The 57,671-nt window shown below is 40.1% G+C and carries 45 protein-coding genes and 2 rRNA genes (1 of these 47 running past the window's edge); 28 read left to right on the top strand and 19 right to left on the bottom strand.

Annotated features, from left to right (window positions below; translation table 11 throughout):
• Nucleotides 1–1,167 (top strand): 23S ribosomal RNA (locus tag GWI58_RS07175); the annotation flags it as partial.
• Between the two features lie 112 nt (nt 1,168–1,279).
• Nucleotides 1,280–1,395 (top strand): 5S ribosomal RNA (gene rrf, locus GWI58_RS07180).
• 118 nt (nt 1,396–1,513) lie between these two features.
• Here the strand turns inward: rrf and GWI58_RS07185 are convergent.
• Nucleotides 1,514–2,173 (bottom strand): GntR family transcriptional regulator, encoded by a 660-nt coding sequence (locus GWI58_RS07185; RefSeq protein ID WP_004245441.1) that lies wholly within the window; start codon nt 2,171–2,173, stop codon nt 1,514–1,516.
• A 472-nt stretch (nt 2,174–2,645) separates the two neighbouring features.
• Between GWI58_RS07185 and GWI58_RS07190 the strand changes: the two genes are divergently transcribed.
• The 6 genes from GWI58_RS07190 (at nt 2,646) to GWI58_RS07215 (ending at nt 9,404) form a co-directional block, all read left to right on the top strand.
• Complete coding sequence (locus GWI58_RS07190; RefSeq protein ID WP_004245440.1) at nt 2,646–3,896, top strand: NRAMP family divalent metal transporter; 1,251 nt, start codon at nt 2,646–2,648, stop codon at nt 3,894–3,896.
• A gap of 13 nt (nt 3,897–3,909) precedes the next feature.
• Entirely contained in the window at nt 3,910–4,695 is a 786-nt protein-coding gene (locus tag GWI58_RS07195) for a LamB/YcsF family protein (protein WP_094960274.1), read from the top strand.
• An 81-nt stretch (nt 4,696–4,776) separates the two neighbouring features.
• A complete protein-coding gene (locus tag GWI58_RS07200; protein WP_196722094.1) occupies nt 4,777–6,354 on the top strand; it encodes a 5-oxoprolinase/urea amidolyase family protein in 1,578 nt (525 codons plus the stop codon).
• A 16-nt stretch (nt 6,355–6,370) separates the two neighbouring features.
• Nucleotides 6,371–8,116 carry an acetyl/propionyl/methylcrotonyl-CoA carboxylase subunit alpha gene (locus GWI58_RS07205; protein ID WP_004248856.1) on the top strand — a complete coding sequence of 582 codons (1,746 nt, stop codon included), beginning with the start codon at nt 6,371–6,373 and terminating at the stop codon, nt 8,114–8,116.
• 159 nt (nt 8,117–8,275) lie between these two features.
• On the top strand, nt 8,276–9,073 hold the full coding sequence (locus GWI58_RS07210) for a sulfite exporter TauE/SafE family protein (RefSeq protein ID WP_094960272.1): 798 nt from the start codon (nt 8,276–8,278) through the stop codon (nt 9,071–9,073).
• Nucleotides 9,074–9,173: 100 nt separating this feature from the next.
• A complete protein-coding gene (locus GWI58_RS07215) occupies nt 9,174–9,404 on the top strand; it encodes a hypothetical protein (RefSeq protein ID WP_004245434.1) in 231 nt (76 codons plus the stop codon).
• Nucleotides 9,405–9,435: 31 nt separating this feature from the next.
• Here the strand turns inward: GWI58_RS07215 and GWI58_RS07220 are convergent, their stop codons facing one another.
• Nucleotides 9,436–9,876: a PACE efflux transporter gene (locus GWI58_RS07220; protein ID WP_004245432.1), complete on the bottom strand. Its 441-nt coding sequence runs from the start codon at nt 9,874–9,876 to the stop codon at nt 9,436–9,438.
• Nucleotides 9,877–9,986: 110 nt separating this feature from the next.
• Between GWI58_RS07220 and GWI58_RS07225 the strand changes: the two genes are divergently transcribed.
• On the top strand, nt 9,987–10,889 hold the full coding sequence (locus GWI58_RS07225; protein ID WP_004245431.1) for a LysR family transcriptional regulator: 903 nt from the start codon (nt 9,987–9,989) through the stop codon (nt 10,887–10,889).
• Here the strand turns inward: GWI58_RS07225 and narL are convergent.
• A complete protein-coding gene (narL, locus tag GWI58_RS07230; RefSeq protein WP_369744359.1) occupies nt 10,886–11,539 on the bottom strand; it encodes a two-component system response regulator NarL in 654 nt (217 codons plus the stop codon). The two genes, GWI58_RS07225 and narL, sit on opposite strands and share 4 nt — an antisense overlap.
• A 1-nt stretch (nt 11,540) precedes the next feature.
• Nucleotides 11,541–13,370, bottom strand: coding sequence for a nitrate/nitrite two-component system sensor histidine kinase NarX (gene narX / locus GWI58_RS07235; protein WP_161769040.1), 1,830 nt, complete (start codon nt 13,368–13,370; stop codon nt 11,541–11,543).
• A 294-nt stretch (nt 13,371–13,664) separates the two neighbouring features.
• Here narX and GWI58_RS07240 point away from each other — a divergent pair, with 294 nt between their 5' ends.
• From GWI58_RS07240 to GWI58_RS07265, 6 genes are all read left to right on the top strand, one after another.
• On the top strand, nt 13,665–15,056 hold the full coding sequence (locus tag GWI58_RS07240) for a NarK family nitrate/nitrite MFS transporter (protein ID WP_161769041.1): 1,392 nt from the start codon (nt 13,665–13,667) through the stop codon (nt 15,054–15,056).
• Nucleotides 15,057–15,111: 55 nt separating this feature from the next.
• Nucleotides 15,112–18,873, top strand: coding sequence for a nitrate reductase subunit alpha (locus tag GWI58_RS07245; protein ID WP_161769042.1), 3,762 nt, complete (start codon nt 15,112–15,114; stop codon nt 18,871–18,873).
• On the top strand, nt 18,873–20,426 hold the full coding sequence (gene narH / locus GWI58_RS07250) for a nitrate reductase subunit beta (RefSeq protein WP_161769043.1): 1,554 nt from the start codon (nt 18,873–18,875) through the stop codon (nt 20,424–20,426). Before GWI58_RS07245 ends, narH begins: the two co-directional genes overlap by 1 nt.
• Complete coding sequence (narJ, locus tag GWI58_RS07255; protein WP_012368809.1) at nt 20,426–21,151, top strand: nitrate reductase molybdenum cofactor assembly chaperone; 726 nt, start codon at nt 20,426–20,428, stop codon at nt 21,149–21,151. Before narH ends, narJ begins: the two co-directional genes overlap by 1 nt.
• The gene (gene narI / locus GWI58_RS07260; protein WP_004245424.1) at nt 21,148–21,825 is read left to right on the top strand and encodes a respiratory nitrate reductase subunit gamma; all 678 of its coding nucleotides are present in this window, start codon (nt 21,148–21,150) and stop codon (nt 21,823–21,825) included. The genes narJ and narI overlap by 4 nt, the downstream gene beginning before the upstream one ends.
• Nucleotides 21,826–22,232: 407 nt before the next feature.
• Nucleotides 22,233–23,426: a lactate oxidase gene (locus GWI58_RS07265; protein ID WP_004245423.1), complete on the top strand. Its 1,194-nt coding sequence runs from the start codon at nt 22,233–22,235 to the stop codon at nt 23,424–23,426.
• Between the two features lie 76 nt (nt 23,427–23,502).
• Here GWI58_RS07265 and eptB read toward each other — a convergent pair whose 3' ends face one another.
• Nucleotides 23,503–25,194: a kdo(2)-lipid A phosphoethanolamine 7''-transferase gene (gene eptB / locus GWI58_RS07270; RefSeq protein ID WP_049256166.1), complete on the bottom strand. Its 1,692-nt coding sequence runs from the start codon at nt 25,192–25,194 to the stop codon at nt 23,503–23,505.
• Between the two features lie 540 nt (nt 25,195–25,734).
• Between eptB and fdhF the strand changes: the two genes are divergently transcribed.
• A complete protein-coding gene (gene fdhF / locus GWI58_RS07275; protein WP_080544259.1) occupies nt 25,735–27,879 on the top strand; it encodes a formate dehydrogenase subunit alpha in 2,145 nt (714 codons plus the stop codon).
• A gap of 88 nt (nt 27,880–27,967) precedes the next feature.
• On the opposite strand, the gene GWI58_RS07280 is transcribed toward fdhF, so the two are convergent.
• The gene (locus GWI58_RS07280; protein WP_012368813.1) at nt 27,968–28,855 is read right to left on the bottom strand and encodes a 2OG-Fe dioxygenase family protein; all 888 of its coding nucleotides are present in this window, start codon (nt 28,853–28,855) and stop codon (nt 27,968–27,970) included.
• Nucleotides 28,856–29,045: 190 nt separating this feature from the next.
• On the bottom strand, nt 29,046–30,659 hold the full coding sequence (locus GWI58_RS07285; RefSeq protein ID WP_094959943.1) for a sigma 54-interacting transcriptional regulator: 1,614 nt from the start codon (nt 30,657–30,659) through the stop codon (nt 29,046–29,048).
• A gap of 400 nt (nt 30,660–31,059) precedes the next feature.
• Here GWI58_RS07285 and hydN point away from each other — a divergent pair, with 400 nt between their 5' ends.
• From hydN to sugE, 4 genes are all read left to right on the top strand, one after another.
• Entirely contained in the window at nt 31,060–31,617 is a 558-nt protein-coding gene (hydN, locus tag GWI58_RS07290; RefSeq protein ID WP_004248867.1) for an electron transport protein HydN, read from the top strand.
• 73 nt (nt 31,618–31,690) lie between these two features.
• Entirely contained in the window at nt 31,691–32,032 is a 342-nt protein-coding gene (hypA, locus tag GWI58_RS07295; RefSeq protein WP_161769044.1) for a hydrogenase maturation nickel metallochaperone HypA, read from the top strand.
• Between the two features lie 8 nt (nt 32,033–32,040).
• Nucleotides 32,041–32,331, top strand: coding sequence for a hydrogenase maturation factor HybG (gene hybG / locus GWI58_RS07300; protein WP_004245414.1), 291 nt, complete (start codon nt 32,041–32,043; stop codon nt 32,329–32,331).
• Between the two features lie 132 nt (nt 32,332–32,463).
• Complete coding sequence (gene sugE, locus GWI58_RS07305) at nt 32,464–32,778, top strand: quaternary ammonium compound efflux SMR transporter SugE (protein WP_004245413.1); 315 nt, start codon at nt 32,464–32,466, stop codon at nt 32,776–32,778.
• Between the two features lie 72 nt (nt 32,779–32,850).
• Here the strand turns inward: sugE and frdD are convergent, their stop codons facing one another.
• The 4 genes from frdD to frdA are packed head-to-tail and all read right to left on the bottom strand — an operon-like array spanning nt 32,851 to nt 36,161.
• Nucleotides 32,851–33,210, bottom strand: coding sequence for a fumarate reductase subunit FrdD (frdD, locus tag GWI58_RS07310; RefSeq protein WP_004245412.1), 360 nt, complete (start codon nt 33,208–33,210; stop codon nt 32,851–32,853).
• A 14-nt stretch (nt 33,211–33,224) separates the two neighbouring features.
• A complete protein-coding gene (frdC, locus tag GWI58_RS07315; protein WP_004245411.1) occupies nt 33,225–33,620 on the bottom strand; it encodes a fumarate reductase subunit FrdC in 396 nt (131 codons plus the stop codon).
• Between the two features lie 14 nt (nt 33,621–33,634).
• Complete coding sequence (locus GWI58_RS07320; protein ID WP_004248868.1) at nt 33,635–34,372, bottom strand: succinate dehydrogenase/fumarate reductase iron-sulfur subunit; 738 nt, start codon at nt 34,370–34,372, stop codon at nt 33,635–33,637.
• Nucleotides 34,365–36,161 carry a fumarate reductase (quinol) flavoprotein subunit gene (frdA, locus tag GWI58_RS07325; RefSeq protein ID WP_094959944.1) on the bottom strand — a complete coding sequence of 599 codons (1,797 nt, stop codon included), beginning with the start codon at nt 36,159–36,161 and terminating at the stop codon, nt 34,365–34,367. The genes GWI58_RS07320 and frdA overlap by 8 nt, the downstream gene beginning before the upstream one ends.
• A 958-nt stretch (nt 36,162–37,119) precedes the next feature.
• Between frdA and epmA the strand changes: the two genes are divergently transcribed.
• On the top strand, nt 37,120–38,097 hold the full coding sequence (epmA, locus tag GWI58_RS07330; protein WP_004245408.1) for an elongation factor P--(R)-beta-lysine ligase: 978 nt from the start codon (nt 37,120–37,122) through the stop codon (nt 38,095–38,097).
• 261 nt (nt 38,098–38,358) lie between these two features.
• On the opposite strand, the gene glpQ is transcribed toward epmA, so the two are convergent.
• Nucleotides 38,359–39,438, bottom strand: a complete 1,080-nt coding sequence (glpQ, locus tag GWI58_RS07335) for a glycerophosphodiester phosphodiesterase (protein WP_004248870.1) — start codon at nt 39,436–39,438, stop codon at nt 38,359–38,361.
• A 133-nt stretch (nt 39,439–39,571) separates the two neighbouring features.
• Nucleotides 39,572–40,924, bottom strand: coding sequence for a glycerol-3-phosphate transporter (gene glpT / locus GWI58_RS07340; protein WP_004245406.1), 1,353 nt, complete (start codon nt 40,922–40,924; stop codon nt 39,572–39,574).
• Between the two features lie 380 nt (nt 40,925–41,304).
• Between glpT and glpA the strand changes: the two genes are divergently transcribed.
• The 3 genes from glpA to glpC are packed head-to-tail and all read left to right on the top strand — an operon-like array spanning nt 41,305 to nt 45,450.
• Nucleotides 41,305–42,963, top strand: coding sequence for an anaerobic glycerol-3-phosphate dehydrogenase subunit A (gene glpA, locus GWI58_RS07345; protein WP_004245405.1), 1,659 nt, complete (start codon nt 41,305–41,307; stop codon nt 42,961–42,963).
• Entirely contained in the window at nt 42,953–44,260 is a 1,308-nt protein-coding gene (glpB, locus tag GWI58_RS07350; RefSeq protein ID WP_004248872.1) for a glycerol-3-phosphate dehydrogenase subunit GlpB, read from the top strand. Before glpA ends, glpB begins: the two co-directional genes overlap by 11 nt.
• Entirely contained in the window at nt 44,257–45,450 is a 1,194-nt protein-coding gene (glpC, locus tag GWI58_RS07355; protein ID WP_004245402.1) for an anaerobic glycerol-3-phosphate dehydrogenase subunit GlpC, read from the top strand. Before glpB ends, glpC begins: the two co-directional genes overlap by 4 nt.
• Before the next feature lie 155 nt (nt 45,451–45,605).
• Here glpC and GWI58_RS07360 read toward each other — a convergent pair whose 3' ends face one another.
• Both GWI58_RS07360 and GWI58_RS07365 read right to left on the bottom strand, forming a co-directional pair.
• Nucleotides 45,606–46,709 (bottom strand): glycerol dehydrogenase, encoded by a 1,104-nt coding sequence (locus GWI58_RS07360; protein WP_004245401.1) that lies wholly within the window; start codon nt 46,707–46,709, stop codon nt 45,606–45,608.
• A 319-nt stretch (nt 46,710–47,028) separates the two neighbouring features.
• Nucleotides 47,029–47,703 carry a 7-cyano-7-deazaguanine/7-aminomethyl-7-deazaguanine transporter gene (locus GWI58_RS07365; protein ID WP_004245400.1) on the bottom strand — a complete coding sequence of 225 codons (675 nt, stop codon included), beginning with the start codon at nt 47,701–47,703 and terminating at the stop codon, nt 47,029–47,031.
• Between the two features lie 210 nt (nt 47,704–47,913).
• Here GWI58_RS07365 and tusA point away from each other — a divergent pair, with 210 nt between their 5' ends.
• From tusA to GWI58_RS07385, 3 genes are all read left to right on the top strand, one after another.
• Entirely contained in the window at nt 47,914–48,168 is a 255-nt protein-coding gene (tusA, locus tag GWI58_RS07375; protein WP_004245397.1) for a sulfurtransferase TusA, read from the top strand.
• A 710-nt stretch (nt 48,169–48,878) separates the two neighbouring features.
• Complete coding sequence (locus GWI58_RS07380) at nt 48,879–50,018, top strand: efflux RND transporter periplasmic adaptor subunit (RefSeq protein ID WP_161769045.1); 1,140 nt, start codon at nt 48,879–48,881, stop codon at nt 50,016–50,018.
• A gap of 25 nt (nt 50,019–50,043) precedes the next feature.
• Entirely contained in the window at nt 50,044–53,178 is a 3,135-nt protein-coding gene (locus GWI58_RS07385) for an efflux RND transporter permease subunit (protein WP_094959947.1), read from the top strand.
• Between the two features lie 86 nt (nt 53,179–53,264).
• Here the strand turns inward: GWI58_RS07385 and GWI58_RS07390 are convergent, their stop codons facing one another.
• Complete coding sequence (locus tag GWI58_RS07390; protein WP_161769046.1) at nt 53,265–55,655, bottom strand: zinc/cadmium/mercury/lead-transporting ATPase; 2,391 nt, start codon at nt 55,653–55,655, stop codon at nt 53,265–53,267.
• 170 nt (nt 55,656–55,825) lie between these two features.
• Nucleotides 55,826–56,452, bottom strand: a complete 627-nt coding sequence (locus GWI58_RS07395) for a lysoplasmalogenase (protein ID WP_004248875.1) — start codon at nt 56,450–56,452, stop codon at nt 55,826–55,828.
• 146 nt (nt 56,453–56,598) lie between these two features.
• Here GWI58_RS07395 and GWI58_RS07400 point away from each other — a divergent pair, with 146 nt between their 5' ends.
• Nucleotides 56,599–57,003 (top strand): DUF2500 family protein, encoded by a 405-nt coding sequence (locus tag GWI58_RS07400; RefSeq protein ID WP_017628207.1) that lies wholly within the window; start codon nt 56,599–56,601, stop codon nt 57,001–57,003.
• A 63-nt stretch (nt 57,004–57,066) separates the two neighbouring features.
• Here the strand turns inward: GWI58_RS07400 and GWI58_RS07405 are convergent, their stop codons facing one another.
• Entirely contained in the window at nt 57,067–57,360 is a 294-nt protein-coding gene (locus GWI58_RS07405; RefSeq protein WP_004248877.1) for a DUF1145 family protein, read from the bottom strand.
• Nucleotides 57,361–57,377: 17 nt separating this feature from the next.
• Nucleotides 57,378–57,671 carry the 3' portion of a 16S rRNA (guanine(966)-N(2))-methyltransferase gene (rsmD, locus tag GWI58_RS07410; protein WP_004252744.1) on the bottom strand. 291 nt of this gene lie beyond the right edge of the window, so the window shows 294 of its 585 coding nt (coding positions 292–585); the start codon falls outside the window, past its right edge; the stop codon is at nt 57,378–57,380.

Consider the following 57,671-nt stretch of genomic DNA (forward strand, 5'->3'; position numbering starts at 1 on the left):
GCTGAAGCCAGTCGAAGATACCAGCTGGCTGCAACTGTTTATTAAAAACACAGCACTGTGCAAACACGAAAGTGGACGTATACGGTGTGACGCCTGCCCGGTGCTGGAAGGTTAATTGATGGGGTTAGCCGTAAGGCGAAGCTCCTGATCGAAGCCCCAGTAAACGGCGGCCGTAACTATAACGGTCCTAAGGTAGCGAAATTCCTTGTCGGGTAAGTTCCGACCTGCACGAATGGCGTAATGATGGCCAGGCTGTCTCCACCCGAGACTCAGTGAAATTGAACTCGCTGTGAAGATGCAGTGTACCCGCGGCAAGACGGAAAGACCCCGTGAACCTTTACTATAGCTTGACACTGAACATTGAGCCTTGATGTGTAGGATAGGTGGGAGGCTTTGAAGTGTGGACGCCAGTCTGCATGGAGCCAACCTTGAAATACCACCCTTTAACGTTTGATGTTCTAACCTAGGCCCATAAACTGGGTCGGGGACCGTGTCTGGTGGGTAGTTTGACTGGGGCGGTCTCCTCCTAAAGAGTAACGGAGGAGCACGAAGGTTGGCTAAGCATGGTCGGACATCATGCGGTTAGTGCAAAGGCATAAGCCAGCTTGACTGCGAGAGTGACGGCTCGAGCAGGTACGAAAGTAGGTCTTAGTGATCCGGTGGTTCTGAATGGAAGGGCCATCGCTCAACGGATAAAAGGTACTCCGGGGATAACAGGCTGATACCGCCCAAGAGTTCATATCGACGGCGGTGTTTGGCACCTCGATGTCGGCTCATCACATCCTGGGGCTGAAGTAGGTCCCAAGGGTATGGCTGTTCGCCATTTAAAGTGGTACGCGAGCTGGGTTTAGAACGTCGTGAGACAGTTCGGTCCCTATCTGCCGTGGGCGTTGGAAGATTGAGAGGGGTTGCTCCTAGTACGAGAGGACCGGAGTGAACGCACCACTGGTGTTCGGGTTGTCATGCCAATGGCATTGCCCGGTAGCTAAGTGCGGAAGAGATAACCGCTGAAAGCATCTAAGCGGGAAACTTGCCTCGAGATGAGTCTTCCCTGTCGCTTTAAGCGACCTAAAGGAACGTTTAAGACTAAGACGTTGATAGGCTGGGTGTGTAAGCGTAGCGATACGTTGAGCTAACCAGTACTAATGAACCGTGAGGCTTAACCTGACAACACCGAAAGTGTTTTGTCAGAGAGACGAAACAATAAAGTCAGCTTGTTCAAGATTGAATTACTGGCGACTTACCGAAAGGAAGGAAGCGAGTAATAGACAAGAATTTGCTTGGCGGCCATAGCGCGGTGGTCCCACCTGATCCCATGCCGAACTCAGAAGTGAAACGCCGTAGCGCCGATGGTAGTGTGGGGTCTCCCCATGTGAGAGTAGGGAACTGCCAAGCATTAAATAAGACGAGAAAGCCAACCCAATGGGTTGGCTTTTTTGCGTTTGAAAACTAATCCTGTAAATTTAAGCATGCTCTAGATGAGGGCAATTTTACTATCTATTTTTCGTTGATATTAACAGATGTTGTGGCGAGAAAAAGCGGCTAATACGGTTCGCTCGGATATTTCTAAATAACTTTCCATTTCGATTGCCGCTTCTTGCGCTTTCCCATTCATCAATAGCGTTAAAATATGCTCATTCTTCTCAATATAAGGAGCATGTAATAATTGAGGATCATTGAGTAAACCAAAGGCTAATCGTAATTCTGCTAAAATAAGTTGATATTGTTTAAATAACCTAGGGCTATCAGAAAGCTCGACGATAGCGGTATGAAAATGCATATTACAGGTTCCAACGCTATTCCAATCTTTTTGTTGTTGAAACATTTTTGCTTGATTAACGTTATCTTGCATGCGGGAAATGGCTGGATGCATTGGATAGGCATGTCGTAAAGCATCACATTCAATCAGCCTTCTTACGCGATAAATATCCATAATTGATGCCATATCTGGTACAGAAACAAAAACACCACGATTAGGTTTATAGGTTAATAGGCCTTCTTGGGTTAATATACGAAATACTTCTCTTAATGTATTACGAGATATTTCAAGCTGTTCGCTTAAAGTAGCTTCTGAAAGCCTCTCTCCTGGAGGTAATTCACCGATAGTAATTTTTTGGCGAATAATATCAGCGATTTTTTGGCAAAGGATCTGTGGTGATGTTTTTTTCTGCATTATCTTCTGCTATAAACGTAATAGAAGCCTCTATTCTAACAGTCAGCTATATAATATATAACCTCTAATATACAACTGTGCTAGTTTCCTCACTCTCTTTATCCTTGTTTTTATTAAAAATAGTTAACAAAATTCTTAATAAATTTTTATATTATCAACTGTATTTGATGCCAAAATGTATGCACCAATTTTGCGCATAACTCTTTTTTATGCGCTATTTTGGGGCATATCTATTTTTTATTCCTCTACTCAAATGTCAACAAAATGTTAAAAATGAGATCTTGTTGGCACTTTTATCATCGCATATTTAAATCTATTTGCTTATTTATTCATCTATTATTATTAATTGTTCAACAATCTAATATCTATTGATTAACAATTATTACTCCGTGCTCAACAATGGCATGCTAATTGCCTTACTACTTACCTAAGCAATAATAATTAAAATAATTATGATAAAAGGGGGCCAGTTATGGCTACACAAGATCCTGTGAATACAACATCACCATCATTTATAAAAAATAGGCGTTCATCATTAATTGCAGCGATTTTTTTAATGGCTACATCTGCAATTGGTCCAGGTTTTATTACGCAAACAGCTACCTTTACAGCGACGATGGGAGCAGCCTTTGCATTTGGGATATTAGCTTCTATCGTCATTGACTTTGTTGTGCAACAAAGTATTTGGCGAGTCATTACCGTGACTAACATGCGCGCTTCTGATATTGCGAATAAGGCAATTCCCGGTAGTGGATACTTATTAGCTGTACTGGTTATTTTTGGTGGTTTGGTATTCAATGTCGGTAATATTGCTGGGGCTGGTTTAGGGCTTAATGCCATGGTAGGACTGGATCCTAAATGGGGTGGGGTTTTAAGTGCTTTACTGGCGATTTATATCTTCTCTTCACGCAAAGCGAGTCATTTTATTGATCGCATGATCATTGTTCTTGGCATCGTGATGATTTTATTAACACTTTTTGTAATGTTTGCGTCCAATCCTCCTATAGGTGAAGCATTAAAACAAACAGTACTGCCTAATACGATTAATTTTGCCACTATAACAACCATCGTCGGAGGTACGGTTGGTGGTTATATTTGTTATGCAGGAGCACATCGTCTGCTCGATAAAGGTACAACAGGTATTGAAAATATCGATGCGGTATCTAGCGCGGCAACTAAAGGGATATTAGTGGTTGGATTAATGCGTTATATCCTATTTTTAGCAATTTTAGGTGTTGTCGCAAGTGGAGTGACACTAGATATTTCCAGCCATGCGGCTAATCCTGCTTCTCAAGCATTCCAACATGCAGCGGGCTTAACTGGACTACGAATTTTTGGTCTTATTTTATGGGCAGCTGCGTTGACTAGTGTGATTGGTGCTGCTTATACGTCTATGTCGTTTATAACCGTGTTTAAAAAGGGTATTACAGAGCGTCAACGCAATATTGCTACCATTATTTTTATCGCTATTTCATTGGCAATTTATATGGTTATGGGAACAGCTCCTGCTGCCTTATTAGTCTTTGCTGGTGGCTTCAACGGATTGATTTTACCTATTGGTATGACGTTATTTATTTTTGTTGCGTGGCGTCGTCAAGATCTTATGAATGGCTATAAATATCCAATGTGGTTGCAATGGTCGGCAATTTTAGTCTGCGCTTTGACTTGGTATATGGGGATCATGTCTGTTGGCGCTATTTTCAATTACCTCAATATTGCTTAAGAGAATAATAACGATGATAAAAGCGGTAGATTTAAATAGTGATTTAGGTGAAAGCTTTGGTCAATGGCGTATGGGCAATGATGCTGCAGTGCTTGAAATTGTCAGCAGTGCCAATATTGCTTGTGGTTTTCATGCCGGTTCACCAGAAAGCATTTTAAAAACATTAAAAGAAGCGAAACAGCATCAAGTCGCGATAGGTGCTCATGTTGCTTATCCTGACTTAGTGGGTTTTGGGCGACGCAATATGGATATTGCCAGTGATGAATTAACCGCTGATGTCATTTATCAAATTGGCGCTTTGCAAGGTTTAGCGAAAGCTGTCGGTATGAAGGTGACTTATGTTAAACCTCATGGTGCGCTTTATAACACCATTGCTCATGATAAACGCCAAGCATTAGCGGTTATTGAAGCTATTTTAGCTATTGATCCACAACTTATATTAGTGGCTTTAGCGGGATCGCCGCTGATCACACTTGCGAAAGAGAAAGGATTACATATTGTTGCCGAAGCTTTTGCTGATAGAGCTTATCATGCTGATGGCACACTTGTTTCGCGTAAACAAGAGGGGGCTGTATTACACGATCCTCAATTGGTGGCTCAGCGTATGTTAAAGCTAGTACAAAAAGGGGGCGTTGAATCGATAGAGGGTACTTTTACTGCTATACAGGCGGATTCTATTTGTGTTCATGGTGATAGTCCTGATGCGGTTAATCTCGCAAAAAGTGTCAAAGAGATCTTAATAACACACGGTATTGCGATAAAACCTTTCACATCTGCAATAGGAATAAAGGAGGCGTAATGACTTATTTTATGCAAGCAACGCCTGATGCTATTACAGCAGCCGCCCGATCCGTTATTAGCAATAAAAGGGAGGCGTATTTTGCGCTTTTTACCTGTTAATTTATCTCACATATTAGTTGAGTTGACTTCATTAAAAGAGACATTGGCGTTTTATGAAGCAATTAAGCAAGCCAATATTGCTGAGATAGAAGATATTGTTCCAGCGGCAAAAACACTATTGATCCAATATGTACCTTGGTTAATTACGGCGAAAGAGTTAGTGGCAATATTGCGCAATATCGAGATAAAAGCGATCGCGATGCGTCAAAGTCACTTATTAACAATCCCCGTTCATTATCAAGGAGAAGATCTGCATGAGGTGGCTGAATTATTGGGGATCACCGCAACAGAGGTGATCCGCAGACACACAGAACAAACTTATCAAGTCGCTTTTACGGGGTTTGCACCGGGATTTGCTTATTTAATTGCTGATAAAACTGAGCTTTATGTTCCTCGACGTAAAACACCACGTACACGTATCCCTGCAGGCTCTGTAGGATTAGCGGGAGAATTTAGCGGTGTTTACCCACAGCAAAGCCCTGGTGGCTGGCAATTAATTGGTACTACAGAGATAAAAATGTGGGATCTCTCACGTGAACAGCCGGCATTTTTATTACCTGGTGATGCTGTACAGTTTGTTGATGTACAAAAAGCGCCAGTGACGGTTTCATTACCTGAGAAAAAACAATCTATTAATGCTTTGTCCTTTAACAAGGATAAAGGGCTATATGTTATTTCCGCAGGTCTACAAACCTTATTTCAAGATGAAGGGCGTTTAGGTGCTGCATCAATGGGGGTTAGTGCATCAGGAGCACTTGATAAATGTGCGTTACATGCAGCGAATCGCTTAGTGGGAAACCCGCCTTCATTAGCAGCATTAGAAATAACACAAGGTGGATTAATACTAAAAGCGCAACAAGACTGTGTCATAGCGCTATCAGGTGCAGATTGTACGATCAGCTTAAAACAAACGACCGGAGATATAGCCTTTTTCTCTACCTATCAAACTATTGATGTACGCAGTGGAGATGAAATCACAGTAGGAATACCTACAGCGGGGGTTCGTAGTTATCTGGCCGTGAGAGGGGGTTTTGAATTAAGCCCAGTGTTAGGTAGTTATGCGTTTGATACTTTAGCTCAGATTGGCCCTCGAGCCTTACAAAATGGCGATATTCTTCATCTAAACGATGATAACGCATCAACGGGCATTATTAGCCAAGAGCAACCGAGTTTCAGTTTACCAAAGCAAGAGGATATCGTTACCCTTGATATTGTGTTAGGACCTCGTACGGATTGGTTTACAGAAGATGCGATAAAAACATTAACCTCACAATTATGGCAAGTGACACCACAATCTAACCGTATCGGATTACGTTTATTGGGGGATAAATCGCTTGAACGTCAGCAACAACAAGAGTTATCGAGTGAAGGAACTTGCATTGGTGCCATACAAGTACCGATTAATGGTCAACCGGTATTATTTCTTCATGATCACCCTCTCACTGGAGGATACCCCGTAATTGGGGCTGTTGCCGAATACCATCTGTCATTGGCGGGGCAAATCCCTATTAACGCTAAAATTCGTTTCAACCCAATCACTTTATTTCAAGAATATTGATAGGAGTATGCCACTCATGATAACAACTAACCAAAAGCAACGAGTGAAGCATCGAGTGTTGATTGCTAACAGAGGTGAAATCGCAGTTCGTATTATTCGTGCTTGTCAGGATTATGGTGCAACGTCCATTGCTATTTATGCAGATGATGATATAGATGCATTACATGTGCGTCTTGCAGATGAAGCCTATGGTTTAAAGGGTAACTCACCGAAAGAAAGTTATTTAGCGATAGATAAAATCATTGAAATTGCCCATAAAAGCAAAGCCACCATGATCCACCCAGGTTATGGCTTCCTTTCTGAGCGAGCTGATTTCGCTAAAGCGGTACAGCAAGCGGGACTCCTTTGGATTGGCCCAGATCCGCAGACTATCGAAGTATTAGGGGATAAAGTTCAAGCGCGTAAAATTGCACAATCCGTAGGTGCACCATTGGTGAATGGTACTGCTGATCCGGTTAGTGATGCTAAAGAGGTTCTGGATTTTGCGAAACAGTATGGCTTGCCTATCGCCATTAAAGCGGCATTTGGTGGTGGTGGACGAGGCCTAAAAATTGCCCATCATATGGCAGAAATTGAAGAGCTTTACCATTCAGCGGTAAGAGAAGCAGTAACCGCATTTGGTCGTGGTGAATGCTATGTTGAGCAATTTCTTGATAAGCCTCGCCATATTGAGGCACAAATTATTGCTGATAAATTAGGCCATGTCGTGGTAGTTGGTACACGAGATTGTTCATTACAGCGCCGTAATCAAAAACTTATTGAAGAGGCCCCTGCCCCTTATTTAACTGATGAACAACGGCAACGTATTCATCAATCAGCAAAAGACATTTGTGCTAAAGCAGGTTATATCGGTGCGGGGACGGTAGAATTCTTATTGAGTGCGAACGGGACAATCTCTTTTCTTGAAGTGAATACACGTCTACAAGTAGAGCATCCGGTGACTGAAGAAACAGCCGGTATTGATTTAGTGATTGAACAATTGCGTATTGCTGAGGGATTACCGTTAAGTATTAATGAAACCCCTGAGCCTCGTGGCCATAGTTTTGAGTTTAGGATCAATGCAGAAGATCCGGCAAAAGGTTTTTTACCCACCCCCGGTTTAATTAGCCAATTTAGTCAACCGGCTGGGCCGGGCGTTCGTGTTGATAGTGGTGTGGCGGAAAATGACCAAGTATCACGTCAATTTGATTCAATGATGGCAAAACTTATTGTAACAGGGGCAAGTCGTGAACAAGCCATTGCGAGAGCGCGACGAGCTTTAGCTGAATTTAACATCGCAGGCGTAGCCAGTGTATTACCTTTTCATCGCGAAATGATGGAACATCCTGATTTTATTGATAACTTCAGTGTTCATACTCGTTGGATTGAAAGCGATTTTCAAGCAAAAAACAGTCATTTTCCTCGTAGTATACCAGCAGAAAATGAACCACTAGTGCGTACCTTTATTGAAATAGATGGTCGTCGTCATCAATTAGCGCTACCCGCACAATTACTTTCTCTCTCGGCCGTTATACCCACGGCTATTAGCGAGCACAAAGAGTGTCAGGTGCGGGAAAATGCAGTCACTGCACCGATTTCAGGGATATTACATAGTTGGTTATTATCCGATGGTGATAAAGTCAATCAAGGGGATGTTATTGCCATTATGGAGGCGATGAAAATGGAAGTACAGGTAGTTGCTACCTGTCATGGTGTATTGCAGCAAAAGGCGAAAGCCGGTGACTATTTTTCAGCAGACAGTCTATTAGCTGAGATTAACTAGCTGAGTTATCAAACTATTATTGAGTAAGCCTCTTAGCAATAAGAGGCTTTTTTATAATAACTGTCTTTATATTCTTATTTGTTATATCTAATTCCTTTTGGTTATAAGTTATTTTGCTTATAATCGAAACTGAATATATTTTCTATAAAAGGAAATTAGATGCTACTGGTCACTCAACTCCTTATTGGTTCTGCTATAGGTTTAGTTATCACCACAACGGGAGTGGGGGGTGGTGTTATCTTATTACCTGTGCTTATCTATTTATTTGGAATGAATGCATTAGCAGCAGTGGCGACCGCTAATTTATTATCGATGTTAATGAAAATTTCCTCTTCTTATATTCATTTTCGTTTAGGAAATATTCCATTAAAACCAGCATTATTGATTTTAGGGATCATGTTTCCGGCTACATTTTTAGCCAGCTATGGGGTAACCTGGTTGGGATCACAACCTCAATATTATGAGCAGGTTGAATTAGGCATTAATATCCTGATGATTGTGGCGATTATCTTTTCAATGTTCCTTTTTTTACAACGAATATTCAAAAAATCTACATCATCACATCCGTTATCATCATTGGCACCTAGCTCATCAATTCCTCTGAGTTCTCTTTTTGTTCCCGGTATGAGTGCCGGATTTGTCTTAGGGGCGACGGGGGTTGGTGGGGGATTGGTTGTCTTACCCGTGCTTATGCGTTTTGCACAAATGAATATTAAGGAAGCGATCGGTAGTTCTATATTTATTACTACAATTTTGTCAGGTGGCTCTGCTATTGCTTATAGTGCTGGTGGCTATACCGATGTGCATACGGCCATCATTCTTTGTTTAGGATCACTTATTTCGATTCCTTTAGCGCGCTATTTATTGGTGTATTTATCTGAGCGTTTTTTTCAATATTTAACACTGTTATTTATTCTGATCAGCATCATTATGATGAGTTGGAAACTAATAAATTAATTTAATGTAATATCGAATAAGTCAATTTTTAATGGATAATGATTAGTTAGACTAATTTTCACCATTGAATTTAGCAGGATAATGAAAAAATAGGGTATATATGAACATTAAAGTCGGCGATGAGTTTTTGGTTTATATGGCATTGGGTGAAGAGAGCTATATGAAAGAATATTATCGTGTGTTGGAGTTAGATAGCGCATTATCACAAGTGACCGGTAAATTGCTAAGAAGGACGACGGCAGATGATAAAAATATTGGGTTAGGGCGTTGTGAATTAGAAGGTGGGATTGAACAATTTGCGTTAGAAGATATTTATCCAATAGAGAAGTGATCGAAATAACGATCACTTCTACATCACTTTATTAAGCAACAGGTACATCTTCGGGTAATGCTGATTTTGGTAAGCCAAAAATTTTGTCAAATACCCAGTTATAGACAAATGTATAGCAAGGGATGATGATAATAAGTGCAAAATCCATCACCAGTGCTTGCCATAATGAAACCCCTAGCCACCAAGCTATCAGCGGAATAAGGTAAACCACCAACGTAAGCTGAAAACCTACCGCATGAGCAAGACGGCGTCTAAAGGTGCGAATTCTCGACTTTTGTCGACTCTCCCAAAATTCAAATAAACAGTTATAAATAAAATTCCAACTTACCGCGATAGTGGTAATAATGAGTGCGAGTGGCCCCGTAACAGCGGTTGAACTATCGGCTAAAAGCGCCAGTCCTACCGATGAGATAACCCAACCAAATACTTCATAAGCGGTAACATAGACAATTTTTCGCTTAATACCTTGCATGATACTCTCTTTTTTTGTGGATCAGTGTGGTTAAGCATCGTAAGATAAATCAGTAATAGTGACAGAAAAAGTTAGCTAATATCAATTTAACTGAAACATCAGGAGTGAACATGCAGTTCTCAAGTGAACATATCGCGATATTTTTAGCCGTTATGGATAAAGGCTCTTTTTCTGCGGCTGCGCGTTCATTAAAACGTGTTCCTTCTGCGGTCAGTATGGCGATTGCTAATATGGAGGCTGAATTAGGTTATGCGCTGTTTGAGCGTTCATCGAGAGAGCCACGGCCAACAGAAAAAGCTAAAGCACTTGAACCTCACGCCAGAATGATTGCTGAGCAATTAAAGCTATTACAGGTTCATGCACAAGAGCTTTCAATGGATCTGGAAAGTATATTAAATATTGGTGTCGCGGCAGATATTAATCCCGATTATTTATTACCGGCATTATCTGAGTTAACACAGCGTTACCCCTTACTAAAAGTGAATGTAGTAACCGCGGCGCAAGATGACATTATTGAGATGCTACACGCACGTAAAATCCAATTATGTCTCGTGTATGGTGGGTTATACGTCAATGGCGATGAACAATTTCAATATTTGGGCTCTGAGTCATTAGTTGCCACAATTTCGGCAAGTCATATTGCACTTGCTCACCCTGCAGGGGTATTTATTGAAGATTTAGTGAATGTAAGACAGATAATGATAGCCAGCCATACTCAAGAGATAAGAGATGTACGCTCTTTAGTGGCGACTAATTACTGGCAAACAGATAACTTTCAAATGGCATTAGGTATGGTTGAAGCGGGGATGGGCTGGGGGAATTTACCTTATTCGCTGATTTATACGCAGTTACAAAAGGGAAAATTAAAACAACTGCAATTTAAAAATACTAAAAATGAATTGCGCTTACCGGTACATGCAATGTGGTTAAAAGGCGAGTCACTACAAAAAGGGGCAAAGGAATTGGTGGAGTTAATGAATATTCACCAACCCATTGTGCCCAATTTTGATTAATCCACACGTTGTTGATGAACCCAAACCGCGACTTCAACACGAGATTTTAATTTCATCTTTTTGAGTAGATGTTTGACATGTACTTTAACCGTACTTTCAGTAATATCGAGTTTACGTGCGATCATCTTATTGGATAGCCCTTGTGCTATCAGCTTTAAAATATCGCGCTCTCGTGGGGTGAGTTGGTCGATATCCCGCTCACCTTCAGAACGATCTTCTCGCAGTGACTGCGCTAAAATGGGGGTTAATGTTGGGCTAACCACCATTTTCCCTGCGGCTGCTTGCTTTAAAGCGGCTAATAGCTCTTCTGGCTCCATGTCTTTTAAGAGATAGCCATCCGCTCCTCGTTTTAAGGCGGTGATCAGATCATCACTGTAGTTTGATACACTAAACACAACGATCCGCCCAGAGAGCGATCGTAATCGCAATTGATCGAGTGTTTCAAAACCATTCATACCCGGCATATTGAGATCGAGTAGGATTAAATCAGGATCTAACTCTTCAGCTAATTTTACCCCTTGAATACCATCGCCAGCTTCACCAACGACAGTTAATGTTGTATCAAGACTTAAAAGTTGTTTCACACCATTGCGTAACATCGGGTGATCATCAATTAATAAAATAGTCGCTTTGTCTGCGACTGCTCCCATATTATTCATTATGATTTGCTCCCTTTTCGATAGGATCTTTATGGGTAGTGATTAACGGAAATGTGACAAATACTTGCGTTCCACCTTCTTTGCGAACCCTTATACTATAAGAGCCATTCAGACTATTCGCGCGTTCACGCATAATAATCAGTCCGTAGTGATTTATCTTTTCGGGATTAGGCGTAATACCTTCACCATTATCATTAATTTGTAGTTCAACGATGCCATTATTAAGTGTTAATGCGACTTCGGCCCAGTTTGCATTCGCATGTTGCAGAATATTATTTAATGCTTCACGGACAATTTGCACCACATGAATACTTTGATGTGAATTAACACATTTTGCAGGTAACTGATAATCAAAATGGATAGCAAACCCTAAACGTTGATTAAATTCATTTAGTGTATTTTCTAATGCGGCTAATAAGCCAGGCTCTGTCAATTTCAAGCGAAATGTGGTCAGTAATTCTCTTAACTGACGATAAGCCACATTTAGCTCTTCTCGCATCTCTTTTAGTAGTTTTTGACAGTTATCTGGCAAGGTTTCCGATTGCATTTGTAGATAACTGACCTGCATTTTTAAACATGATAGCGATTGAGCAATCGAATCATGTAATTCACGTGCAATCGCTGAACGCTCATCCATTAATAATAGCTGTTGTTGCTGTTCATTTTGTTGCTCCATGGCAAGCATTGCGGAAATTTGCTTAGTCAATAAGAGCATTAAATTATTCTGTTCGTCAGTAAGTACACTATTTTCCGGTAACTGCATTACGAATAAACCGTAGCGGTGGATCTGATCGGTCAATTCCCAATGTAATAAGCGATTATTTAACGGTGTAGTGATGCTGGCATCTTCATTGCAGCGCTCACAGTCTGGCGTTGGACAATATTCAGGGCGTGAGGAAGGGGCTAAGCTTATCTCATTAAATAATGTATGTTGATTATCTTCATATAGACGGATCTGCAAATAGCTATCAGGAATAATATGCTGTAGCTCTGCAAGGATCTGCCTTAAGCGAGCGCAAAGTGGCGCTTGGGAATGCAGTTGTTGACTTGAGTGATAAAGATAAGAGAAAACCTTATTTTTCTGTTGTAAATCATGGGTCTTTTCAATGACTCGTTGTTCTAATTCACTGTAGAGCGTCGATAGCTCTTCTGACATGGTGTTAAGTGCAATTCCTAGTGTGGCAATTTCATCATGGTGAGGACGAGGCCGAAAACGAGTTGAAAAATCACCATGTCCAATAGAATTAGCCATGGACATCAATTGTTGCCAAGGCAGTAATAAGCGACGACGAAAATGCCAAACAGAACCAAACAGCAGTAATAAGGTAAGAGCGGTAAAGATAAGTTGAGTATATGCAACTAGGCGGATTTTTTGTTCAGTAAGTTGGTCAATACTTGATACTAATGTATCGAGTTGAGAAACAAAAAAGATAACTTCTTGTTTCGCATCATTAGGCTGTTTGGCTGCTGACAAAGTCGGTTTTAATGTCTCTTTCCAGTAATGAGTCAGTTGTACATATTGTGATTGCAGTGATGAGGTGCTTAATACTTGACGTAACTCTTTACTATCTAAATCATTTTCTAATTCTTGTAGATAATCACGGTGCTTATCATCAAGGGGTAAGGCTGAGAGTAAACGATAGCTTTGCATGCGCAGTGAGCCGGATTTATTAATGGCGTGGGCATTGCCTTGTACGCTTAAAATAATGTGGTTAGAAATAGCCATACCTACCACACCAAATAGTGTGAAAAGCAACATTAAAATAGCGATTTGATTAATAATTGAAAAGCGATAATGCCATTGAATGTTGTGCATTTTCATGATGTATTCCCAGTTTGATCTGGTCTATCTTGCCTTAAAAAACCGCTAAATAACATATACTCCAAAGGGAGTACCTCTAAATATCTAAGTATTGTAATGTGTTTAATAAAGAGTAAGTGATTTTACCTAATTTATTGATTTAAATTTAAAATAGTCACGTAACCCTATTAATACTTAGGTATAAAACATAGATTTAGATGAAAAATCAAACAAAATCTTGCTTGATGCAGATCATGACTCGTAAACCCATCTCACCGTAAAAAGAAGCCAATTTAACCGTTAACCGAGGTTGTTATGGCACTTTCTCAACACCCAGAAAAAATGAAAAAAGGGGTGATCGAAAATTGGCATCCTGAAGATAAAGCTTTTTGGGAAAAAACTGGTCAAAAAATCGCATCGCGTAATTTATGGATTTCTGTTCCTTGTCTACTGCTATCCTTCTGCGTCTGGATGCTATTTAGTGCAGTTGCTGTCAATTTAAATAAGGTTGGCTTTAATTTTACCACTGATCAGCTCTTTATGCTGACCGCTCTACCTTCTGTTTCAGGTGCGCTACTACGTGTGCCTTACTCTTTTGTTATTCCTATTTTTGGTGGTCGTCGTTGGACGGCTATTAGTACGGTATTTCTGATTATTCCTTGTCTCTGGCTAGGGTTTGCCGTGCAAGATCTCACGACATCTTATTCCACTTTTATCGTTATCTCTCTGCTGTGTGGTTTTGCTGGCGCAAACTTCGCATCGAGTATGGCAAATATCAGCTTCTTTTTTCCTAAAGCACAGCAAGGTGGTGCATTAGGATTAAATGGCGGACTGGGTAACTTAGGTGTCAGCGTGATGCAATTAATCGCGCCTTTGGTTGTCAGTGTGGGTGTGTTTGCTATGTTTAGTGGCCCCGGTGTCGTTCAACCTGATGGCTCACGTTTATGGCTAGAGAATGCGGCGTGGATTTGGGTACCTTTCTTGCTTATCTTTACCTTTGCGGCTTGGTTTGGCATGAATGATCTGGCTGCTAATAAAGCTTCTTTAAGTCAACAGCTACCTGTTTTAAAACGTGGTCATCTTTGGTTACTCAGTATCCTCTATCTGTGCTCTTTTGGTTCTTTTATCGGCTTTTCTGCCGGGTTTGCAATGTTATCGAAAACCCAGTTCCCCGATATTGTTATTTTACATTATGCCTTCTTTGGTCCTTTACTTGGAGCATTAGCTCGCCCTGTGGGAGGTGCGCTATCTGATAAATTTGGTGGCATTAAAGTGACGCTTATCAACTTTATCATTATGGCTATTTTCTCAGTGCTCCTGTTCTTAACCCTACCGGAAAATGGTGCAGGTGGATCGTTTATTGCTTTCTATGGCGTGTTTATGGTGCTGTTTTTAACAGCAGGGCTAGGCAGTGGTTCAACATTCCAAATGATTGCTGTGGTATTTAGAAAAATCACCATTGATCGCATGAAGGCACAAGGGGCTTCAGATGAAGCTGCGCAAAAAGAAGCCGTAACAGAAAGTGCAGCTGCATTGGGTTTTATCTCTGCAATCGGTGCGATTGGTGGCTTCTTTATTCCTAAAGCCTTTGGTACATCCCTTGCTATGACGGGTTCACCTGCTGGGGCAATGAAAATCTTCGTTCTGTTCTATATCGCCTGCGTTCTGATCACTTGGTTGGTCTATGGACGTAAACACAATAAATAATAATGACGAATTATACGCAATGTGAGCGCGCTAATGCGCATTGGGAGAGTATCTGATGAGTAAATTTCTCGATAGATTCCGCTATTTTAAACAGCTTGGTGATACGTTTTCACAAGATCACGGGCAAGAGTTAAATGTTAATCGCGACTGGGAAAATAGTTATCGTAGCCGTTGGCAGCATGACAAAATCGTGCGTTCTACGCATGGTGTTAACTGCACCGGATCATGTAGCTGGAAAATTTATGTCAAAAACGGCTTAGTAACATGGGAAACCCAGCAAACAGACTATCCACGAACTCGTCCTGATCTGCCTGATCATGAACCCCGTGGTTGTCCGCGTGGTGCGAGCTATTCATGGTATTTATATAGCGCTAACCGCGTTAAATACCCAATGGTGCGTAAACGTCTGATCAAATTATGGCGTGAAGCTAAAGCGCAACACGCTGATCCAGTTGATGCATGGGCATCGATTGTTAATGCTCCCGAAAAAACGAAAAGTTATAAACAAGCACGTGGTCGTGGTGGTTTTGTTCGCTCTTCATGGTCTGAAGTGAATGAAATTATTGCTGCCTCTAACGTCTATACCGCTAAAACTTTTGGCCCAGATCGTATTATTGGTTTCTCTCCTATTCCGGCAATGTCAATGGTGTCTTACGCCGCCGGTGCCCGCTATTTATCTCTTATTGGTGGTGCTTGCTTAAGTTTTTACGATTGGTATTGTGATTTACCGCCTGCCTCACCAATGACTTGGGGGGAGCAAACAGATGTGCCAGAGTCAGCTGACTGGTATAACTCTTCTTATCTGATTGCATGGGGTTCAAACGTACCTCAAACCCGTACGCCAGATGCTCACTTTTTTACCGAAGTTCGTTATAAAGGCACCAAAACGGTAGCAGTAACACCTGATTATGCTGAAATTGCTAAACTGTGTGACCAGTGGTTAAACCCAAAACAAGGTACAGATAGCGCCATGGCAATGGCGATGGGACACGTTATTCTTAACAAATTCCACGTTAAACGCCAAACTGAATACTTTAGTAACTATGTGCGCACTTACACTGACATGCCAATGTTAGTGATGTTAGATAAGCATGATTCTGGCAAGTTAGTTGCGGGTCGCATGCTACGTGCCGCTGATTTAGTGAACAATCTCGATCAGGAGAAAAATCCAGAATGGAAAACCATTGCTATTGATGAGAAAACACAGCAATTGGTCGCTCCTCAAGGTTCAATGGGTTTTCGTTGGGAAGGCGCTGCCAAATGGAATCTAGAGCCTAAAGACGGTAAGAGTGGCGAAGAAGTCACTTTACAATTGGGTCTTTTAGAAAACCATGATGATGTGGTTGACGTTGCATTTCCTTACTTTGGTGGCATCAAGAGTGAATACTTTGAAGGTGTTGCCCTTGATGATGTTCTCGTTCATAGACTGCCAGCAAAACGCATTACTCTTGCCAATGGCGAAGAAAAATATGTCACTACCGTTTATGACTTATTACTGGCTAATTATGGTGTCGATCGTGGTTTAAATGATGAAAACTGTGCGACAAACTATGATGAGATCAAAGCCTATTCACCCGCATGGGCTGAACAAGTAACAGGGGTTAGCCGTCAAGATATTATCCGCATTGCACGTGAATTTGCTGATAATGCAGAAAAAACACATGGTCGTTCAATGGTGATTGTCGGTGCGGGCATTAACCATTGGTATCACATGGATATGACCTACCGTGGCATTATCAATATGCTGATCTTCTGTGGTTGTATTGGCCAAAGTGGTGGTGGATGGGCTCACTATGTGGGACAAGAAAAACTGCGTCCACAAACAGGTTGGTTGCCATTAGCTTTTGGTCTGGATTGGCAGCGTCCACCTCGTCATATGAATAGCACGTCATTTTTCTATAATCATTCAAGTCAATGGCGCTATGAAACGGTATCACCGACAGAATTACTATCACCTTTAGCAGATAAATCACGCTTTAGCGGTAGCTTAATTGATATGAATGTGCGTTCGGAGCGTATGGGATGGTTACCGTCAGCACCGCAATTAAACGTTAACCCATTGTCTATTACCAAGAAAGCTCAACAAGCTGGCGTCAGTGCAACGGATTATACCGTTAATGCTCTGAAATCAGGTGAGATCCGTTTTGCATCAGAGCAACCGGATAATCCGCAAAACTTCCCTCGTAACTTATTTATCTGGCGTTCTAATTTATTGGGATCTGCTGGTAAAGGGCATGAATATTTACTGAAATATCTATTAGGGACGGAAAATGGATTACAAGGTAAAGATTTAGGTGAACAAGGCCAAGTTAAGCCACAAGAAGTGGAATGGCAAGATAAAGGCGGTGAGGGTAAGGTCGATTTAGTGGTGACTTTAGACTTTCGTATGTCAAGTACCTGTCTGTTCTCCGATATCGTGTTACCAACTGCCACATGGTATGAAAAAGATGATATGAATACCTCGGATATGCATCCATTTATTCATCCATTAACCGCCGCGGTAGATCCCGCTTGGGAGTCTAAAACCGATTGGGAAATTTATAAAGGTATTGCTAAAACCTTCTCTAAATTGTGTGTCGGTCATTTAGGGGTTGAAACCGATTTAGTGACACAGCCAATACAACATGACTCCGCGGCTGAAATGGCACAACCATTTGATGTCAAAGATTGGAAAAAAGGTGAATGTGACCTTATTCCGGGGAAAACTGCACCGCATCTTATTCCTGTGGAGCGTGATTATCCAAATACCTATGCTCGTTTTACCTCACTTGGGCCGTTAATGGATAAATTAGGTAATGGCGGTAAAGGGATCGGTTGGAATACACAGACAGAAGTTGATTTCCTGAAAAAACTTAATCGCGTTCGTCATGAGGGTGTGACAAAAGGGCGCCCGGCGATTGAAACCGCAATTGATGCAGCCGAAGTTATCCTCTCTTTAGCACCTGAAACGAATGGTCAAGTGGCGGTAAAAGCGTGGGATGCACTAAGTAAAGTGACAGGACGCGATCACACTCATTTAGCTAAAGTAAAAGAAGATGAGAAAATTCGTTTCCGCGATATCGTTGCTCAACCTCGTAAAATCATTTCAAGTCCTACATGGTCTGGTCTGGAAGATGAGCATGTCTCTTATAACGCTTGTTATACCAATGTTCACGAGATGATCCCTTGGCGTACTTTAAGTGGCCGTCAGCAGTTATATCAAGATCATGAGTGGATGCGTGCTTATGGCGAAAGTTTAGTGGTTTATCGTCCACCTATTGATACTAAGGCAATCGAAGCAGTGAAAGGTAAAAAACCGAACGGCTTCCCAGAAAAAGCGCTGAACTTCCTGACGCCTCACCAAAAATGGGGTATTCACTCAACGTATAGCGATAACTTACTGATGTTAACCCTCGGTCGTGGTGGCCCTGTGGTTTGGCTGAGTGAAGATGATGCTAAAGAGATGGGTATTAGTGATAACGATTGGGTTGAAGCATACAACAGTAATGGTGCGTTAACCGCAAGAGCGATTGTGAGCCAACGTATTCCTGATGGCATGATTTATATGTATCACGCACAAGAGCGCCAAATAAACCTACCAGGCTCTGAAATAACTGGAATGCGTGGCGGTATTCATAATTCCGTGACGCGTGTTTGCCCTAAACCGACCCATATGATTGGTGGATACGCTCAGTTGGCTTATAGCTTTAACTACTATGGAACTGTGGGCTCTAACCGCGATGAATTTGTTGTGGTACGTAAGATGAAACAGATTGATTGGCTTGATGGTGAAGGCGATGCTTATCAACAAACCCTGAATGGACAGGAGAAGGCATAATGAAAATTCGTTCACAAGTCGGTATGGTACTGAACCTCGACAAATGTATCGGTTGCCATACCTGTTCAGTAACCTGTAAAAATGTTTGGACCAGTCGTGAAGGTGTGGAATACGCTTGGTTTAATAATGTTGAAACTAAACCGGGTACAGGGTATCCCCAAAATTGGGAAGATCAAGAGAAGTGGAAAGGCGGCTGGATCAAAAATATTAAAGGTAAGTTAGTACCAAGAATGGGTAACCGTGTTGGGCTATTATCAAAGATTTTTGCCAACCCAGATGTGCCAGCATTAGATGATTATTATGAGCCATTTGATTATGACTATGAGCATTTAAAAAATGCACCAGAAGGCTCATTACCCACCGCACGTCCTCGTTCGTTGATAACAGGTCAGCGTATGACCAAGATCGAAAAAGGCCCAAACTGGGAAGATGATTTAGGGGGCGAATTTAGCAAACGTGCTGCGGATAAAAACTTCGCCAATATGCAAAAAGAGATGTATGGGCAGTTTGAAAATACATTTATGATGTATTTACCTCGTTTATGTGAACACTGCTTAAATCCTGCTTGTGTCGCGACCTGTCCAAGTGGTGCGATTTATAAACGTGCTGAGGATGGTATTGTGCTTATCGATCAAGATAAGTGTCGTGGTTGGCGCATGTGTTTAACAGGGTGTCCATACAAAAAAATCTACTTTAACTGGAAAAGCGGTAAGTCAGAAAAATGTATTTTCTGTTATCCGCGCATCGAATCAGGTCAACCAACCCTATGCTCAGAAACCTGTGTTGGACGTATTCGTTATCTTGGTGTGATGCTGTATGACGCAGATAAAATTTCACAAGCCGCCAGTGCTGATAATGAAAAAGACTTATACCAAAGTCAATTAGATATCTTTTTAGATCCCTTCGATCCTGAAGTTATTAAAGCTGCAGAAGAGCAAGGTATTCCATTAAGTGTGATTGATGCAGCCCAACGTTCGCCGGTTTATAAAATGGCGGTGGATTGGAAGCTGGCATTACCATTACACCCTGAATATCGTACTTTACCTATGGTGTGGTATGTGCCACCTCTGTCACCTATTCAATCTGCGGCTGATGCAGGAGTGTTGCCACATACGGGAGTATTACCGGATGTAGAAAGTTTACGTATTCCTGTCCAATATTTGGCTAACTTGCTGACCGCAGGCGATACAGAGCCAGTGTTATTAGCATTAAAAAGAATGTTGGCAATGCGCCATTATAAACGCGCAAAAACGGTAGAAGGTAAAACCGATTTGACAGCACTAGAGCAAGTGGGATTAACCGAAGCACAGGCACAAGAGATGTATCGCTATTTGGCGATTGCCAATTATGAAGATCGCTTTGTTATTCCTTCTAGCCATCGTGAGTTAGCAAGAGAAGCTTTTCCTGAGCGTAACGGCTGTGGTTTTAGTTTTGGTGATGGTTGTCATGGCAGCGAGAGTAAATTTAATCTGTTTAATAGCCATCGTATTGATGCCATCGATATCACTTCCAAAACCCCTCAAGATGAGCGCCGTTCTGAGGAGAAAATATGATGATCTCTTTGAAAGTTATTTCTCTGTTATTGGATTATCCCAGCGAAGATCTCTGGGAACATCGTAATGAGATCATTGATGCATTGCAGGAAGCTGACGAGCTTCCTGTCACGCAAGTCGCAAAATTAATGGCGTTTATTCGTGAACTCACGCAGCAAGATCTGCTGGATGCACAAGCGAATTACAGTGAGATTTTTGATCGAGGTAGAGCGAGATCGCTATTGTTATTTGAACATGTACATGGTGAATCGCGTGATCGTGGTCAGGCAATGGTTGATCTGCTTAATCAGTATCAACAAGCAGGGATCACCTTAAGTAGTCGTGAATTGCCTGATTACTTACCTACTTACCTTGAGTATTTAACGCTATTGCCTACCGATGAAAGTATTGAAGGGCTTAATAATATTGCCCCTATTTTGGCATTGCTGAGTGAGCGTTTAAAACAGCGAGGCAGTGATTATCACGCTCTTTTTGATGTATTGCTTTGTCTCTCACAAAGTGAGTTAGACGCTTCACAACTGGCGGCTCAAGTAGAAAAAGAGCCTGTAGATGATACGCCGGCTGCATTAGATGCCGTATGGGAAGAAGAGCAAGTGACGTTTCTAGGTGAAAGTGCGCAATGTGGTAGTAACAATATTAGCCAGCATCAGCGGCGTTTTGCGCAAGAAACGCCTGTTCAATATCTCAATGTCGGTAATTCGCTAGATATGGGAGCACAAAAATGAATTACGTTAATATGTTGTTTTTTGATATCTACCCCTATATTGCCGGTGCTGTTTTTCTTATCGGTAGTTGGTTACGTTATGATTATGGTCAATATACATGGCGTGCAGGCTCCAGTCAGATGTTAGACAAGAAAAACATGCGACTTGCTTCGAACTTATTCCATATTGGTATTATCGGCATTTTTGCAGGTCATTTTCTGGGGATGTTAACGCCACACTGGATGTATCAATCTTTTCTACCAATTGAATATAAACAAATTATGGCGATGGTTGGTGGTGGTACTTGTGGTGTGTTAATGCTGATCGGCGGCATTATGCTGTTAAAACGTCGTTTGACGAATGCACGAGTAAGAGCAACATCGTCATTTGGTGACATCATGATCTTAACCTTGCTGGTTGTCCAAGTTGCACTCGGCTTACTGACTATCCCATTCTCTGCACAGCATATGGATGGTAGTGAGATGATGAAACTGGTGGCATGGGCGCAAGCTATTGTGACATTCCATGGCGGTGCTTCGGCAAATCTTGAAGGTGTTGCACTTATTTTTAAATTGCACATATTCCTAGGTATGACGATTTTTTTATTGTTCCCATTCTGCCGTTTAGTTCATATTTGGAGCGTGCCAATTGAGTATCTAACGCGCCGTTACCAAATTGTTCGTAATCGACACTAAAGGTATTTTTCTCCTGAGTTGATTTGAGACTTTTAATTGCGCTTATCTCACCCCCGCCCGCGGGGGTTTTTTTTAACTTAAACAAATTTTTTGAATGCTTAAAGCAATAATCTTTAGATACATTATTTCCATAGTCAGCTTATACTCGCTTTTAACGACATCAAGATTATTTTTTAAAATGTCATTATGTTATTTAAATATCATGATATTTAAATAATTATATATATTTTCCTTAATGACCTAATTTTTATTAAGTTACATTTGATTTATTTAATTATTATATATTAAAAAATCAGAACGATTATTTTAAGTTTCTATAAAAATAGAGTTTATATTTATTCTTATAATCTGAGCGTTGTTTCTTAAACTATAAATATAATCCATTAATTCCTACATAGGGGGAGATAATGAAACATACATTGTTAAAAACGACTGCAATTGCTATGGCATTAAGTGTGGGAGTTGTGCAAGCGACTGAATATAAAGCGAGTACCGCAGAACATCCAATCAAAATAGTTAATTTAGATGCTCTTGAAAATCAAGTAAAAGAAAATATGGATAAAGGCGCTTTCGGTTATATTCGTGGTGGTGCTGAAGACGAAAATAACTTGCGTTCTAATACAAATGCATTTAATAAAAAATATATTATGCCTCGTGCATTACAAGGGATTGAATTTTCCGATCTGAATTTAAAAACAGAATTTTTAGGTATTAAATTAGATACGCCTATTATTCAGGCACCGATGGCAGCCCAAGGGCTTGCTCATCAACAAGGCGAAGTTGCCACAGCAAAAGGTATGGCGAAAGCGGGCTCTATTTTCTCATTAAGTACTTATGGTAATAAAACCATTAAAGAAGTCGCGCAAGCACAACCGGGTTATCCGTTCTTTTTTCAGCTATATATGAGTAAAAACGACGCGTTTAATCAGTATATTTTATCGCAAGCAAAACAGTATGGCGCGAAAGGTATTATTTTAACGGTTGATTCTCCTGTGGGGGGATATCGTGAAGATGATATTAAAAATAGTTTTCAATTCCCATTAGGTTTTGCCAATTTGGAAGCATTCGCCAAAATCAGTGATGATAAATCAAAAACAGGTAAAGGTTCGGGTATTAGTGAAATCTATGCTCAAGCTAAACAAGCATTTACTCCTGCTGATATTCAATATGTGAAAAAGATGTCAGGTTTACCAGTCATTGTGAAAGGTATTGAATCACCTGAAGATGCCGATACTGCAATTAAAGCGGGTGCTGATGCGATTTGGGTGTCTAATCATGGTGGTCGTCAGTTAGATAGTGCACCAGCAACCATTGATGTATTGCCAGCCATTGCCAAAGTCGTGAACAAACGTGTTCCTATCGTTTTCGATAGTGGTGTTCGTCGTGGCTCACATGTCTTTAAAGCGCTAGCGAGTGGTGCAGATGTTGTTGCTGTAGGGCGTCCAATTCTTTATGGATTAAATTTAGGCGGTGCTGAAGGTGTGAATTCAGTTATTGAGCAATTAAATAAAGAGTTAAGAATTAATATGATGTTAGGTGGTGCAAGAAACGTCAAAGAAATTCAAGCAACACACCTGTATACAGATGCTGACTTTAAATAAGCCATTATTTTAATCTCAGCGAGTAAAAACCCCATGCTTAATCTTAAGCATGGGGTTTTTATTGATTAGAAACGACTTAATGTGCTTCGCTAGCTATGTCACCAAAACAGAGATTATTTTGATTATTAATCCCCCCATCGGGTGATGAGTAACCTAGACAGCCTAATATCGAGTCAAAAATATTATGATGATAGAAAGTCCGGTTATTATCTTGATTTCGTTTGAGATTATCAAATAACTGTTTATTTTCAGGCTCAGCTAAATAGCTATCTGACATCCACACTAAGAAAGGCACTTTAAATTGTTCTGGTGGTGCAATTTCTTTTGGTGTGCCGTGTAAGCCACCTTTTTCTGAAATTGACTCGCCGTGATCTGAGGTATAAAACACAATGGCTTTTTTATCACGCAAGGTATTAAGTACACCATCAATAAAGTAATCAGTATAAAGAATAGAGTTATCATAAGCATTGACTAGCTGCTCTTTGGTGCACTCATCGTCAACGTTTAAGCATTCAGGTTGGTATTTTTTAAATGCGTTTGGGTAACGTTGTGAGTACATAAAGTGTGAACCTTTAGTGTGTAAAATTACTAAGTGGTTACCTTTAGAATAGTGAGCAACGGAATCTGCGACTTCGTTAATAAGCAAAGTATCATCTAATTCTTTGCCAAAATTACTATTTTTGGCGGTCATCATCTCTTTCATGGCATAGTTATCTAAATCAAGCTTATTGTAAAACCAAAGCTCACTTTGCATTGAAAAGAGTTCTGATGTCATTCCTAGCTGATGTAATACTGAGAAAATATTGTTCTCTTTTAACGTTCGTTGATCGTTATTTTCTGTACCGTTTTCACGCACAAACATACATTTTAGCGAAAGTTTTGTTGCTGTATCGCAAGAGATACCTTTCAGAGCAATCAGATTTTTTTCTTGGCTTAATAGGGGATTGGTTTGTCTTTCATAACCGAATAGCCCCATATGATCCCACCTTGCTGTCTCGCCAATAATAAAGACCACATAGACATCTTCATTGGCTTTTGACGGGATATAGGTAAAGTTATCCGCGGGATCAAAGATATTCTGGCTATTAAAGTGGTCGTCGTACTGTGTTATCGCATATTGAAATAAAGGAATAATCCAGTTGGTCGGTAAATAGGCGTAACTTAAACCACCACTGTAGCTTGGTAAATCTAAGTTATTCTTGATTTCATAGGCTTTTTGTTTCGAATCTAAGGTTTTTAGATAGGCAAATACCGCAAGAGCAATTACGAGCATTTTGACCGTATTTTTGATCCAGATTTTTTTCTTTTGCTGCTTAGTTATATTTTTTTCTGGTTTCTTACATAACCAAGTTAGCGCTAGGGGTAAAATAGATAACCCAATAATCCAAATAATCACATTAGGGCTAATCAGCTCTTTTGATAAATCGATATCTGTGGTGAGCGTAGAAATAATAATGCCATAGCCAATAACTACATCAAAGAAAGAGATATAGTAACTAGCACAAACACTAATGAGCAGAATAAAAGAAGCGACTATTTTAAAAAATAGTGTGCCACAAAAAGAAATAAGTCGTAATAAGAAGAAAGTAAAGGCAATGTTTACTGCAACTTCACCCAGTATATATAAACTTTCAATGAGGGAGTTGTGAGAATTCTGTGTGCCATAACGGCCAATGTAAACGGAAAGATTAAGAAATAAACCAATATAGACAGCTAAAAAAAGAGAAACTTTTTCTTTTGAAAATCGTAAAAACTTTAATTTTTGCATGTTGAGCTATTATCAAATTTTTGGGGTGTAGAGGTCTTTAAGACCGCATTGTTGTTTTCAGGTTCAGTATTATGGGCTTTTTTTTTATTGTTTTTCACCTTTTTTCTTGCGAATAAATTGTTATTCAAAATATTAATTCTTAAAAATTTACCTAAATAAGAATATAGCAAGTCAAATTATCATATTGTCATCAAATAATGATGTGTTTAGTTGTTAAATAAAAATAACTAATTGTATTTATTGAAAAATAATAATTTTATTGATGAGAAGAATACATAGAGAAAATCGTGTTAATTAGACCGATTAATCTTTGCTATTACTGCTTGCTCATCGTCGACAGAAAAATCGTCATTAGTGTCGATAATTGTTTCCTTTTTGTCTCTTACTCATCTTATTACTGATAACTGTCTGTTATTTTTCTTTATTTTTCATCTAATTATAAAATATTTAAAATAATGGCTTATTTGGCACAGTCTCTGCATAGATAAAGGAGAGAATCGGGTATTAACCTGAAAGTTGATGAACACAGGAGCAATGTTGATGAAAAAAGTCATCACGGTCTGTCCGTATTGCGCCTCAGGATGCAAAATCTACCTGAAGGTGGAAAACGGTAAAATCATTGGCGCTGAAGGAGCCAATGGTTTAACAAACCAAGGTGAGCTGTGTCTGAAAGGGTATTATGGATGGGATTTTATCCATGATACTAAGATACTGACTCCACGCCTTAAAACACCTATGATCCGCCGTGAAAGAGGTGGAAAATTAGAAGCGGTTTCTTGGGATGAAGCTATTGAGTTTGCGAGTAGCAAACTACTTGCTATCAAAGAGAAATATGGCGCTAAAGCTATTATGACAACCGGTTCATCACGAGGACCTGGTAATGAAGCTAACTTCGTTATGCAGAAATTTGCTCGTGCGGTTATCGGAAATAATAATATAGACTGCTGTGCTCGTGTCTGACACGGCCCTTCGGTTGCAGGTCTGCAGCGTTCGGTCGGTAATGGTGCTATGAGCAACTCAATCGTTGAGATTGAGGATACCAAATGTCTATTTGTCTTCGGTTATAATGCCGCAGACTCGCATCCTATTGTCGCTCGCCGTATTGTTAAGGCGAAAGAAAAGGGTGCCAAAATTATTGTATGTGATCCACGCTATATCGAAACAGCTCGCTTGGCTGATTTACACTTAGCATTGAAAAATGGTTCTAATATTGCACTGCTAAATGCTATTGCCAATGTGATCATAGAGGAAAAATTATACGATAAATCCTTTATTGAAAATCATACCGAGCAATTTGATGAGTATTGCCAATTAGTCGCAAGTTACACCCCTGAGTCGGTAGAAAAAACAACGGGGTTAAGTGCACAAATTATCCGTGAAGCCGCGCGTATGTATGCCAAAGCGGAAACGGCGACAATCTTGTGGGGAATGGGGGTAACACAGTTCTATCAAGGGGTTGAAACCGTTCGTTCACTCACTAGCTTAGCATTATTAACCGGTAATCTTGGTAAGAAATATGTTGGGGTAGGTCCTGTTCGTGGTCAAAATAACGTACAGGGTGCTTGCGATATGGGAGCACTACCTAATACGCTACCAGGCTATCAGTATGTTACTGATGCGAAAGCGCGTGAAAAATTTGCCAAAGCTTGGGGCATTGAATCGATGCCTGAAGAAGTAGGCTATGCGCTTAGTGAAGTTCCTCATAATATCGACCATGGTTTAATTAAAGCACACTATGTGATGGGGGAAGATCCACTACAAACTGAGCCAGATTTAGCCACTATTCGTAGAACCTTTGAAAAACTCGATTTACTGATAGTACAAGATATCTTTATGACCAAAACAGCATCGATTGCTGATGTTGTTTTCCCTGCCACATCATGGGGTGAACATGAAGGGGTGTACACATCAGCAGACCGTGGATTCCAGCGTTTCTATAAAGCGGTAGAGCCTGTTGGTGATGTTAAAACAGACTGGCAAATAATCAGCTTAATGGCAACAGCAATGGGTTATCCAATGCATTACAACAACACCAAAGAAATTTGGGATGAGTTGCGTGAGTTATGCCCGATTTATTATGGTGCAACTTACGAAAAAATGGCTGATTTGGCGTATATTCAATGGCCTTGCCCAACAGAAGATAGCCCAGGTACACAATATCTTTATGAAGGCGGTAAGTTCGATACTCCTAATGGTAAAGGTCAATTCTATACTTGTGAGTGGGCGCCACCTATTGATCAACTCTCTGATGAGTTCCCAATGGTATTGGCAACGGTTCGTGAAGTTGGACATTACTCTTGTCGTTCAATGACAGGTAACTGTAAAGCATTAGCTGCATTGGCTGATGAACCCGGTTATGTTCAATTAAACACTGAAGATGCCAAACAGTTAGGAATTAAAGATCAAGAGTTGGTTTGGATACGCTCTCGACAAGGTAAGGTTATTACTCGTGCTGCGGTCAGTGATAGACCAAATAAAGGTGCGGTATATATGACTTACCAATGGTGGATTGGGGCTTGTAACGAACTAGTTGCAGAAAACTTAAGTCCAATAACCAAAACACCTGAGTATAAGTATTGTGCGGTTTGTGTTGAGTCAATTAAAGATCAAGCTCAAGCTGAGCACTATGTAAAAACAGAATATAACAATATTAAACGTCGTTTAAGAGAAGCCGCTGAAGGCTAACTTTGCTGATTAATATTTATTTTCTGTTCGAAAACCGAGCATGACTGATCTAGATATCAGTAAGCTCGGTTTTTTTATCGCTTTATGCTTAGGCTACTTGCTTATTTAAATGTAACGTTAGTGGTAAATCGGGATGTAATTGGGTTGAATCAAACTGATGTGATGGATGAGTGTCTACGGTTGGATAACGGGATAATAACACAATAAAATCCTGATAAGCAGAGTGGTGATTGTCATGCGTAAAAATAGGTGTACCACTATGATTTAACTCATTATCTGCAATTAACAATATATCCAGATATTGGGCATTATTATGCTCATAGAGAACATTATTAGGATTAATATCTTGCCAAGGTGTACCTATTGCTTCTTGAGGAGAATGAACACGTAATGCGCCGGAATTATTTTTTACATTATTTTTATTCATCATGACAATCATGGTGTGATCAACACCATCTTTATGCACCCCTTCAATAGAAAGCTCACTTAACGAATTAGGTTCAGCAATGAGTCTTAAATGAAATACCGTTGAAATTGATTTAGGGGATTGTTGATCGGTTAAGCGGCGTGGTGTGAATCGATTTCCTTCAATCAGGAGCATTTTCAATTTTAATAATGCTTGGTAAGCGGTATTGCTTTGCCAGCGATCGTCAATTGCTCGAAAGTGTCTTTGTGCACCGCTATCTTCACGAATAAAGCCATCTTCTTCAGTGAGGACAAAAGGTTGATACTCTAGTCGTGAAATGGTTTTAGCCTCATTATCGAAAAGGTAGCGTCCGGTGCGAGAGTGACGAAACGACAATGTGGGATCTTGCGCGAGATAATCACCATATTCTATGAGTGTATCTATATCTTTCTCTGTTGCACCTAATTGTTTTATTAAATCAATAACTATTTTTTGTGGAATAAAAACATATTTATTATTTTTATATTCTTCTTTTATTTTATTAATTTTATTCGTAAGCAGGTCATTCATAGGTAATATGCTCCATGGATTATTTATATTCTTATAATAAGTTAGCGTTAATTAACTAGTGATAATAATTAAAGAAATATAACCACTAAAATTATAGATAGGGATAAAAAAGTTGCCAATGGACAGAAAAAAACGAGTGTAACAAATTAATTACACTCGTTTTACAATATCGGCTGTAGTGGTCGTAAAACTAAAGAATTTCAGGGATGGAAATACCTAAGCGTTGCATACGTGATAATAAGGTGGTTCTTTTTAATCCTAATTTTAATGCCGCACCTCTGGCACCAGCCACTACACCGTTAGTTTCTCTAAGGGCTTGTATTATCCGCTCACGCTCTTCATCATCACTTTCAGGTGCGCTAGTTTGCATCTTTTTTTCTATGGCTGATGGTTGCGAAAGCACTTGTTTTAAACGAGATGGTTTATTGATATTTAACTCTTTTAGTTGCAAATTTAGCGTAGAGCCTCGAGTTAAAATAACCGCGCGCTCAATAATATTTTCAAGCTCTCGTACATTTCCCGGCCAAGGATAATGGGTTAATTGCTCCAAAGCATGTGTTGGAATACAGTCTATTTTTCTATCCATGCGGCGGGCAATTTTTTGCGTAAAATATTTTGCCAATAAGGGGATATCTTCAGGTCGCTCCCGTAATGGCGGGATAATAATAGGAAAAACATTCAGACGATAATAGAGATCTTCTCGAAATTCCCCTTCATCCGTCAGTTCACATAAATCTTTATTGGTCGCTGCAATTAAGCGTACATCCACAGGAATAACTTTATTACCACCTAATCTTTCGATTTCACGCTCTTGGAGAACCCGTAATAGTTTTGGCTGTAATTCAATGGGCATATCGCCAATTTCATCGAGAAAAAGCGTACTTTTATCTGCCATTTCAAATCGACCCACATGGGCATGTGTTGCACCCGTAAAAGCGCCTTTATCATGTCCAAAAAGGTCACTTTCTAACAGACCGGAAGGTACTGCTGCACAATTCATTTTTATCATCGTCTTATTTTTACGATGACTTAAACGATGGATCGCTCGTGCAATTAACTCTTTACCAGTACCTGTTTCGCCTAAGATAAGTACAGTACTGTCACTTTGAGCGACTAACTCAATTTGTTCTAGTACATTATGCATGGCATCGCTTTGATAAATAATCTCGCTAAAACTACCATTTCTATTTATTTGTTCATTAAGCCAAATATTTTCGTTCTTAAGGCTATCTTTAAGGTGAGTTATCTCTTCATAAGCGGCGGCATTTTCAATTGCAATCCCGATGCGCGCGGCAATTTGTTGCAATAATTGACAAGTTTCTTCAGTAAAAACACTACTTATTTCATGCGCTAGGATTAATAAACCTAGCGGTTTACGGTTAAAAGCCAGTGGCAATAACAAAGCCGTCTGCATATTTTGTTTTACGAGACGTTTAATCAAAACATCGTTTTGATCTTCTTTATTGATATCGATTAAAACGGGTTTGTTTTGATGAATAATTTCTTCGGCTTTGTTATTGGCGCTACTGAACTTACGTTGTTGACGAATGACAGATTTTCCTGTCTGATAACGACTAGAATAAAGAATACCTTCATGACTATTTTGTGATGAAGTACGACATAACATCAGACTAATATGATTAAGTCCGAAAAAACGATGTATTTCTTTAGATACTTCAGAAATGAGGCCATCCATGTCTAGATGCGCTAATACAGAATTTGTAATATCGACAAGTATACGATATTGATTCCGCTCACTGCGAAGGCTCTCCATAGTTTCAGCATTGTTACTGCTTAATTTCATGACACCACCGATTGCCCTAAAAAATTAACTATATTGTAATCGCTTTATTATAAATTTATATCAATGACTGAGTCATTTTTGATCCAAACCGCTATTTTCTTATTTAACGGGAAAGTAAAAAATATAAATTTAACAAATCGATATATATTTATTTATATATCGATTGATTAGATCGTCAAAAATGTCGAATAAATTGACGAAATATAATTTTTCTAATTAATAATCATTTTTATTTGCAAATTAGTTAATTGAAAAATAAGGATTAGTTAATTTAAAAATAGATTGGCATGAACCATGCTATATCTAATATATAGATACCTAATTGTTATTCTAAATTAGATAATTAATTGCGTTTATCGCCAATATAACGGCTATATATAACAAACAGCAGGAGAATATGATGAACCGTTTCATCATTGCAGACCCTAAAAAGTGTATTGGTTGCCATACCTGTGAAGTAGCATGTGTTGTTTCACATCAGCAAGCTTCCCAAGATAATTTAGCAATCGACCAAATTAGTGAGCAAAATTTCCAACCACGCATTCATGTGGTGAAAGGCTTTTCAATTAGTACCGCAGTTGTCTGCCATCAATGTGAAGATGCTCCTTGTGCCAATGTCTGTCCTAATGGTGCCATTATTCATAATAAAGATTATTACTATGTCGATCAGGATAAATGCATTGGTTGTAAAACCTGTGTCTTGGCTTGTCCTTATGGCACTATGGAAGTGGTTTCTCGTCCGGTTATGCGTAAATTAACCGCTCTCAATACGATTGAAGCATTTAAAGCTGAAGCCAATAAATGTGATTTATGTCATCACCGTGCTGAAGGTCCTGCTTGTGTTGAGGTCTGCCCAACGCAGGCATTAGTCTGTATTGATAGAGATGCACTTGAAGATATGGTTAAAGAGCGTCGTCGTAAAGCGGCTTTTGAAACAGGCGCTGATTTATTGTTCTAAGATCAAGAATAAAGCAACTATGTCCTGATACTATAGTTGCTATTATTTATCCTGCTTCAAGTAAGGTATAGACATGCATGAAATCGCGCTTTGCCAGAGCGCATTTGAGATAATTGACTCACAAGCTAAATTAAATAATGCGCAAAAAGTAAAAAGCGTTTGGATGGAGATCAGCGCACTATCTTGTGTTGAAGTCTCTGCACTTGAGTTTTGCTTTGATATTGTTTGTCGAGATACTATCGCACAAGGTTGCCAGCTACATATTGAGGTTATCCCAGCTAAAGCATGGTGTTGGGATTGCCATCAAGTGGTGACTGTTTCGACTTTTAATGCAGGTTGTCCTGCTTGTGGTAGTCAAAATTTGCGGGTTGAGAATGACGATGCAATGCGCATAAAACAAATAGAGATCGAATAGGGGTTGTTATGTGCCTTGGTATTCCAGGTCAAGTTGTTGAAGTGGGAAAAACCATCACTGAAAATGCATTGGTCGATGTTTGTGGTGTTAAGCGTGAAGTGAATATCGCATTAGTTTGTGAAGGCGAGCCTGATACGATGATTGGCAAGTGGGTATTAGTGCATGTGGGTTTTGCCATGAGTATCGTTAACGAACAAGAAGCACAAGAAACCCTTAACGCATTGATGGCGATGGGGGAAGTCGAAGACGATGTGAGTGCTTTTCTCTATGGTGAGGAAAGTACAGCTAAACGTGCTTGAGCAAATTTAATACTATTTGCATGGTTGCTGACTTTTTCTTATACTCTATTTTCACTTTTCAAAGGCTGGGACGACCCAGCTTTTTAATCTGTATATTCAGGGGACGACCCCAATTATCAATAGGGGTAGTTTATGTCTTGGATAATTCTCTTTGTCGCTGGCCTATTAGAAATTGTGTGGGCGGTTGGTCTTAAATACACTCATGGTTTTACCCGTTTAACACCAAGTATTATTACGATCAGTGCGATGATCGTGAGTATGGGGATGTTATCGTATGCGATGAAAGGCTTACCTGCGGGTACGGCTTACGCCATTTGGACCGGTATTGGTGCCGTTGGTACGGCTATCTTTGGTATTATCGTTTTTGGTGAATCCGCCAATATTTATCGTTTATTGAGTTTAGCGATGATTGTTTTCGGTATTATTGGTTTGAAATTGGCGAGCTAATTTTTATATTCACGCAGTTTAGCGATAAAAAAAGCCACTCAATGAGTGGCTTTAATTTTATTTATCAAGCGATTATAGTGTAAAAACACCAATAATTGCGATAACACTAATAATTGCTGCAGCACCATAAAATACCCAATTACTAGCAGGTACATGCACTTTAAAATCGTGCAACGTATGGTGAATACGGTGTAATGCACACCAAACTGGCAGAATAATCATTAGCAGTAAGAAAATACGACCAATAAAACCTTGGCTAAATGCCATGATACGATCGTAAGTAAATGCTTCTGGCGCAATACCCATCGGGATTAGAATACCGAGCAGGATAATAATTGCTGGAGAGACAATCGCACTCCACATACCACCTGCACCAAATAATCCCCAGAAAATAGGTTCATCAGAGCGCTTAGGAAGTTGATTCTGATTCATTATTTCCTCCTGGGTTAAACAATTAGCGCCACTGCCAGAATAACGACAGTCACGACGATGGTTAGACCCCATAAACCACGAACGATAGGCTCTTGTGGTAATTTTTCATCTTTAACGACGATATTAACGGCTTTCGGTGCAAGCTTAAACCAAGTGGCCGTATGGAATACCGTTGCGATAAGGGTCACAATATTAATCAGCATCACTATTGGGTTACTTAGGAATCCAACGAATCCCGCCCAACTTTCTGGTCCATTTTTCAGTGCAAATACACCGAACAGTACAACCAGACTGAACCAAAGTTGTGGTAGACAAGTTCCTTCACGGGTGATGTAGAAACGATAGAAACCGAGTTTCGTCCACCAGTTTGGCTGCATACCACGAACATAAGGCTTACGTTTTGTTGTCATGTCTTGTTTCCTCCTTAACGTGGTTTCAGCATGGCAATGACAAAGTCTTGCGCACTGGCTGCTTTACCCTGCTGAATAGCCGCAGCAGGATCCACATGTTTTGGACAGACTTCAGAGCAGTAGCCCACGAAAGTACAAGACCAGACGCCATTTTCACCATTTAATTGAGGCATACGCTCTTTAGCCCCGTGGTCACGGCTATCGGTATTGTAACGTTGTGCTAACGTAATCGCTGCAGGACCAATAAACTCAGGATTTAAACCAAACTGAGGACATGCTGCATAGCATAAACCACAGTTGATACAACCAGAGAATTGGTGGTATTTCGCCATTTGAGCAGGAGTCTGTTTATTTGGACCTTCTGAAGGCTTGCGATCATTTCCTAAGATGTAAGGTTTAATCGCTTCTAAGCTTTCAATAAAGTGAGTCATATCGACGACAAGGTCGCGCTCGACAGGGAAGTTACCCAACGCTTCGATTCTCACCCCATTTGGGTAGTCACGCATAAAGGTTTTACAAGCCAGTTTTGGGACTCGGTTAACCATCATGCCACAAGAGCCACAAATCGCCATACGGCAAGACCAACGGTAAGACAGATCTGGCGCTAAGTTATCTTTAATATAACCCAATGCATCCAATAATGAGGTTTGCTCATCGTAAGGCACATCATAAGTGACGAAATGAGGCGCATCATCCGTTTCGGGGTTATAGCGCATGACTTCCATCTTAACGTGCTTCATGTCATCAGCCATTCGCTTTCTCCTTATTCTGCTTGTCTTGTGCAGTCGCTTCACCACCATAGACACGTTTAGCAGGAGCAGATTTGGTGATCTTCACATCGCTATATTCTAAACGCGGTGCACCTTCTGGGTTATAGAATGCCAGGGTGTGTTTAAGGAAGTTCACGTCATCACGCTCAGTACAACCTTCGTCAAGACGTTGGTGTGCACCACGAGACTCTTTACGATTGATTGCAGAATGCGCCATACATTCAGCGACATCTAAACCAAAGCCAAGCTCAATTTTATACAGTAAATCAGTATTAAAGACGCTACTGGTATCTTTAATTTCTACGTGTTTAAAACGTTCTTTTAGTTCAGTCAGTTTATCAATGGTTTTTTGCATTAATTCAGGTGTACGATAGATACCGCAACCTTCTTCCATGGCTTCACCCATTTCATCGCGGATCTGAGCCCAATTTTCAGAACCTTTTTGGTTCATCAGTTTTTTCAGATTGTCTTCGATGTCACGAGTTTGTGCATCTAATGCTGATGCGTTAGCAGGGGTTGCTTCTTGGGCACGACGAACAGCTTCTTCCCCAGCAAGACGACCAAATACCACAAGTTCAGCCAGTGAGTTAGAACCTAAACGGTTAGCGCCATGTAAGCCGACAGATGAACACTCACCCACCGCAAACAGACCTTTAATACGTGTTTCTGTGCGCTGATTAGTCTCGATACCACCCATGGTGTAGTGTGCAGTTGGACGAACTGGAATAGGTTCATTAACTGGATCAACACCCACATACGCTTTTGCCAGTTCACAAATGAATGGTAAACGTTCATGAAGTTTTTTCGCACCCAGATGACGTAAGTCAAGATGCACAACATCACCACGGTGAGTTTTAATGGTACGACCCGCGCGCCACTCATGCCAGAATGCTTGAGAAACTTTATCGCGAGGACCTAATTCCATATATTTATTTTCGGGTTTACCTAATGGTGTTTCTGGTCCTAGGCCATAATCTTGTAGATAACGGTAACCATCTTTATTGACCAGAATACCCCCTTCACCACGGCAACCTTCGGTCATCAGAATACCTGAGCCCGGTAAACCAGTTGGGTGATATTGCACAAATTCCATATCACGCAGTGGCACGCCATGACGTAAGGCTATCCCCATACCATCACCTGTAACGATACCGCCATTAGTATTATAGCGATAAACGCGACCTGCGCCACCTGTTGCCATAATGACAGCATTAGCACGAATTTGAACTTTCGTCCCTTCCATCATATTAATAGCAACAACACCACGAGCGTGGCCTTCATCAACAAGGATATCGAGAACGAAATGTTCATCGAAACGTTGAATTTGTGGGTATTTTAAAGAGGTTTGGAACAGAGTGTGTAACATGTGGAAGCCGGTTTTATCGGCGGCGAACCAAGTCCGTTCGATTTTCATCCCACCAAAACGTCGGACGTTGACTGACCCGTCTTCTTTACGGCTCCAAGGACAGCCCCAGAGTTCTAGTTGAGTCATCTCTGTTGGACAATGCTCAACGAAGTAATCAACGACATCCTGCTCACACAACCAGTCACCGCCAGAAACGGTATCATTGAAGTGAAAGTCGTAGGAGTCGTGAGCCTGAGTCACTGCTGCTGATCCGCCTTCTGCTGCCACAGTGTGGCTACGCATAGGGTAAACTTTTGAGATCAGAGCAATTTTCAGTTGAGGATTTGCTTCCGCTGCAGCAATTGCTGCTCGTAAGCCTGCGCCCCCGGCTCCGATTATCGCTATATCGGCATTAAAGGTTTGCACTGCGCTTCTCCATTGTTCAAGTGAAAATTGGAATAATTGTCTAGAATTCAATTCACTGACATTATTAATTTAGTAATGCTATTTTTTAAGCTATCCGTAACGAAAATGTTTCACTGCCTTGTGACTACGCTTGATAACATCGTTATTATCATTGACTGTAATTTTAGTATAACGAAATGTAAGGTACGGAAATTTGATATGAATGATGGTTTTCCCGTATTTCACAAAAAAAGTGTGATCTACACCAAGAATTCTCGGTTTTACTAATAATTAACCAGATAAACTTGAGCATAAAATAAAATATTTAATTCTAAAATAAAAATAAAGTTAGCAATGAATAATTCGTTTTTAAAGTATAGATAATTTGAATTACAAAGAACAATGGTTTTTTGTTATTGACTGATTTTTAAGGTAAAATAAATTATCTTTAAGCTGTTTTAATATAATTTAATAAAAATATAAACAAATAGTTAAAATAAACTTTTACTATTTATCTAAAACAAATCGATTTGTCTTATTAATTGTTAATAAAATATTAATAAAATCTCTTAAAGATTATAATAGCCATCAAACTTAACGGCGCTAAATATTAAATAGTGCTTAAAATTGATAAAAAATAGACTTATTTTATATAAGAAAAATATGAGTTTATTGTTGAACTTAATTGAGAAAGAGAATTATTCTAATTTTTATTTTTGATACACCGTTGCGCTATTAGTGGCATAAAAAGTTGTTATCGTTATTGGCTTGGGATAGACGTGCTATTGCTAGTGACGAAAAAACGCAAAAAAGTAGATGATTTGTAGAATTGCATTGATTGCATTTATATGTTTGTCGATATTTAATCAATATAATTGGTGGGAATGAAAATATGGTACATCTTTTCTGGAAGAAATTTGTCTGTTGAAGAGGATGCGAGTAAACTGCACGCTTTGTTTTCTGTTGGAGTTTTTCGTTCATGAGTGAAATCGCGGATTGGCAGCCAAGCGCCTCAATCGCCAACTTACTGAAAAAGGCGAAAATTGTCAGTAATATTAGGCGTTTTTTCGCTGATCGTGGTGTTTTAGAAGTTGAAACACCGATGATGAGTCAGGCTACCGTTACCGATATTCATCTATGCCCATTTGAAACCCAATTTGTGGGGCCTGGTGCTTCTCAAGGGCTAAAGTTATATTTAATGACCAGTCCTGAATACCATATGAAGCGTCTATTAGCGGCAAACAGTGGGCCAATTTATCAAATGGGGCGTTGCTTCCGTAACGAGGAAGCCGGTAGATATCATAATCCGGAATTTACGATGCTTGAATGGTATCGACCTTGTTTTGATATGTACCGGTTGATGAATGAAGTCGATGATTTATTACAAGAAGTGCTTGATTGTGAAGCGTCTGAATCGCTCTCATATCAACAAGCCTTTTTGCGCTATCTCGATATCGACCCTTTATCTGCAGATAAAGAAAAGTTACGTGAGGTTGCGGCAAAGCTTGATTTATCAAATATTGCTGACACAGAAGAAAATAGAGATACGCTACTGCAATTACTTTTTGTGTCAGGTGTAGAGCCTCATATTGGTCTTGAAAAACCAACCTTTATCTATCATTTTCCTGCTTCACAAGCTTCCCTTGCTGAAATCAGCTCAGAAGATCATCGTGTTGCAGAGCGATTTGAGGTCTATTTTAAAGGTGTTGAGTTAGCAAATGGTTTTCGTGAATTAACGGATGCTAAAGAGCAACGTCTTCGTTTTGAACGTGATAATCGTCAACGTGTTGCCATGGGATTACCTGAACAGCCTATTGATGAGCGTTTTTTAGCTGCGCTTGAAGCTGGATTACCTGAATGTTCTGGGGTTGCTTTAGGCGTTGATCGCCTGATTATGCTCGCACTCGGTGTTGAGCGTATTAGTGATGTGATTGCCTTCCCTGTTTATAGAGCATAATTTATTTGCTAATCAGATTAAAAAGAGAGTTTAGGCTCTCTTTTTTAATATGAATAATATGGAAAAATACGAAAAATTGGTAAACGAGCATTTAAACGAGCATAAAATTAGCCTAAAACACAATATACTGTGATAACAAACGAGTAAAGCGTATGGATAATCGGAGCGATTTTCACTATGAGACACGGTGAGAGTAGCAGAGCAACTCAAGGGAAATTATCCTGCCCTTTATTGATAAGAGCAGGATAACAGAAATAAAGGTTATTTAGCTTGTTTTTGTAAGAACTTAACCCCTAAATCAGGGAAATCAGTAAATACCCCTTCGGCACCCGCTTGGTTATAAATAATGTCATAAAGCTGATCGCCATCTTTGGCATATTTAGGTAGTTTATCCACTCGTACCGTAAATGGATGAATGGTTAACTTGTTGGCATGAGCATCGGCGGCCATACCGGTTAAGGTGATTTTATCTGGTGTCGAGTCTTCTTCTACTAACATATGATAATCAGGGCCAATGCCATCAGCATAAGTCGCAATTTCTTTCATGGCGCCAGGTTTAAACATCCAGTCATAACTGTAGTTTGTCCATGTGCCATCTGGTTGTTTTTCATATGTCTCATTCCAATCGGTATAAGCGATTAACTGAACCAGTTTTAAATCCATCCCCATTTGTGGCATCAATTCTGTTTTAATGCGTTTTAGATCGTTAGGATCAAAGGATTGTAGATAAACATTATCGCTCTTTTGGGTATAGCCATACTGTTTTAAGACTTCGAGAACTTTTTTAGTAATGTCTTTCCCTTCTTGTTCATGAAACCAAGGTGCTTTGATCTCAGGATAAATACCAATATCTTGTCCTGTTGATTTGTTTAAGCCTTGGATAAACTCAATTTCTTCTTGGAAAGTGTGGATTCGAAAATCGGATTTTCCCATTGGGAAACGATTTGGATAACTTTGGACTTTTTTACCGTCAACAATATCGAAACCTTCGGTAAATTTCAGTCCTTTGATCTCATCAAGAGTAAAATCGATAGCATAGTAACGGCCATCTTTTCTTGCTCTGTCTGGATAGCGTTCAGCAACATCGGTGACACGATCGAGATAGTGATCATGCAAGACAACCAGTTGGTTATCTTTTGTCATCACCAGATCTTGTTCTAGATAATCGGCACCTTGTGCATAGGCGAGTGCTTTGGCAGGTAAGGTGTGTTCAGGTAAATAACCGCTGGCACCACGATGGGCAATCACTACTTTATCGCTTGCTGCTTGTGCGATTGTACTTAAAGATAGAGTTAAAAGAACGCCCGCCACTAACGGTTTCAGTTTGAAAGGTGTACTCATAAAGTTGCTCCATTTTCATTTTCGTACAATAAAGCTATGTACAGTTGGCAATAAAAAAGCCACATCAGAAAGTTGATGTGGCTTGATTTTTAGAGATGAGATTTAATCAATTTCATAAATAATCAGTTAATGATTATTCATACTTCTGTGACATTTCACGTTTGTGTTTGGTTTCATTTATCATCACGATAAGTAATAACACAACAGATAATACACTACCGCCGATCATGACCATAAAGCCACCGTCCCAACCGAAGTAGTCAACGGTATAACCTACGATAGCACTTGCCGCAACAGAACCCCCTAAGTAACCGAATAGACCGGTGAAGCCTGCTGCGGTACCCGCAGCTTTTTTCGGCGCTAATTCAAGGGCGTGCAGACCAATTAGCATAACAGGACCATAGATTAAGAAACCAATGATTAACATACATGCCATATCAATATTCGGGTTACCTGCTGGGTTCATCCAGAATACGATAGTGGCAATGGTTACTAAGGTCATAAAGAATACCCCAGTTGCACCACGGTTACCTTTGAACACTTTATCTGACATCCAACCACACAGCAGTGTGCCTGGAATACCTGCGTATTCATATAAGAAGTATGCCCATGAGGATTTATCCATGGCGAAATCTTTGACTTCGCGAAGATAAGTTGGAGACCAGTCCAATACGCCGTAACGAAGTAAGTAAACAAATACGTTAGCAATTGCAATCATCCACAGAAGTTTGTTAGGGAAAACATACTTCATAAAGATTTCTTTTGCTGTCAGTTCTTGTTCGTCTGTTTCTTTATAATCAGGTGGATAATCGTTTTTATATTCTTCGATAGGAGGTAGACCACAAGATTGTGGTGTATCGCGCATTAATGCAAACGCAATCATCGCTACTAAAATCGCCGCGAATGCTGGCATATATAATGCTGCTTTCCAGTCGTTAAACCATGCCATACCTAACAGGAACAGCAATGGCGGTAAACCACCACCGACGTTATGAGCACAGTTCCAAATAGAGACGATACCGCCACGCTCTTTTTGTGACCACCAGTGAACCATGGTACGTCCACAAGGAGGCCAACCCATACCTTGGAACCAACCACACAGGAACAACAGCACGAACATGATCATAATGCTCGAAGTTGCCCATGGCACAAAGCCCATAATTAACATCACAATGGATGCAAGAATAAGACCTGCGGGTAAGAAGTAACGCGGGTTAGCACGGTCAGAGAATGACCCCATGATAAACTTAGAGAAACCGTAAGCAATCGAGATCCCTGATAAAGCAAAACCCAGATCCCCTTTAGAGAATCCCTCTTCAACGAGGTAAGGCATTGCTAAAGCGAAGTTTTTCCTTACTAAATAATAAGCAGCGTAACCAAAGAAAATCCCCATAAAGATTTGCCAACGTAAACGGCGATAGACAGGATCTATCTGTTCCTTTGGCAGACGCGCTTTATGTGGCGCAGGTCTAAACAGACTTAACATATTAGCCTCCGATGGCTTTTATTTTAATATGTTGATATTAAACAATGACAAAACGAACAACAAAGTAATCAAAAAATTTTCTTTAACGAACGTAATAGTAAACTTGTTGAAGTAAATTTACTGTGAAGTAATACTCAGTTGTCGAATAATTTTTCAAGATGTGTAATTTTGAGTGATATGTTAACTTTATGAAACACTTTCTGGTAAATAATTTGTGATTAGTATCACATATGTCGTTTTAATTTTTCACTCATGAGCGTTTCTCTTTCGTTTTTGCTCATTATCAAACATTAACCACATTTTTTGTGTATCTTATACACTATAATTAACGTTAAAGAATAATTAAGCGTTTGCTGAATGTAATGTGAGAGGGCATCTCTATGATGAGCGGTTCACCAGTGACAGAAACAGATGTCATTATTATCGGCGGTGGAGCTACGGGGGCAGGCATGGCAAGAGACTGTGCTCGTCGTGGATTACGCTGTATCCTACTGGAAAGACACGATATCGCAACCGGTGCAACCGGTCGAAACCATGGTTTATTACATAGTGGCGCACGCTATGCAGTGACCGATCCGGAATCAGCGCGTGAGTGTATAGAAGAAAACATGATCTTAAAACGGGTCGCTCGTCATTGTGTTGAAAAAACGGATGGCCTTTTTATTACTCTCCCTGAAGATTCGTTAGAATTCCAACAAACCTTTATTCAATCTTGCCAAGCGGCAGGTATTGATGCTCAAGCCATTTCACCTGAAGAAGCTATTCGCTTAGAGCCTTCGGTGAATCCTAATCTTATTGGTGCGGTTAAAGTACCTGATGGTACGGTTGATCCTTTCCGCTTAACGGCGGCCAATATGTTAGATGCACGTGAACATGGCGCGCAAGTACTCACTTATCATGAAGTGATGGGCTTGATCCGTGAAGGCGACCGTGTGAAAGGTGTACGTGTTTATGATCATCAATCTAAAAATATGTATGAGATCCGCGCACAAATAGTGGCCAATGCCGGAGGAATATGGGGACAAAAAATTGCAGAATATGGTGATTTAAAAGTCCGCATGTTCCCAGCAAAAGGGGCATTACTGATTTTAGGACACCGTATCAATAATATGGTGATCAACCGCTGTCGTAAGCCTGCGGATGCCGATATTTTAGTGCCTGGCGATACCATCTCATTAATAGGAACCACCTCAACTCGCGTTCCTTATGATGAAATCGACAATATGTATGTCACCCCTGAAGAGGTTGATATCCTGATCCGTGAAGGTTCAATGCTGGCACCTAAACTGGCTCAAACTCGTATTTTACGTGCTTATGCCGGTGTACGTCCTTTAGTGGCCAGCGACGATGATCCTTCTGGTCGTAATGTGAGCCGCGGTATTGTATTACTTGACCATGCACAACGGGATGGACTCGAGGGCTTTATCACCATAACGGGTGGTAAATTAATGACTTACCGATTAATGGCTGAATGGGCCACAAACAAGATCTGTGAGAAATTAAATATTTCAGCAAAATGTACCACGGCTGAAGAGCCACTGCCTGGCTCTCGCCAATCAGCAGAGCAAGCATTGCGTAGTGTGGTGTCGTTACCGGCGCCAATTCGAGGCTCAGCGGTTTATCGTCATGGCGATTTAGCCAATAAATTATTGAGTAATGAGCGTATTGATAAAAGCTTAGTGTGTGAATGTGAAGCGGTCACGGCCGGTGAAGTTCGTTATGCAGTGAATTCTTTAACCGTGAATAATTTGCTCGATTTACGCCGTCGTACTCGTGTGGGAATGGGAACTTGCCAAGGTGAGTTATGTGCTTGTCGCGCTGCAGGATTATTAAATCGTTTACAAGTCACAACGCCTCATGGCTCCGAACAACAACTTGCCCATTTTCTAAATGAACGTTGGAAAGGTATTCGTCCTATCGCATGGGGTAATGCATTACGTGAAAGTGAGTTTACCAGTTGGGTGTACCAAGGTTTATGTGGCTTAGATGCCGATATGATTGATAAAACAGCTTCAGTGGAGGCCGATGATGAAATTTGACGTTATCATTATAGGAAGCGGATTAGCGGGACTGACTGCGGGGATCCGCCTTGCTGAAGCGGGCAAATCTTGCGCCATTATCAGTAATGGACAAAGTGCGTTACATTTTTCATCTGGATCACTGGATTTATTAACGCATCTTCCTGATGGCACGCCAGTTTCTCATCCGAAACAAGCGTTATCAACACTGGCACAACAAGCACCAGAGCACCCATATAGTCGTATTGGTGAAGCAAATGTCACTCAATTGATAGAGCAAGCGCAAACGCTGTTATCAACAACGAGAAATTTAGACTATAAAGGTAACGGTGATGAAAACCATTACCGTATTACCCCGGTTGGACGTTCTCGCATGAGTTGGATGAGCCCACAGCGCGTGCCGACTTATAGCGTTAATCAACCATTCCCATGGAAAAAAATAGCGGTGGTGGGGATTGAGGGATTCTTGGATTTTCAACCTCAGTTTGCAAGTAGTACTTTAAATGAACAAGGTATTGAGGCCATTCCTTATCACATTCATTTACCTTTATTGGATAGACTACGTGATAATCCAAGTGAGTTTAGAGCAATTAATATTGCGCGCTATTTAGATAAGCCTGAAAACACGCAAGCATTAGCAGAAGAATTAATTAAACACATAGATAATAGTGTTGAGGCGATTGTACTACCTGCATGTATCGGGCTAGATGAAGAAGCGCCAGTTAATTTATTACAAGAGTGTGTGGGTAAACCAATTTGTCTATTACCGACATTACCGCCTTCATTATTAGGTATTCGCCTACATCAGGCACTAAAACTGCGTTTTCAACAAGCAGGTGGTTTGATCATGCCGGGTGATCGCGCAGAAGAAGCCGATTTAGTTGGTAATAAGGTTGTCGGTATTCATACCCGTAATCATACTGATATCCCTATCCGTAGCGAGCATGTCGTATTAGCCACAGGCAGTTTTTTCAATAATGGCTTAATTGCGGAATTTGATCGTATTTACGAGCCATTAATGGAATTAGATTTGTTAGAAAGCTTACCGCGTAATGAGTGGACACAAGTCAATGTGTTTGCCAAACAGCCTTATATGCGATTTGGTGTTAATACAGATAGTCAATTAAGACCGTTAAAATATGGTGAAGCGTTAGACAATGTCTATGCGGTGGGGGCGCTTTTAGGTGGTTTTGATCCTCTAAACGAAGGCTGTGGTGCAGGTGTCTCCATGATAAGTGCACTCTATGCAGCTCAACAAATATTACAGAGTGATAAATCGCAGCACACCACATCTGCGGCTGTGGAGGCAGTACTATGAGTTTACAAGATACCAGTTTTGAAAGTTGCATTAAATGTACAGTTTGTACGACCTATTGTCCTGTGGCAAAGGTCAATCCACTCTATCCTGGACCTAAACAAGCAGGCCCTGATGGTGAGCGTTTACGCTTAAAAGATCCCATGCTTTATGATGAAGCACTGAAATACTGTACTAACTGTAAACGTTGTGAAGTGGCATGTCCTTCAGATGTAAAAATAGGGGATATCATTTCCCGTGCTAAACTTAACTATAATCCTAAAACACCTAAAATTCGTGATGCTATTTTAAGCCATACTGATTTAATGGGAACGCTCTCTACGCCAATGGCGCCGATTGTTAACACTATTACCGGATTAAAACCAGTACGTAAAATCTTGGATAAAGCGCTTAAAATCGACCATCGTCGTGAATTACCCAAATACTCTTTTGGTACATTTAGAACATGGATGAAAAAACAGGTTGAAGAGCAAGCACGCTTTAAAGATCAGGTTGCGTTTTTCCACGGTTGCTATGCTAACTACAATCACCCTCAATTAGGGAAAGATTTAGTTAAAGTATTCAATAAAATGGATATTGGTGTTCAACTATTAAAACGTGAAAAATGTTGTGGTGTTGCATTAATTGCCAACGGCTTTGTGAAACAAGCGAAAAAACAAGCTACCGTAAACCTTGAATCTCTGACAGAAAAAATTGTGGAGAACAACATTCCGGTTGTTGCTACATCTTCTACTTGTACTTTCACTATTCGTGATGAATATGAACATATTCTAGATATTGATACTTCAAAAGTACGGGAAAATATAGAATTAGCAACACGTTATATTTATCGGTTATTGGAAGAAGGGCGTGAATTACCATTAAAACATACCCCATTAAAAGTGGTTTATCATACCCCTTGCCATATGGAAAAAATGGGGTGGGCGGCTTACTCCATTGATTTAATCAAACGTATTCCTGGGGTAGAAGTGATTGTATTAGATTCACAATGTTGTGGTATTGCCGGTACTTATGGTTTTAAATCCGAAAACTACGATGTTGCGCAAGGCATTGGGGCGGGATTATTCCGTCAAATTGAAGAGAGTGGTTGTGATTTAGTCATTACAGATTGCGAAACCTGTAAATGGCAAATAGAAATGTCAACAACCAAAAAATGTGAACACCCAATTAGCTTATTAGCTCGGGCATTGTAGAAAAATTAATGAGATAACAATAACGTAGTCACTGATCACAATAACAAGCAATTTGGGAATAAAAGTCGACCTTTTATTCCCTTTTTTATTACTTTACACCACATTGTGAGTCAACAGGGTACAGAGCACCCTGTTGGTGCCATTAATATTAATCCTTAATATAACCACTCACGTCCTAATTGGTCTGCTGCCATAATCGCCGCAAACACTTTATCGGAATCAACATCAAATGGCATATTGTAAATTGTTTCACCTTCTGCACAGCTTAATTCTGCGACAGCCATGATTTTTTCATTTAATTCATCACCTGTAGCATGTACGCCTAATTCTTCTAAGGTAACAGGTAAGCCAACTTGAACACAGAAATCGAGTACTTCTTCGATCTCTTCTAACGGGCTATTTTCTAGCACTAGTTGAACTAAAGTACCAAAGGCGACTTTTTCACCGTGATACATTGCATGGCACTCTTCTAATGCAGTGAAACCATTATGTATTGCATGTGCGGCGGCTAATCCGGCACTTTCAAAACCAATACCGCTTAAAAAGGTATTTGCTTCGATAATATTTTCAACCGCAGTAGTACACACACTACGGCTGACGGCAAGTTTGGCTTTATAGCCATCTTCAAGTAGGGTGTGATAACAAAGCTCTGCTAATGCCAGTGCTGCAAGGGTGGTTTTACCTCCAGCCATTGTTTGCTTTTGTGCTCGACTACAGGCTCTTGCTTCAAAATAGGTCGCTAAGGCATCTCCCATCCCTGCCACTAATAAACGTGGTGGTGCTGAGGCAATTACATTGGTATCCATAACAACGATATCAGGATTTTTCGGGTAGAAAAGATAGCTATCAAATGCGCCTAGTTCTGTATAAATAACAGAAAGTGCGCTAGTAGGGGCATCGGTTGATGCGATAGTCGGAGAGATCACCACAGGTAACTGGCATTTATAGGCGACGGCTTTGGCGGTATCAAGGGTTTTTCCTCCCCCAACACCAATGATAACAAGAGCGGCTTGTTGTTTGGCTATCTCAACTAAGCGGTCAATCTCTTTATGTGTACATTCACCGTGAAACTGTTCAAAGTGTCCATTGACTTCATACTGTGTCATGCTGTCTTTGACGATGCTGCCAGCCAGATCCATGACAAACTTATCAGCGATAATCAATGCTCTCTCACCCAAAGGTTTTGTATATTTCCCAATATGATATAACGCATCAGGCCCTTGGATATACTTCGCTGGGGATTGAATAACTTTTAACATAATAGACTCCTACTATCTTCAAAAGAGTAAAAAATCTTTATGGCGGGGAATATCATCTTAACCGAGATGGAAAAAAGCTGAGATGATCCAGAATACTTTAATAGTTTAATTGATAATAAAAATATTATATTGAAACGGGTTAATTTTTGTATTGCTAGGCAATAAAAGTCTTACTCTTTATCATTCATCAATAGTAGTGCGGTGTCTTCACTTATTATGCTAAATAATGGTATTTATTGCCGGTAGATCAAGGTATTGGTAAAAGTAAGCTAAGGCTTTATTGTGCAAAGAATAAAGCCTTATTGGGGGAATCAATCAGCTAAGGACGGATTTGAGCATAGCTTTGTTGTTGATTTTCTTGTGCAAAAAAATAGCGCAAAATAAAGTTCAATAATACGCCATAGGCCGGTAAGAAAAACAGCATACAAATCGTCAATTTAAAAGTGTAATCCACAAGCGCTATTTCGACCCAATTGGCCGCCATAAACGCATCTGTACTGCGATAAAAGGCAATAAAAAAGAAGGCAACAGTATCTAAGAAATTACCAAAAAACATCGCTGCACTTGGTGCAACCCACCATTTTTGTTGCTGTCTTAAACGATTAAAGACAGAAACATCCATAATTTGCCCTAACACATACGCCATAAAGCTTGCAGTCGCTATTCTTGCCACCATGATATTAAAATCATTGAGTGAGGCAAAACCTTGCCAACTTCCTTGGAAAAAGAGTGTTGATATTAGGTAGGAAATAGCTAATGCCGGTATCATAACGGCAGTAATAATGCGTCTTGCCAGAGGGGCTCCATAGATACGAACAGTTAAATCTGTCGCTAAGAAAATAAATGGAAAAGTAAATGCACCCCATGTGGTATGGAAGCCAAAAATAGAAATAGGCAATTGAACAAGATAGTTACTAGAAGTAATTATCAATATATGAAATAACGAAAGCCATAATAGCGCCGCCGCTTTTTGGCGGGAGGTAAACCTATACATAAATTGTACCTTTTTAGTGATTGGGGTGAGGGAACCCAATAAAACGTATGATTTTCTCTCATCAGGAGAGGATGCGCATCATACTCTTGTTGCGCAACAAAAGCAAAGATCGGCGATAACTCAACGTGAAGTTGATGAATGTGCCGTGATGTGCGAGGCAAAGCGAGATATAATAGTGCTATCTGTTAGTGCGAAAAAATGGTTAATACAATGAATGCCCAATTTGATGATGCGACAAAAACATTAGATACCTTAGGACTACGTTGTCCTGAGCCTGTTATGTTAGTGCGTAAGACCATAAGAAATATGGCTCAGGGGGAAACACTGTTGGTGATTGCTGATGATCCGGCGACAGTGCGTGATATTCCCGGTTTTTGTCGTTTTATGGAACATGACCTATTACAGCAAGAGACGCAAGCAACACCTTATCGTTATTTGATCCGCAAAAAAGAGGGTCAGCTGTAAATCAGCTTATCTGGTAAAAAACACGCTTATCAAGCGAGATAAAGCATGGCTTGTCTCGCTTGTGGCTCTTTCTTCCAAGGCAAAAGTAGCTCTCCTTGCCTTTTTATACCTCATATAAAATCCATTTCCCTTATGAATAAATGCCATGGTTTTATGATGAATTAGTCATGTTTTTTCTAAGAGATTATTTTTCTATATTTATAGGTTTGTGTGAATTAATAGATTTATTGTATTAGTTTCGTATAAGAAACAATTAAAATAATTTTATTTATCTCTTTTGTATTATTGTGAAAATAGTATTTGAAAATGTTTATTTATTCATCATTTTAATGGTAATGGGATAATTATTAGTTAATTTTTTGCTCTTTTTGTTTTTCCTAAAAATGCTATTTTAGTGTTTTTTATAATAGAGTTTATTTTATTTAATTTGTTTGATTTCAATAAGATATATTTTCATTTATTTAAAATGCCACATATTGATAAATTATAATCTTGTTAAAATACCTTGAAAAGTTCATTATTCACAGCGTATTAATAAATACAAAAACCTCTAATAAATAAGGATCTCAACTGTATGTGTTATTAATCTAATATTTAGACTATTTATTTTAATAGCCATAAATAGATGACGTTCTTAATTAATTCGTTGTACCGGAAACCATTCGCATAGGGAGTACGGTATTTTTTTTATCAGCACAATTCCACTAACTATGAAAAAAACAAAACATTTATTTAAAACAAAGGGTTGTAATATTCCTTTTACTTCTGTGATGATGGTAAGTTTTGTCTTAATGGGCTGTAACGATCAATCGACTCAGCCAACCAAGCCTGCTATCCCAGAAGTGGGAGTCTATACTGTCAAAGAGGAAATTCTTCCATTAACGGTCGATTTGCCAGCAAGAACGGCATCTTATCGTGTCTCACAGGTGCGTCCACAAGTCGATGGTATTTTAGAAAAACGTCTATTTACTGAAGGTAGTGATGTTAAAAAAGATCAACCACTGTATCAAATAGATAAAAAACCTTACGAAACTCAGGTAGCTAAAGCACAAGCGGCTTACGATAATGTGAAAAAATTAGCTGCCCGTTATAAATCTTTACGTGCCACTAATGCCATTAGTCAGCAAGAATATGACGATGTAGTATCACGCCTTGATCAAGCTAAAGCCGATTTAAATCAAGCAAATATTAACCTTGGCTATACCCAAGTTTTATCACCTATTAGCGGCAAAATCAGTCGCTCTTTTGTTAGTGAAGGGGCATTAGTGAGTAGTGGACAAAGTCAGCCATTAGCGACCATCACACAGCTTGATCCTATCTATGTGGATATTACCCAACCTATTACTAACCAACTGAAATTAAAGTCACTGATCCAACAAGGTGTCGTCACTGATAGTGAAGATAAAATGGATGTGACGCTGTTTTTAGAAGATGGCTCTCAGTACCCTTATACCGGTACATTAAGTTTTTCCGAAGTCCAAGTTGAGCCAAGTACAGGCTCAGTGACATTACGCGCCAAATTCCCTAATCCACAGCACCAATTATTACCAGGAATGTATACCAAAGCTCGCATTATGCAAGGGACTCAAGAGAAAGCGATTGTTGTGCCACAACAAGCGATTACCTTTGATGCCCGTGGTAAATCCATCACATATATCGTTGATCAACAACAAGTATTACAAGCAAGAGATGTTGAAATATTAAAACCACAAGGTAATGGATGGATCATAAAACAGGGATTACAAGCTGGCGATAGGATCATGACAGAAGGTCATCATCGTGCAAAACCGGGCGTAAAAGTCAATGCGGTTCCTGCTAACAACATTTCATTAAAGACCACCTTAGAGTAAGTCTTCATTTAGGTAATACATTATTATGTCTCGATTTTTTATTAATCGGCCAATACTTTCGTGGGTGATGGCTATTGTTATTATGATTGCAGGAGGATTGTCGTTAATAAAACTTCCTGTGAGTCAATATCCTGAAATTGCAGCTCCAGCGATAATGATCACCGCAGTTTATCCCGGTGCATCGGCTGAAACAGTGCAAGACACGGTTGTTCAAGTTATTGAGCAAGAGCTTAGCGGATTAGATGGCTTCCGTTATTTAAGTTCAAATAGTAATACGGATGGTAGCTTTGAAGTTATCGCCACTTTTGAACAAGGTACGGATAGTGATATTGCGTTGATGCAGGTACAAAATAAACTGCAATTAGCAACACCTAAGTTACCCCTTGAAGTACAACGACAAGGGATGAGGGTAGTGAAATTCCAGATTAACTTTATGCAAGTGGTTGCCCTTGTAGATGAATCTGGAAAATTAGATGCCTTTGATTTAGGTAATTACCTTGCCTCACATATGAAAGATCCTATTTCTCGTATTGATGGTATGGGGGATATTCTGTTATTGGGATCACCACGCGCTATGCGTATTTGGCTTGATCCGGATAAACTGACCAATTATCACCTGATGCCGAAAGATATTGCCGCGGCTATCCAAGATGAGAATGTACAGGTGTCCGCCGGGCAGTTAGCGGGCTTACCGGCATTAAAAGGTGTTGAGTTAAACGCAACCATTACCAGCTCATCACGTATGGTATCAGTAGATGAATTCAACCATATTCTATTAAAAGTGAATCTTGATGGCTCACAAGTTCTGTTACAAGATGTAGCGAAAGTCGAAGTAGGGGCAGATAATTTCTCTATTTCAAGCTTATACAATGGTAAACCGTCTGCGGGTATGGCTATGCGCTTAGCGCCCGGAGCTAACCTACTTGATGTGTCTAAAAAAGTAAAAGAGGTTGTGGAAGCTCAGTCGCAGTTTTTCCCTCAAGGTGTAAAAGCCCTTTTCCCTTATGACACAACGCCTTCTGTAAAATCGTCCATTAGCTCTGTGGTAAGAACGATTGTCGAAGCTTCCATCTTAGTGTTCTTGGTTATGTTCCTATTCCTACAAAATATTCGGGCAACCTTGGTACCAACATTGGCTATACCGGTTGTTTTATTAGGAACTTTTGGTGTATTAGCCGCATTAGGTTTAACTATCAACGTATTAACGATGTATGCCATGGTGCTCGCAATCGGCTTGCTGGTGGATGATGCCATCGTTGTGGTTGAAAACGTTGAACGGATCATGCATGAACAGGCGATTTCGGTAAAAGAAGCGACCATTCTCTCGATGACGCAAATTCAAGGGGCGTTAGTGGGGATTGGTCTTGTTTTATCTGCGGTCTTTGTGCCAATGGCATTTTTTGGTGGATCGGCTGGGATTATTTATCGCCAGTTTGCAGCGACTATTGTTGTCGCGATGGCATTATCAGTGCTTATTGCATTAACATTTACACCCGCATTATGCGCGTCAATATTGAAAAAACCACAACACAAAGAGAAGAAACGTCGCGGATTCTTCTGGCTGTTCAACCGTTTCTTTGATAGAGGAACTAACTATTACGAGAAGGGGGTACGCAATATCTTGTACCGTCGAGGCCGTTATATGTTTATTTTCCTCATTATTACCGTTGGAACAGGGTGGTTGTTTACGCAATTACCTAAAGCCTTCTTACCAAATGAAGACCAAGGGGTTGTGATGATTGAAGTCCGTATGCCAGCAAATAGTACCGCTGAGCGTATGGAACAAACCATGGCAGAATTTAGGGATTATTTACTGACCGAAGAAAAACATCTGGTTAAAACAGTATTTACTGTTAATGGCTTTAACTTTGCAGGTCGTGGTCAAAATGCGGGTATGGCATTTGTTAACTTGGCTGATTGGTCTGAGCGTAAAGGAAAAGGAGAAGATGTTTTCTCATTAGTGGCGCGAGCACAGCAACACTTTAACTCTATCCGTGATGGTATGGTTATTGCGTTCCCACCACCTGCTATTATGGAGATGGGGAATGCGATGGGATTCGATTTCTACTTACAAGATAATGCGGGTTTAGGCCATACTGAATTGGTTAAAGCTCGTGATAAATTCCTCGAATTAGCAGCACAAAGTCCAGTATTAACTAATGTTCGCCCGAATGGTAAAAACGATGAACCTCAATTACGTGTTGTGATTGATAAAGAGCGTGCAAGAGCGTTACAACTGCGTTTATCTGATATTAACGATACATTATCTGCCGCATGGGGCTCGATGTATGTAAATGATTTTATTGATGAAGGCCGTGTTAAACGTGTTTATCTTCAAGGGGAAGCCTCAGCGCGTATGTTGCCAACCGATCTGGATAAATGGCATGTTCGTAATCAGCGCGGTGAAATGATCCCATTCAACGCCTTTGCAACAACACAATGGTATATGGGGCCACCGAAATTAGAACGTTTTAATGGGCTATCAGCGATTGAGATCTTAGGTGAACCAGCGCCAGGTTACAGTACGGGTGACGCGATGCTGGCAATTGCAGATATTATGAAACAATTGCCATCTGAAATCAGCCTAAGCTATAGCGGTCTGTCTTATGAAGAAATTCAAACACAAGACCAAGCACCTGCATTATATGTGATGACAATTCTGTTTGTTTTCTTAAGTTTAGCGGCACTTTATGAAAGTTGGTCAGTACCTTTCTCTGTCGCTTTAGTGGTGCCATTTGGTATTTTAGGGGCTGTTATCGCGACACTGTTACGAGGTTTATCCTCAGATGTCTATTTCCAAATAGGTTTGATGACCACCATTGGCCTATCAGCGAAAAATGCCATCTTAATTGTTGAGTTTGCTAAACATCTTTATGAGAAGGATGGTAAACCATTAATCGATGCGGCAGCAGAAGCGGCAAGAATGAGACTACGCCCTATCATTATGACCTCACTCGCCTTTACTTTTGGGGTATTACCTATGGCACTTGCTGCAGGCGCAGGGCAAGGTAGTCAGCACTCTGTTGCAACAGGGGTAATTGGCGGTATGCTTGCATCCACTTTCTTGGCTATTTTCTTTGTACCACTGTTCTATGTCTTTGTGGTTAAACTATTTTCACGAAAAAAAGCACATGTGAGTATTGAGGAAATAGATAAGTAATAGAATTATCTCGCAGTGAGATTTAAGCGTAAAAATAACCCAAACCATAGCAATGACTGTGGTTTGGGTTTTATTTTTAGGTTAGTTTAATCTTGGTGAGGAGATTTTAGTTTAACTTTTAATAGTCTTACGGCATTGGCGGTCACTAAAGCTGTTGCTCCTGAGTCAGCCAATACGGCAACCCAAAGTCCAGTGATACCGAATAAACTGGTTACTAAGAATATCGCTTTTAAACCCAATGCTATGGTAATGTTTTCACGGATAATTTTACGTGTTGCACGAGATAGCTGAATAATTTCGGGTAAGCCAGTTAAACGGTTATGGGTTAATGCTGCGTCGGCAGTTTCTAAAGCGACATCTGTACCACTTCCCATCGCAACACCAATGGTAGCCGCTTTCATTGCTGGTGCATCATTAATACCATCACCCACCATCATTGTGTTATGTGTTTGACTGATTTCCATCACTGAGGTGACTTTATCTTCAGGGAGCAATCCTGCACGGAAATCCATACCCAGTTTTTGTGCAATCGCAGCCGCTGCTCTTGGGTTATCACCGGTTAACATCACGGCATTGATATTCATCGATTTCAACACTTTCATTGATTCGATAGCATCGTTGCGCAATGTATCTTGCATCGCAATCACACCAATGAACTGATCTTCTTTTAATACCACCACAACGGTTTTGCCTTCATCTTCAAGACGAGCGACTTGTTGTTGCCATTGTGCAGATAATGGTGTGGTTTCTGATAATTGTGTTGGGGCACTGACCAGAATATGTTGATTATTTAAATAACCTTCAATCCCTTTACCCGCTAAAGCCTTGCGATTATCGGCTTCCACAACATCAATTTGTTGCTCTTGTGCTTTATTAATAATGGCTTTTGCGAGAGGGTGATGAGAGCCAACTTCTACAGAAGAAGCCAACATCAGTAGTTCTTTCTCATTAAAGCCTGCATTTGCTATGACATCAGTGACTTGAGGTTTACCCTCTGTTAATGTGCCTGTTTTATCTAGAGCAACGATATTGACTGTGCCCAGTTGTTCAAGTGCTGCACCACCTTTAATTAAGGCACCTCGTTTTGTTGCTGCTGCCAGTGCTGATGTAATGGCGGCTGGTGTTGAAATAACCAGAGCACAAGGACAACCAATTAATAACAGTGTTAAACCACGGTAGAACCAAGTTTCCCAAGGTTGAGCGAATAACAAAGGTGGAATAATGATCACTAATGCGGAAAACAGCATAATCAGTGGTGTGTAATAGCGACTGAAACGGTCAACAAAACGTTCAATGGGCGCTTTACGCTCTTCTGCTTCTTCGATCAGTTGTAAAATACGATCGATGGCATTTTGCCCCTGCTCAGAGACCACTTTCATTTGCACCGAGCGATCAACAGATAAACAGCCAGCAGCGACTTTTTCACCCTGTAAACGTTCGACCGGCACCGATTCACCCGTTAATGCGCTTTCATCAAAACTTGCAAAAGCAGTAATTAATTCGGCATCTGTGGGTAAGCGCGCACCTGGTGCAATTTCAATAATATCGCCGGGGCGCAATTGAGCTACAGGGACTGTCTGTTTTTTACCCTCTTTTATTACCACCGCTTCTTCTGGTACAAGAGCCATTAATGCGCTGACTCCGCGGCGTGCACGACCCGCAGCGTAAGACTCAAGCATTTCGCCAATCATAAACAGCAAAATTACCATTGCCGCTTCTTCGGTGGCATTAATAAACAGTGCCCCAATAGCCGCAACACTCATCAAGGTTTCAATCGCGAATGGGGTACCACTACGAATGAGTCGTAGCGATTTTTTTACAATAGGGAATAACCCGATTAATGTCGTTGCAATAAAGGCAGCGCGACCTGCTTGTGGATCAATAAACTCGGCCCCCCAACTTATCGCCATTAAAATCGCTAAGATAATGACGAATGAGCTCTCTTTTAAGAGGCTTTGTTTTGCAGGAGGCTGAGATCCCGCTGATGAGATATCAAATAGTTCAAAACCGGCACTTTTAACGGCACTAATCACATCAGTACGTAAATCGGTATCAGCATCGACAACCAGTTTTTCAGTGGCAAACAAGATCTTCGCTTGTTTAACGCCGACCACTTTCAGTACTGCTGTCTCTATCTTTTGTGCGCAGCTTGGGCAATCCATTCCTTGCACTTTCCAACTAAAACGTTGCTGTGCAATTTTTTCAGGCTCTACATTAGAGACAGGGGCGTTGCTGTCACAACAGCCATGGGCATGATCATGACCATCATGAGCGTGATGATTATGCTCATGTTGATGGCCATGATGATGTTCTTCTTCACATTCAGGATCACTCTTATCGATTTTGCTATGAGTGTGTCCACTTTCAGTATGTGAGTGCATACTACTATTATCTGCCTGATTAGAGCAGCATTGAGAGCTTGAACAGCAAGCATCGGTATGTTTATGGTTATCGTGTTGATGAGCGTGTTTAGACATACGCCTCTCCTCGTTCAACAAAGTACAGTTTTATCAATTACCGATACTTTACAGCTTGGAGTAGAGTCCAGAGTCAAGATAAACAGAGCGTATTGATTGTCAAAAAGTGCGGATTTGTTAAATCAATTAATCCCTTGTTTCTATTGATAAAGAAACAAGGGATAAGGGTGTTACAGAAAAAGGGCTCTAACAATAAAGAAGTGACCAATAAAGTAACAGGCACTTACCAGTCCTTTAGAGGCTGAAAAAGAGAAGCGGAAACGGTTGATAAGCCAAATAGAGTAAGCAATTACTAACAAGAGTGAGCCTATCATGATAGAAAAGTTGTAGTCGTTGCTCAGGTAGAAGAATTTCTCTCCTGCAACCCAAAACATCGCAAAAGCCGCTAATAAAGTCAGTAATACAGGAATGGCAAATTTATCCAGTTTAGTCCAGATGATGGCTAACACGATAATTGCGGCAACGATAACAAAACCAAGCAAAGGAAGATAAAAAGAGATTTGTAATGGTAAGGCAAAACTAATTAGGTAGAGAATATAACTTAGGAATAACAAGGCTAAAGAAGGTAGTAAATACTTACCTTCAAACATTTTTAATACATCAGAAAGTAATGTTGCTAATAAAGCGCCGACAATAAGATAACTATTAATGCTATGCTCAGGGACTTGCCATGCCCAAAGGAGTAATAGTAGTAGCGTAATAGGACGGAATAGCCATCGTTGCCAATTAGGGCCACGATACGCGGCATCGATATAAAGCCACCCAGAAAATAAGACAGCGAGAAAAGGCCAACTCATAATATCTTCCTTATTCTTATATAGAGAACTCTTTTATTATTCATAACAGAAAGCATAATTTAAGAATAGCGATTAATGAAGAAACTGGCGTATTAATTAAAATTAACTACAGATAAGCACAATGTGAATTTATAACGATAATAGGAATGAGTGTAATGAATAAAGCGGGAATGTTAGGTATCGCGGTGCTGATTATCATTATCGCTAGCGCAACATATCGTTTTTTTGAGCAAAGAAAACAGCGTATCAGTGATGATAATTCACCCGTTAAATTATATATGGTAGAAGTTGTTGATAAGCAACAAATACCGAAAAACGATCGGCGTTCAAGAGAAAATGATATTAATGGGCCAGAAACAACCTATTACTATCAAGTGACTTTCCGTTTAACAACGGACTCTCAGCAAGATATTATCTTACGTGTGGATAAAACCACTTTCTCAAATGTAGCGCTGGAGATGAAAGGGCGATTATTTATGCAAGGTAGTCGTTTCGTGCAGTTTGAAACAGATGCACCAGATAATGAGAGTAGTAAAACATCAGCTAAATAAGCATCAGAGCATAAGAAACTGGGGAGTTAGCGTGTTATCCCCAGTGACTTGAATAGACGATAGTTATTGGTTTTTATTTTTTTGTTTTTCTAGATACTCTTTGCGCAACTCTTTTTGTATTCTCAATAGCTCAAAAATACCAAAAAAGAAGATCTTAAATTGGAGTAAGCCAGAAGGTTTTTTATCTTCGGGTTGGCCTGCTTTATACATGGCAATTTGTAAGCCGTGCATAATCACCATAAAGATTAATGCGATATCCATAAAGTACTTTAAAGGTTTAGGGAATGGGGAAATAAGATTTAAACAAAGAAATCCCCACACACCGATCATTAAAAATCGACCTAAAAAGATTAACATAGCAGCTCCATAACAAATTAAGCAGATAAATTGCGAATATAGAGACGATAGGCGACTTGGCCTGCGATTTTTTCTCTATGTAATCGCCAATTTTCTGGTAAAGAATAAACCTGTGCGTTTACTTCTTCTTCAATATAAATATAACAACCTTCGGCTAACCATTGGTTATTTTCTAATAATTGCAGGGTGTTTGCCAACATACCTTGATGAAAAGGAGGATCTAAAAACACCACATCATATGCAGTACCTTGTTTAGCTAGATAATTTAACGCACTATCTTGAATAACATGCCCATTATCAGCGCCAAGCAG

This window comes from Proteus sp. G2674 (assembly GCF_009915195.1).
GTDB classification, from domain to species: Bacteria; Pseudomonadota; Gammaproteobacteria; order Enterobacterales; family Enterobacteriaceae; genus Proteus; species Proteus mirabilis.

Bases quoted from the DNA above. Each gene is read 5' to 3' on its own strand.
- GWI58_RS07320 (WP_004248868.1), bottom strand. From the start codon at position 34,372: ATGGCTGATGACATGAAGCACGTTAAGATGGAAGTCATGCGCTATAAC.
- narI (WP_004245424.1), top strand. From the start codon at position 21,148: ATGAATTACGTTAATATGTTGTTTTTTGATATCTACCCCTATATTGCC.
- narH (WP_161769043.1), top strand. From the start codon at position 18,873: ATGAAAATTCGTTCACAAGTCGGTATGGTACTGAACCTCGACAAATGT.
- GWI58_RS07395 (WP_004248875.1), bottom strand. From the start codon at position 56,452: ATGAGTTGGCCTTTTCTCGCTGTCTTATTTTCTGGGTGGCTTTATATC.
- narL (WP_369744359.1), bottom strand. From the start codon at position 11,539: ATGGGAGCAGTCGCAGACAAAGCGACTATTTTATTAATTGATGATCAC.
- GWI58_RS07405 (WP_004248877.1), bottom strand. From the start codon at position 57,360: ATGTTAATCTTTTTAGGTCGATTTTTAATGATCGGTGTGTGGGGATTT.
- tusA (WP_004245397.1), top strand. From the start codon at position 47,914: ATGAATGCCCAATTTGATGATGCGACAAAAACATTAGATACCTTAGGA.
- GWI58_RS07265 (WP_004245423.1), top strand. From the start codon at position 22,233: ATGAAACATACATTGTTAAAAACGACTGCAATTGCTATGGCATTAAGT.
- narX (WP_161769040.1), bottom strand. From the start codon at position 13,370: ATGAAAATGCACAACATTCAATGGCATTATCGCTTTTCAATTATTAAT.
- GWI58_RS07185 (WP_004245441.1), bottom strand. From the start codon at position 2,173: ATGCAGAAAAAAACATCACCACAGATCCTTTGCCAAAAAATCGCTGAT.
- GWI58_RS07205 (WP_004248856.1), top strand. From the start codon at position 6,371: ATGATAACAACTAACCAAAAGCAACGAGTGAAGCATCGAGTGTTGATT.
- glpB (WP_004248872.1), top strand. From the start codon at position 42,953: ATGAAATTTGACGTTATCATTATAGGAAGCGGATTAGCGGGACTGACT.
- glpC (WP_004245402.1), top strand. From the start codon at position 44,257: ATGAGTTTACAAGATACCAGTTTTGAAAGTTGCATTAAATGTACAGTT.
- GWI58_RS07245 (WP_161769042.1), top strand. From the start codon at position 15,112: ATGAGTAAATTTCTCGATAGATTCCGCTATTTTAAACAGCTTGGTGAT.
- GWI58_RS07385 (WP_094959947.1), top strand. From the start codon at position 50,044: ATGTCTCGATTTTTTATTAATCGGCCAATACTTTCGTGGGTGATGGCT.
- GWI58_RS07195 (WP_094960274.1), top strand. From the start codon at position 3,910: ATGATAAAAGCGGTAGATTTAAATAGTGATTTAGGTGAAAGCTTTGGT.
- frdD (WP_004245412.1), bottom strand. From the start codon at position 33,210: ATGAATCAGAATCAACTTCCTAAGCGCTCTGATGAACCTATTTTCTGG.
- eptB (WP_049256166.1), bottom strand. From the start codon at position 25,194: ATGCAAAAATTAAAGTTTTTACGATTTTCAAAAGAAAAAGTTTCTCTT.
- narJ (WP_012368809.1), top strand. From the start codon at position 20,426: ATGATCTCTTTGAAAGTTATTTCTCTGTTATTGGATTATCCCAGCGAA.
- sugE (WP_004245413.1), top strand. From the start codon at position 32,464: ATGTCTTGGATAATTCTCTTTGTCGCTGGCCTATTAGAAATTGTGTGG.
- epmA (WP_004245408.1), top strand. From the start codon at position 37,120: ATGAGTGAAATCGCGGATTGGCAGCCAAGCGCCTCAATCGCCAACTTA.
- GWI58_RS07360 (WP_004245401.1), bottom strand. From the start codon at position 46,709: ATGTTAAAAGTTATTCAATCCCCAGCGAAGTATATCCAAGGGCCTGAT.
- hydN (WP_004248867.1), top strand. From the start codon at position 31,060: ATGAACCGTTTCATCATTGCAGACCCTAAAAAGTGTATTGGTTGCCAT.
- GWI58_RS07380 (WP_161769045.1), top strand. From the start codon at position 48,879: ATGAAAAAAACAAAACATTTATTTAAAACAAAGGGTTGTAATATTCCT.
- GWI58_RS07400 (WP_017628207.1), top strand. From the start codon at position 56,599: ATGAGTGTAATGAATAAAGCGGGAATGTTAGGTATCGCGGTGCTGATT.
- glpQ (WP_004248870.1), bottom strand. From the start codon at position 39,438: ATGAGTACACCTTTCAAACTGAAACCGTTAGTGGCGGGCGTTCTTTTA.
- glpT (WP_004245406.1), bottom strand. From the start codon at position 40,924: ATGTTAAGTCTGTTTAGACCTGCGCCACATAAAGCGCGTCTGCCAAAG.
- GWI58_RS07190 (WP_004245440.1), top strand. From the start codon at position 2,646: ATGGCTACACAAGATCCTGTGAATACAACATCACCATCATTTATAAAA.
- GWI58_RS07285 (WP_094959943.1), bottom strand. From the start codon at position 30,659: ATGAAATTAAGCAGTAACAATGCTGAAACTATGGAGAGCCTTCGCAGT.
- GWI58_RS07215 (WP_004245434.1), top strand. From the start codon at position 9,174: ATGAACATTAAAGTCGGCGATGAGTTTTTGGTTTATATGGCATTGGGT.
- GWI58_RS07365 (WP_004245400.1), bottom strand. From the start codon at position 47,703: ATGTATAGGTTTACCTCCCGCCAAAAAGCGGCGGCGCTATTATGGCTT.
- GWI58_RS07210 (WP_094960272.1), top strand. From the start codon at position 8,276: ATGCTACTGGTCACTCAACTCCTTATTGGTTCTGCTATAGGTTTAGTT.
- glpA (WP_004245405.1), top strand. From the start codon at position 41,305: ATGATGAGCGGTTCACCAGTGACAGAAACAGATGTCATTATTATCGGC.
- hybG (WP_004245414.1), top strand. From the start codon at position 32,041: ATGTGCCTTGGTATTCCAGGTCAAGTTGTTGAAGTGGGAAAAACCATC.
- hypA (WP_161769044.1), top strand. From the start codon at position 31,691: ATGCATGAAATCGCGCTTTGCCAGAGCGCATTTGAGATAATTGACTCA.
- GWI58_RS07240 (WP_161769041.1), top strand. From the start codon at position 13,665: ATGGCACTTTCTCAACACCCAGAAAAAATGAAAAAAGGGGTGATCGAA.
- frdC (WP_004245411.1), bottom strand. From the start codon at position 33,620: ATGACAACAAAACGTAAGCCTTATGTTCGTGGTATGCAGCCAAACTGG.
- GWI58_RS07390 (WP_161769046.1), bottom strand. From the start codon at position 55,655: ATGTCTAAACACGCTCATCAACACGATAACCATAAACATACCGATGCT.
- GWI58_RS07220 (WP_004245432.1), bottom strand. From the start codon at position 9,876: ATGCAAGGTATTAAGCGAAAAATTGTCTATGTTACCGCTTATGAAGTA.
- GWI58_RS07225 (WP_004245431.1), top strand. From the start codon at position 9,987: ATGCAGTTCTCAAGTGAACATATCGCGATATTTTTAGCCGTTATGGAT.
- GWI58_RS07280 (WP_012368813.1), bottom strand. From the start codon at position 28,855: ATGAATGACCTGCTTACGAATAAAATTAATAAAATAAAAGAAGAATAT.